Source organism: Herbaspirillum sp. CF444 (genome assembly GCF_000282135.1).
GTDB lineage: Bacteria > Pseudomonadota > Gammaproteobacteria > Burkholderiales > Burkholderiaceae_D > Herbaspirillum.
Genome location: NZ_AKJW01000111.1, coordinates 1 through 45,374 on the forward strand (window position 1 = coordinate 1; position 45,374 = coordinate 45,374).

A 45,374-nucleotide genomic window follows, 5' to 3' on the forward strand; every position below is an offset into this window, starting at 1 on the left:
GGCGGCCGCCGATGATGACGGTGTTGCCGCGCGCGTGCAGCGCTTCGGCCAGCCCGCGGCCGATGCCGGAGGCGCCGCCGGTGATGAAGATGGTGTTGTCGGTGAGTTTCATGATGCGTTTTCCTGATGTGAATATGTCAATGGATCAATTTGCGGCGGTATAGCGTGGCGCCACGACCTTGTTGGAGAGATGCGCGGACATGGCCTGACGCGCCGCTTCATAGGCTTCCCACTGGCTCGCATCGTGCAGCGATGGAATCGTGATCAGCTCGCCGCGGTCGAAGCCCACCAGTGCGGCGTCGACCATGTTTTCCGCGGTCATGACCAGATTCGGATCGAGGTTTTCCACCGGCAATCCGCCGATGTCCCAGAATTCGGTCGCAGTGGCGCCGGGCAACACGGCCTGTACTTGCACGCCTTGCGTTGCCAGCTCGTGATGCAGCGATTGGCTGAAGGCGTAGACGAAGGCCTTGCTGCCGCCGTAGACGCCATTGAGGACTTCCGGCGCGATGCCGACGATGGAGGCGATGTTGATGATCCGGCCTGCGCCGCGCGCCACGAAGCCCGGCACGGCGGCATAAGTCAGGCGGGTCAGCGCAGTGACGTTGAGGTCGATCAGTTGCGTCATCTTGTCGACGTCGCTCGACAGCAGCGGCGTATGGGTGCCGATGCCGGCGTTGTTGACCAGCAAGGTAATGCTGGCGTCGCCGCGCAGCTTGGCTTCCACCTGCGCCAGCGCGGACTTGTCGTTGAGATCGGCCACCAGCACTTCGACGGTGCGACGGGTTTCGGTGGTGATGCGGTCGGCCAGTGCATTGAGGCGGTCGCGGTTGCGGGCGACCAGAACGAGGTCGTAGCCGCGCCTGGCCAGGCGGTCGGCGTAAACGGCGCCGATGCCGGAAGAGGCGCCGGTGATGAGGGCAGTACCCTGGTGTGCTTGCGTCATGATGTTGCTCCTGTGTCGGATAGGTTGGCTTAAGCGTCGGCTTAAGGACGAATGCTTGAATGCATGGACACATCATAATGACGCTTGACCTTGTCTCAAATGACGTTTATGGTCATGTTTTAGGACATACGTAATCAATTCGGACAAGGAACGGACATGCATCGCATCGGCTACTTGCTGCAGGACGAATTTCAGATCATGGCGGTGGCGACACAGGCGGTATTCGAATACGCCAACATGGTCACCGGAGAGCCCTTCTATCAGGTCGAAAACTTTTCTCTCGCCGGGAATGAGGTGCGCTCATCCCTGGGCTTGCGCGTCGAAACCCGGGTGCCGACTGCGCGCACCCAGGTGGATACCTGGATCATCAGCGGCGTCGGTGACCCGTTGCGCTTTCCGGCGTCGGCTGAAGAACAAGCCTTCCTGAAAAAAGCCGCCACGCGCGCACGGCGTGTCGCGGCCATCTGCACCGGCGGGTTCGTATTGGCGGAGTCGGGTTTGCTGGCAGGACGGCGCGCCACGACGCACTGGTATTTTGCGCGCGAGATGCAAAAGCGCTTTCCGGATATCCAGGTGGAAGACGACAGGATCTATATCGTCGACGGCCCGATATGGACGTCGGCCGGCATGACCGCAGGTCTGGATCTGGCGCTGGCGATGGTGGAGAAGGATCTTGGCAGCGATGCGATGCGCTCGGTCGCGCACAAGCTGGTGATGCATCAGCGCCGCTCGGGCGGGCAGTCGCAGCATTCCGAAATACTCGACCTGTCGCCGAAGTCGGACCGCATCCAGAATGCCCTGAACTACGCGCGCAAAAATCTGAGCAAGGAGTTGACCGTCGATGAACTGGCGGAATCCGTCAACCTGAGTCCGCGCCAGTTCAGCCGCGTGTTCACGGAAGAAACCGGCCAGTCGCCGGCCAAGGCGATCGAGGGATTGCGCCTGGAAGCGGCGCGCCTGATGATCGAGCAAAGCCGCCATCCGCTGGAAGTGATCGCCAGGGAAACGGGCTTCCGCGACCGCCGTCACATGCGGGAAGTGTTCATGCGCGGATTCGGCGTGCCGCCGCAAGCCATCAGGCGTGAGGTGCGTGAGGTGCGCGAGGCCAGGTAACGCGCACCGGCCTTACGCCGCCGCCGTTGCCTCCGGCAGGAAAGGCGCGACGTTCTTCATCATGCGCGCTACGTGCTCCTCCTTCTCGCCCACCGGCGCCACGTAGTGGATCGCGCTTTGCGCGGCGGCGACTCCTTCCAGACGCGCGATCACCCACGCCGCCAGATAGCTCGACGCCAGGCAGCCGCCCGCGGTGGCGATGTTGCCGTCGGCAAAGAACGGCTGGTTCAATACCTCCACGCCCGCTTCCTGCACCCACGGCCTGGTCGTGAGGTCGGTACAGGCGGGCACGGTGTCAAGCAGGCCGAGTTTGGCCAGCACCAGCGTGCCGGAACATTGCGCTCCCAGCAACTGCCGCGACGGATCCAGCCGCAAGCGCGCCATGATCGCGTCATCGGCCACCACTTCCCGCGTCTTGACGCCGCTGCCGACGAGGACGGCGTCGGCATGTCCGGCTTCTTCCAGCGTGACATGGGCGGCGATCTCCAGACCGTTCCAGGAACGCAGTTGCTTGGCCGGCCCGGCGATCGACACGCGCCAGTCCGGTTTCTTGATGCGGTTGAGGATGCCGAAGGCGATGAGCGAGTCGAGTTCGTTGAAACCGTCGAAAGTCAGAATGCTGATGTGCATGGCGTGGTTTTCCTGTTCAAGTCCGATGGCGATGAGGCATCATAGGACCAGCAATCAGTACAATCAAATTATTGTCATGGATACATAAGGCAGGGGGACGAAAGACATGGCGCACGCCCGATACAAGCAGCTGGTCGACCGGTTTGCCGCAGACATCCGCGCCGGCGTGCTCACGCCCGGCATGCGCCTGCCCACGCACAGGCAGCTCGCCGCGAAAGAAGGACTGGCGCTGGCGACGGCGACGCGGGTCTATGCCGAACTGGAAGCGATGGGCCTGGTCAGCGGCGAGACCGGTCGCGGCACCTTCGTCAGGGAGACCGCCCTGCCGCCCGACCAGGGCGTCGACCTGCATGCGGTGGCCGCCGGCGTGATCGACCTCAATTTCAACTATCCCTCGCTGCCGGAACAAACCCGGCTGTTGAGCACTGCGTTGCGCCGGCTGGCCTCTTCAGGCGACCTGGAAGCCTTGCTGCGTTACCAGCCGCATGCCGGACGTCCGCATGAGCGCGCCGCTGTGGCGCGCCATCTGCTGTCGCGTGGATTATCCGTCGCCGCGGAGCAGATGCTGATCGTCAGCGGCGCGCAGCACGGACTGGCGGCGACGGCCATGGCCTTGCTGCACCCGGGCGACGTGGTGGCGACGGATGCGCTGACTTATTCGGGATTCAAGGTGCTGGCCGAAACGCAACGGCTGGAACTGGCGGCCATCCCCTTGTCGGAACACGGCCCCAATCTGGATGCGCTGGACAAGCTGTGCAAGAAGCGGCGCGTGCGCGCGGTGTACGCCATGCCGACGCTGCACAATCCGCTGGGCTGGGTGATGAGCCTGGAGCAGCGCAAGAAGCTGGTGGCGATTGCGCGCCAGTACGGGCTGTTGATCATCGAGGATGCGGCCTACGCCTTCCTCGCGGAAAATCCGCCGCCGCCGATTGCCGCGCTGGCGCCGGAAACCACGATCTACGTCTCCGGACTCTCCAAGAGCGTCGCGACCGGACTGCGTATCGGCTTTGTCGCGGCACCGCCCCAGTGGGCGCCGAAAATCGAACGCGCCATCCGCGCTACCACCTGGAACACACCCGGCGTCATGACGGCGCTCGCCTGCGCCTGGCTGGAAGACGGCACGGTGGCAAGACTGGAAGCGGAAAAGCGCGCGGACGCGATGCGCCGGCAAGCGATGGCGCGCAAGATCCTCAAAGGCCTGCGCTACGTGTCGCACCCGGCGTCCTACTTCCTGTGGCTGCCGCTGCCCGAAGAGGCGCGCGCCGATCAGGTCGCCATGGCGCTGCTGCAAGAAAACGTCTCGGTCTCGACGGCCGCGCCGTTTGCGAGCTCCGACCATGTACCGCACGCGATCCGGCTGGCGCTCGGCTCGGTCGAACCGGAGGCGCTGCAGGCGGCGCTGAAAACGGTGCGCAAGGTCGTCGGCGATTATTCGTATTGAACTCCCGGCCTGTCGGCTGGCCGCTGCGGATGACGCGCAAGGCCTGAGCGAGGTTGCTGCGGTTGCTGCGATTGTTGTGATGGACCCGGAGCCTGCCTCAATCTGCACTACGCGAGTCGGCGCGGCGTTGCACCTCAAAGTGCGCACATTTGTTGACTTCGTATTCGGCGCGCAGCTGTTTCAGCCGGCGCCTCGCCAATAGCCGGTGCAGCACTGCGCCCAGTCCTACCAGCAGCAGGCAAAGCGCGGCTAATGCTACCCCCAGCAATGGCATTCCCATTTGATTCATCTTTCCCCCGTGGCCCGGTAGCCGGTCCAGCGTTATCACTTTCTTTGGATACATTATACCCATCAGTATGCAAAATGCAGGAGCGCGTTGTCGCTCACAAGCCACAAGCCGGCTCCAACCAACTTCCGATCCCCGCGTCGCCAAATCGGCAGGACCGGTCTCGGCCTTGCAAGGTCCGTTTGTTATGATGGGGCAGCCGTAAATCAACCCAGGCAACACACAACACCGGTCCGCACCTTCCATCTTTCAGAGTCCGCCATGATTTTCCGTCAACTGTTCGACCCCACTTCGTGCACCTACACCTACCTGCTGGGCGACAACGGCGAAGCCTTGCTGATCGATCCGGTCTACGAACAGGTGCCGCGCGACCTGGCCTTGCTGGAAGAACTCGGCCTGCGCCTGACGGTCACCCTCGACACGCACGTGCACGCCGACCATGTGACCGGCGCCTGGCGCCTGCATGAACGCTGCGGCAGCCGCATCGCGCTGGCCGAAGCGGCCGCGGCCGATACCACGCTGGTGGAACAAGCGCTGTGCCACGGCGACCGCGTCGGCTTCGGCAACCGCTACCTGGGCGTGCGCGCCACGCCCGGCCACACCGGCGGCTGCCTGACCTACGTGCTGGACGACCAGCGCATGGCATTCACCGGCGACAGCCTGCTCATTCGCGGCTGCGGCCGCACCGACTTCCAGCAAGGCAGCCCGCAACAATTATTCTCTTCCGTGCGCGAGCAGATCCTGACGCTGCCCGCCGACTGCCTGCTCTATCCCGCGCACGACTATCGCGGCATCACCGTCAGCAGCGTGGCCGAAGAACGCCGCTTCAATCCTCGCCTGGGCGGCGATGCGGACGTCGGCGACTTCATGGGCCACATGAACAACCTGAACCTGCCGCACCCCAAACTGATGGACGTGGCCGTGCCCGCCAACCTGCGCTGCGGCAAACCCGAGGGAGACCAACCGACGCCCGATACGCCCACATGGGCGCCGCTGACCTTGCGCTTCAGCGGCATCTGGGAAATCGAGCCGATGACGCTGCTGGAACATGCCGCCGAAGTGCAAATCGTCGATGTGCGCGAAGCCCCCGAGTTCGCCGACAGCATCGGCCACCTCGCCGGCGCGCGGCTGGTGCCGCTATCCGAGCTGAAGAACCGCCTCCACGAACTGGACCCGCAGCGCCCCGTCGTGGCGGTGTGCCGCTCGGGCGTGCGCTCGGCGCAAGCCAGCGCGCTGCTGGCCAGATCGGGTTTCGGCCGGGTGGCCAACCTCGCCGGCGGCATGTTGCGGTGGCGCAGCGAGGCGCTGCCGGTGGCGTCCGATGGCGAGAGCGGAGGACCACATGGAGATTCGTAACGTCGATCCCGGCGACTTGGATCTGATCTGCCGGCATCGGGAATTCATGTTTCGAGAAGCCGGCCGTGACGAGAGCGCTCTCGCCGCCATGGGACCGAATTTCCGCCGCTGGCTGGAACCCAGGCTGCTGGATGGCAGTTATTTCGGATTCCTTGCCATCGACAATGACGCTGTCGTAGCCGGCATAGGCTTGATGGAAATCGATTGGCCGCCCCACCCCTCTCATCCGCATCAGGACAAGCGGGGATATGTTCTCAACGTGTTTGTGGAACCCGGCCATCGTCGGCGAGGCATCGCGGATTTGTTAATGAAAGCGGCTGACGCTGAATTCAAAAAGCGAGAACTGACTTATGCAATTCTTCATTCAACAACAATGGCGCGCCCTCTATATGAAAACATCGGTTGGACCTCGACCACGGAGATGGCCAAGTCGCTGGCATAGGCGAGCAGGAGAAACCACTGGGTTCGCAATCGGCCAGGAGCAGCCATTCGCGCTTACGCTCCCGCGAACTTGATCGAGAAGGCGCGCTGCCTGAAGCGGGGATTGACGTTTTCATCGGATTGGCTATTCGTGCAGACATATACAATGAGCGCACTACCTTCGGACTCCATGGTTGATATTTTTTGATTTTCTTGCATGCAACAAGTTAGGCGTCCACCTACTTCAGGATGAATCGAGAATGAAATCTCAAACCAGGTCCTCTACAGCTCTGCCTGCTCATCACTTCGAGCAGCAACAAGACTGGACTGCGTGGCTAATGGAAAACCACGGCACATCGCTTGGCGTGTGGTTGAAACTTGCAAAAAAGGGAGCCAATGCACAGTCAGTTTCATACGACGAAGCCGTTGAAATTGCCCTTTGTTTTGGATGGATAGATGGACAAAAGCAAGCCCACAGTGAGCAATTCTGGCTCCAGAAATTCACTCGACGTTCAGACAAAAGCATTTGGTCCAAGATCAATAAAGAGAAGGCGCTTGCCCTGATCGAAGCAGGGATCATGCAACCAGCCGGACTCAAAGAAATTGAGCGCGCAAAGATCGACGGACGCTGGGACGCTGCGTATGACTCGGCCAGCAAGGCAACTGTACCAAGTGATTTTCAGTGCGCGCTGGATAACAATGCGCGAGCGAAGGATTTCTTTGGAACGCTCGACAGTCGTAATCGATACGCCATTCTGTTCAGGATACAAACTGCCAAGAAGGCCGAAACGCGCGCCAAGCGAATTTCACAGTTCATGCAAATGCTGGAACGACACGAAAAGTTGCACACCCCGACAAAGCAGCGGTGACTTCGAAAAAGCCGCCAAATGCAGGTCGCGATAACCAGGCATTGGTTTCTTGATCCTGGAAAAATTCATATACTATAGTTTCTGACGCCAGAGTGAGAACGTCGTTTCAGAGGTACTTTTTCATCACGCAACCATGAAGAGGGAATATGTTCGCATTGAAAAAAACTTTCCGCATAGTTAGCGCCGCCCTGGCGCTGTCAGCAGCAGGCACATTACCGACAATGGCAGCACCAGCCGTCGACAAGACTGTGCTGGTCATCGCTGTCGACGTGGGCCATCCCAACCAGCCTTTTGATTGGGGAACTATTGGCGGCGGCCCTGCGTGAAACCGGATTAAAACAAAAAGCCCCGCAATTTTGCGGGGCTTTTTATTGGCGTCTTCTGTGTTGATATTTTTTCGCTCGTCGTCTCATTTCTCGCACGATCGAAGCATGATTACGAATCAGTAGGTCGTTATAATCAACGTCCGCAAACGGCCAGGAGCGGACTTTCAAAAAGTGTTGGCTGGATCGGACTGAATGAAGTTGATGAACGCGCGGAACGGGGCTGGCAAATGGCGCCGGCCGGCATAGTACAGAAACGGTCCGGGGAAACGTAGCCACCATTCCTGCAGCACCGGCGGTAACTGGCCAGACTTCATGTCCGGCGCGAGCCATTCCTCAAAAAGATAGATGAATCCATGCCCCGCTAGCGCAGCGTGAACCGCAAGGAAAAAACAGCATGTCAAATATTGCAACCAAAATCCGCCGACTTCTGGATGAGGCTGCAATATTAGCCATCTTGGCGCCGTAGAGATTCTTTAGAAACGGGAGAATGAATCGCATGCTTCCGTTTCGTGCGCGATCAAGTTTCATTTAAAGCTACTGGGGACATTGGGTCTGCGATTGATGTGACACATAGCGCGGCGGCTAAGCTCGCTGCCGCGCCAGGGACGAAAATCTCAAGGGATGAAGGAGAGACCTACGAGTGGTAAGTACGCAACCGGACAGAAGAGGACTTTCACTTTTGAGAGCACCTCGAATAGAACGGTCTTTCGTGTGACTACTTGATTACAGTCGTAGCTTTTTCTGGCACGAGTTTCGAGCACTGGTTGTCGTTGGTGAGACGATAGCCACGAATTTTGACGGGTGTTTCATTGCCGTCCCCATCGATTTTCACCAACTTGATATCGCATAAAACTTGCATGGCAGGCTTCCAGCCAGAAATGGTGAAGTTTCTTTTTCCAGTGGGAACACTCACCTCTTCGGAGGTTGCTTTATATTTTGCATTTTTTTCTGGGACAAATGAATAATCGGTAGTGCAAATATTCTCCCTATCTGTGTTTTTCCAGAAATGCATGAAAGCCTCTTTATTTGCATGGAGCCTAATGCTATTGGTGACATAGGTGTAGCCGCTAAAGCAACCATCTTTATCAAACGTTCTTATTGATGTTCGAGGGTCATAATAGGATCCGATGATCGGCTCCACAAAAAAATCTGCCGCATCTTGCTTCACCTCGGGCGGCTGATAACGAACATAGTGGATTGAACTGCACGAACATAGAACCAATAAAGCGCACGCTGCAAACAGACTTTTAAACACAAATATCCCCGATATAAAATGAATGATTTTTGAACATCACCGAAAGTTGATTCCCAGTCGACTTCGAAGACGAGGGGAAGCCATGACCTCCCGAGAGCTCCCCCCCATTTACCGTTTTCAATTCGATGGAAACACTCCCGGCATGGAAGAAAGGTCACATGTCGAGACAAACACAAAATTACACAAAAACGCTAGTTGCCACTGCGAAATACTATCCCAGACAATGGCAAAATGGACGCGAATCGAGCTAAAGCCACTAAAAAATACATTACACGAAAATCCGCATCGGCCAGAAGCTGACCTTCACATCGCTTGATTAAAAAAAGAACATGCAAAAAATACAGAATGGCTCCTTGTTTTGCCCTAACGGTTTTTCTTCTCCTTTTGGTTTGCATGCCTTCGGTAGGCGCAACGATATACAAAGGAAAGTTGCTTTCCCAGGCACGGCAGGTACTTTTGGCCGAGGGGTGGAAGCCTCAAGAAACGCTCGGTGTCGATTCGAATGACAAGCGTTTTAGTCAGTCTACTGATGCCAGAGACTTATACCAAGCCGGTTTCATTGAGGTTGAGGCTTGTTCGGGCACCCCTCTCCAACTCTCGTACTCTGCAGGAGCGGTGATAGCGACAGAGGCTGCGTCATCCTCCGAATGTAAGCGATTCCCCCAATAGTCCATTACTAATCCGAAGCAAAAAACCTCGATAACATTTACTTCTTAGGAGACCTTGATTGAGTATTCGAAAGCTCGCAAGCGGACTAATAGCCGCAACCCTTTCTTTATGCGGCGCGACAGCACAAGCAGAAACAGATTCGATGGACAAGCTCTGGCAGGCCACCTACGACGCGCGTCAGAAGTATTTTGAGAAAACTGTTGGTCCGTTTCCTAAAGATATTTTAAAGATGCTTAACATGACAGGAGTGTGGCCCGGCGGCGGTTTATTTGTCCTGCCGGCTCACAAGATAGGGAACCAACTGTCGGTCTACACGACGTTCGGACTCTCCAATGCTGACATGCCAACCACGGTTCAGATGCGAGGTTACAACGTAGAAGTGGACGGGAAAAGAGCCACCAAAGCGGAAGGTACATTATCGAAGAAGCAGCCGGTACCAAAAAGGCCTGGCGCCGCAGGATACGGCTACGAATTTATAGTCATTTCCCAATCCGATGCTCAGTGGCCACTGAATCTTCTTCAATGGGCAATAAATGCAGAGATTGGAAATGATGTTGGCTTCTTGGCACGCGTTGAAAAATATGACGGTCTGACCGTGGAACAAATCCAGGTAGGCAGTGGGCAAGTGGTGAATGTTCTCATTTCAAAGGCCCTGGCGCCTCTCCCAACCGGTACGCAACTCCCTGATGGCCGTATGGAAGTGCTTGTTGCAACGACCATAACGGACCAGGAGATGCGTTGGTCCCAAACCAACGGACGTGGCGCCTTATTGCGAAAATTAATGGAGTCCGGTGTCGGACAGGTGAGTGTCATCGGTCGTCGAAGCGTCGTGGAGTGAGCATCGATTTACCTCCAGGCAGATACTCTTACTGTCGGTCGAGCGCAGAATCAGAAGGTCTGGGAAGTCCACAACCGGCCAGTTACGGACATTGGCAAAGATCATGATGATGTTTTAGAAGTAAGACGCAATTGAAAATACTTAGCTCAAGAACAGAAGCAACCATTCAATGAAAAAATAGCCTGCGATAGCAGGCTATTTTTTGATCATCTACGAGGAAGCAACACGGAGTCAATGAAACGCCAGCGCTGATTGTCCCCTTTGTTCCATTTGTTCGGGAATACCATGGCACCGACGACGGGATCTTTGCCTGTGGCATCCATAACAAGCGAATTATCGTGATTGTTTATTGCAGTCCAGCCATCGCCAGTATGTTCCAGACGCACGAAAAATTCATGATCTACCGGTGAAAAATTCTTCAAGGTAATTGCACGGGAGTCGCCAAAACGGGCCAGCAAGTTAGTTTGCGCATGTTGCAAATAGTAGCCCAGAGAATCCGCTGAACCTGGTACTGAAACGAGGCGCCAAGTCTCAGCTGGTGAGCTGTGGCTGTACTTAGCCACAGAACAAACGTGCGTCCCATCGGCTTGTATCGTTGTACCAAGGCATAGCCAATCTGTACCGCCCGACATGGTGCCTAAAATGATAGTGTAAGTGTTATCGCTCATTGTAATTTCCTTGACCAGGTAAAAAAGTTTGGCGCAGCGGGGTGACAAGCGCCACTCTGAATAGCGATTTACTCGCACCCATCATTTCTTTCTTTGGGTAGCGGAGCAAGCGCTACGTCGCCGAATGTACATGATCAAACCAGATCGGAAACGACGGCGAGAGAAGATATCTGCAATAGTGAGACGGGCGGTAAAGTCGCCCGAGTAGGTGTGGGATTTTATGTACAGATTGGTAGGTAAAAAACTAAAAAACTGGGGTTTCTAGTTTTGAGAGGCGATTCTTATAAGTAGCTTAGCGCTTGGCATGGACATATTCCCTTTGCAAATATTCAGCTATCGAAGAGACACAATTCGATGCGATTGCCAGATGACTTGATGAACGACTTGGAAAAAATTTCTAGCTCAACAGTTCTATCAATCTGTTGTATCCGCGGGTTGAACCTGCCGCCAGAAGCGGCCGTTGCCAACATAGCTGTTCATGGCAGCATGCTTTGATCATCTTGACATTGACCTTGAGTATAGAAGTCCGCAACCAGCCAGAAGCAGGCATCGAATAGGAAACGTTATTAACCATAAGCGTTGCCTTATCCCCTCCAATCTCCCTAAATAGAATCTGATCAGGAAGGTGCTTACGATGACTAGATTCCTGCAGCGCCGACATGCACCGATCAATCTCTTGATGACGGTAATACACGGCAAGCGTTCTAAACTTAAAGCAATTCTCAGCACAAGTTTATGGCAGCGATAACAACATGGCTGACCTTGTATTTAGCTTGCTATCCATAGTGATTTTGAAGGTATCCACAACACGTCTAAGCGCAGCAGCCTGTTTCTCCATACTGTCAGCTGCAGCAGCAGCCTGTTCGACCAATGCCGAATTTTTTTGTGTCATGTCATCCATGTGAACGATCGCCAGATTGATCTGTTCGATGCCTTCACTTTGCTCGCGGCTGGCATAACTGATCTCCGTCATGATATCGGCCACGTGTTGAACACCGACCACAATACGCGCCATGGATGCACCGGCCTCTTCCGCCAGCTTGCTGCCCTGGTCTATCTTTCCTGTCGTGTTGCCGATCAGATCTTTGATTTCTTTGGCGGAATTGGCGGAGCGATGCGCCAGGTTGCGCACTTCTGCCGCCACCACGGCAAAGCCACGTCCTTGCTCACCGGCACGCGCGGCTTCTACTGCCGCATTGAGTGCAAGAATGTTGGTCTGAAATGCAATGCCGTCGATCATGCCCACGATGTCGGATATTTTATGGGAATGTTGCTTGATTAAACTCATCGTCTCCACTACCCGGCTCACCACCGCGCCACCCTGAGCGGCAGCATCGCTGGCAGACAGGACCAGCTGATTCGCTGCTTGCGCACTGTCCGCGTTTTGCCGGACTGCGCTGGTCAGCTCATGCATTGAAGTGGCCGTCTCTTCGAGCGAGCTGGCTTGCGACTCGGTACGATGCGAAAGATCGAGGTTGCCTGCAGCGATTTCCTGAGAGGCGACAACCATGTTGGTTGTACTCGATTTGATGTTGGACACCATCATCAGCAAATTGGCCTGCATTGCCTGCAGGGAGCGCAGCAAATCGGTGATTTCATCGGCCCCTTCGAGCTTGATCTGATGCGACAAATCGCCACCTGCAATATGATCGGCAATGACGCCGGCGCGCTTGATCGGCCCCGAAATGGTTCTTGTGATGATCCATGCCGCCAGACCTCCGAGCAACACAATGCTCATCCCGATGCCGGCCATGCCGATCATCGCGCTGTGATAGTTGCGCAGCGATTCATCGTAGGCAACTTGCATCGCACGGTGCTGCTCTTGCGCCAGCGTCCCTAGTGCCAGCATCCATTTTCCGTGCGGTGCATCGAAGTCATTTTGCAAGAGCGTGGCGGCGTCGAAGGTATTTCCTTGCGAGACGATGTTGCGGATCTTGTCAACGACCCGAAGCACGGAAATCTTGTTGGCGACAGTTTTTTCCAATGCGCTGCGCCCTGCGGCATCAGCAATGAATTGTTTCGCCAGCGCCTCGGCCCGGGCGTAGGCGGCCAGCGTGAGCGCCAGGTTAGCGGCTTCGCGGTCGGCCTCAGCCTGATTGACAGGTGTGGTGATCCTGCGCAGCACCAGTACCAAGGCGCGACCCTGCTCGCGCATTTCGGTTGCCGCATCAAGGCCGGCGACCTTGGTGTTGACGATGAAGTCAGTCGAGCGCTGCAGCTGACTCATCCTCAGCATGCCCAGCGCCAGCAAGCCGATGGCGAACAGCAGCACCAGTCCAAATCCACAAGCCAGGCGCATGCCGATCTTGATGTCAGATATCAGTTTCATAGCATCCCGTTTCCAAAAAGTGCGCAATGGCGCAGATTCCCACATAAGCATGCAGCCACAGCGCACTGCAAATCACGGACGTAGCAGTCCCCCTTCATCGCTGCGGCGATGAACCCTGATTCCGGTGCTGCGTGATGACTAGATTTTTTTATCCCCGCCCAGCAAACCCATCTTGTCGAAGGCCTCGTTGGCACGAATCAACTCGGTCGCCACCTGCACGACCGGTATGCGCTGCGAAGTTGCCTGTTTGCGGATGGCTTCGTAGGCTTCACTGGCAGTAATGCTCTTGCGTGCTACCAGGATGCCGATGGCCTTTTCGATTTCACGGCGTGAGCGCAAGGTATCTTCCAGCCGTTTCACTTTATTGTTCAGGCGCTTCTTGTAGTCGTTGGACGAGCGCGCGAGTACCAGTGAACTCAGAATGCCGAACGAGCGGAAGGGCTTGGTGATGACGGCGCTGGCATTGGTTTCCAGCAAGGCGCTGAGAACCGTTGGATTCTCATAGTCGATCAGTGCGATCAATGCGGCGTCCGTCTCGGTGCAACACCATTCGGCAGTGACGGTCTGTTCCTTGTCGACTAGAAAAAATATGACGTCGGTATCGGCCGGGCGTGTCGCACAAAACGGCCATATCCAACGCACTTGGCACCCAATGCGCTTGAGCTGACCTTGCAGAATATCGCGATCCTCCCCGGGGGGATGAATCACTGCCACTCGTAAATGGCGCAAGTCTTCAAACAGTCTGCTCATGTCGCGTTCCTACTCCAGCCAGAATTCAGAAAACTCATAGGTCGTCAGGTAAGGATCCGGCTTGACCGCCTCTTTTGCCTGCCAGACCACGTCAAAATTGCCATCCTCGCGCGCCACGCCTATCTTTGGCTGCAACCAGAGATGATGATTTTCAGGCTCGACGGAGATGGCGCCTTCCGGTGCATCGTAGCGTTCCTCAAGAACGGCCTCGACCAATTTCTGCGTGTCCATCGATCCCGCTCGTTCCAATGCTTTTGCAAACAAACAGACCTGGCCGTAAGCGGCCTGCCCCCATGCGCTGACGGTGGCATCCTTGCCGAAACGCTGGCGATAGGAGGCAACGAAGCGCTGATTTTCCTCCGAAGACAAGGAACTGAAATAGGTAGCCGACACGATATGGCCCTTGCAAAATTGCGGCCCGATCAGCTTGAGTTCCGTTTCACCCAGAGTCAGACTGGCGACGGGAAGCGGTTTCTGATCGATGCGCAGATCGTGCAGCACGCGATAGAACTCGCGCGAGGGACTGCCGATGACGGTGGAAAACAAGGCCTCGGGTTGCGCCTTGTTGATTTCCCGCACGGCCAGTTCTATTTCCGCGCTGCTGACGTTGAACGGCAAATAGATTTCATCGACGATTTCGCCGCCATGCTGTTCGACGATATCACGCATGATCCGATTCGATTCCCTGGGATAAATATAATCCGAGCCGATCAGGTAGATGCGTTTTCCGCAATTCTTGAGCAGATAGGCGGCCAGCTGCAAGCTGTTCTGATTGGGCACCGCGCCGGTGTAAATGATGTTGGGCGAATATTCAAACCCCTCATACAGCGAGCAATACCAGAGCAAGCCGTTCTTGCGTTCAATTTCTGGCAGAACTGCCTTGCGGCTGGATGAAGTCGAGCAGCCGAAAATGACGTTGACATCTTCACGCGACAGCATCTGATGCGCCATCCGGCGATACTCCGCCAGGTCGCCCTTGGGGTCGAGTGCGACCGGGACCAGCGGACGCCCCAGCACGCCGCCGCGCGCATTGATTTCCTCGATGGCCAGCACGGTACCAAAGAAATGCTCCGACTCCGTGACCGAGGTAATGCCGGCGCGTGAAAACAGGATGCCGACACGCCACGGCTCGGTGGACGATTCCGACAATGGTATTTCTCTTGCTGCGTTCTCTGCTGTTCTCTGCATGGCCGTCATATTGGTTGCTCGTTTCAAATCAAATCGTGCCCGCTGCAGGCGATTGCCGGCGCACGCGTCAGAATCCAGGTGCCCTGATCGCTGCCTCCACCAGGCCGGCGGCAGCCAGGCATCGCTGGTCTTGCCACGGCGGCGCAATCAATTGCACGCCCATCGGACATCCTTCCACGCCTGACAGACCGGGAACGCTGACGCACGGCGTACCAAGCAATGTCCATACCTTGTTGAAGGCGGGGTCGCCAGTCGAAGCCCATCCCATCGGTGCTTCTCCTGGTGCGCTGGGCGTGAGCAAGACATCGATGTCCTCGAATAAACTATCCATCTGCGTTTTGGCGGCATCGATCAGCTTGCGTGCGGCATCGTATTGCACCACCGAGATGCGCTGCGCACGTTGCAGGAAATCACCGAGCATAGGTGACAGGCTGCCGCGATGCCGGTCAAATTCAAACGCCAGCGTTTGCGTTGCCTCGTATTCTTGCAAGGGCGCGTGAGCGCGGTAGAGCTCGCCGATCCAGGCCGGCAGTGCAATCTGCTTTACCTTGCCGCCGGCGACCTCAATCGCTCTTGAAGCTTGCTGCACGGCCTGTGCAGCGGAGGCCGACGGCGCTTCCCAGGGATAGGCTTGAGGGATGCCGACCACCAGTTGGCGCATGTCCAGCGGGAAGTGCGCCAATGGCCGCCCAATCAGCGCCTCGGAAAACCACGCCACATCCTTGACCGTGGCGGCAAACAAGCCCACCGTGTCGAGCGACCACGAAAAACACTTCATGCCCGGCGTGGGAAACAGGTCATAGCTCGGCTTGTAACCGGCGATGCCGCAAAACGAAGCCGGTCGGATGGTAGAGCCACCGGTCTGGGTGCCGATGGCGAACGGCACCATGCCAGCGGCAACAGCGGCGGCGGAACCGGACGAGGAGCCTCCTGCCGTACGCCGCAGATCCGCCGGGTTGCGGGTCAGCGTGGGCGCCATGTAGGCGAATTCGCTGGTCACCGTCTTGCCGATCACGGTTCCCCCCGCGCGGCGGATCAGGGACACGATGGCGGCATCGCTACCCGGTTGATAGCCGGCATAAATGGTCGAGCCATAGGCGGTGGGCAAATCGGCAGTGTCGAAAATATCTTTGACCGCCACCGCCAAGCCGGCCAGAGGCCCGCGTGCCTGTGCCGCATGGGACAGTGCCTGCGCGCGGTCAAGAATCGCCGCAAAGGCCTGGATTTCCGACTCCGATGCTGCAATCCGTTCGAAGGCCCCGGCCACCGCGTCTTGCGCCGACAACTCGCCGGCAGCAATGCGTCGCGCGAGCTGCACTCCTGGAATTTTTTCCATCGTCCTTATTCCTTTCGATGTGCCTGGATAAGAAGCCGCTTCATACGCTCAGATGACGCATGATATCGCGCTGGCAGTCGGCACCGGCGGTGTCGCCGGTTTCAACGATTTCGCCGAGCTTGAGCACCGTGTAACGATCGGCGACGGCAACCGCAAACGGCACATTTTGTTCCACGAAAAGTATCGAGGTGCCATGCGTCTTGCGTTGATGCAGCAAGGCAGTGGCGACCCGATCAATCACCGATGGCTGCATGCCCTCGGTCACTTCGTCGATCAGGATCAGCGCCGGACGCACCATCAGAGCACGGGCAATGAGCAACATCTTTTGTTCGCCGCCGGACAAGGTGCCGGCCCGTTGCGCCATGCGGCCCTTAAGGAAAGGAAACAAGTCCTCCACTTCGGCGAAGCGTTCGTCGAAGAGTTTGTCTTGCGATAGCCCCAAGCGCAGGTTGTCGCGGATGTTCAGATCATGGAACAGCGATCTCGACTGCGGCGCGTAGGCAATGTTGCTGCGCGCCACCCGATGCGCGGCCTGTTTGGTGACGTCTTTGCCGAACAGGCGCACCGACCCGCTGTGCTTGGGCAAATATCCCATGATGGACTTGAGCAGCGTGGTTTTCCCCATGCCGTTCTTGCCTACCAGCGCGACGATTTCGCCGGGACGAACCGACAAGGACACGTTTCTGACGACGATAGAGTCCTGGTAGCCGCTCGAGATGTCGGTCAGGGTCAATGCTGCTTCGCTCATGCCGTAGCTCCTTTCGATACTGTTGCCGGCTGCAAGGGATGGGATACCGGCGTCGCGTTGCCTGCGTACACCGATTGCACCAGCTCGGATTCCACCACTTCTTCCACGGTGCCCTGCATGACGATCTTGCCTTGATGAAGAACCACCACGCGCGACGATATCTCGCACACAAAATCTAGATCGTGTTCCACCAGCAGACAGCACAGACCGTAGTCGCGCGACAGCTCGATAAGAATATGGCCGATCTTCGTACGTTCGGCCTTGGTCAGGCCCGCCGTTGGCTCGTCGAGCAAGATCACGCGCGGTTCTAGCGCCAGCACCATGGCCAGTTCCAGCGCCTGCTGTTCTCCGTGCGACAAATTGCGACAGACCTGATCAAGCTTGCGATCCAGTTCGGTGGCGCGCAACACCGCCAGTGCATACGACGGCAGCGACAGCGTGTTTTTTTGCCGCAGCAACGACGGCCGCTCGACTTTGGCCCTGGCGATACGCAGGCATTCGGCCACCGTCAGCGATTCAAACACGTTGGCGGTCTGGAATTTCCTGCCGATACCGAATCCCACGCAGCGGTAGGCAGGCAATCGGCGGATATCATGTTCATTGATCCTGATGATGCCGGAAGTTCTCTCTGCGCCATCGCTCATGCAACGCATCAGGGTGGTTTTGCCGGCGCCGTTGGGGCCCACCAGACTGACCAGCTCACCGGGATAGGCCACGATGTCGATGCCCTCCAGCACCTTCAGGCTGCCGAAATTCTTGGCGACATGCTCGAGCCGCATGGCCGGGGTGGAGCGATCGATGCCGTGGGGTTTCTGCCCGGGCGCTTCCAGCAATGTCGGCGCCATCGCATTGACGCCACCGGCCAGGCGGCGCGGCAAGAACCGGCGCAGTCGAAGCGCCAGCGGCATGAGCCCTTGCGGCAACAGGATGATGACCAGCACGAAACCGACGCCGACCAGCAACTTCCACAAAAATGGCAGGCTGCCACTCAGGTAGGCGCTGGTAGTTTCGATGAAGATGGCGCCGAGCACCGGCCCGATCAGCGTGCCGCGTCCACCGAGCGCAACCCAGATGATGATTTCGGTGCCGAACACAAAGCCCGAGAGTTCCGGAGCGACCACGCCGCTGAACGAGGCGTAGCCGAAACCGGCCACGCTGGCGACCACGGCCGTAACCGCCAACAAACCGATCTTCACCAGTGATGGATTGATGCCTAGGTATTCGCAACGTGATTCATTGTCGCGAATGCCGATGAGGATCTTGCCGGCGTCGCTATGCACGAACACCCAGGCCGCGGCGGTGACCAGCACCAGCGTCACGCCGGCGATCCAGAACCAGGCTTCCAGCGACAGGTCGATCATGGTGTAGCCGGTCAGCCCCGAACTCGATCCGGTGAAGGTGCCACCCGAAAACAGCAACTGCGTCATCACGATTGGCAACACCAGCGAGATCACCGAGGCATACAGCGGCGTGGCTCCCTGGTAAAACGACAGCCAGCCGACCAGCACCGCAACGGCGGCGGCGCCAGCCACAGCGATGCCCAGTGCCAGCCAGGCGTGGGTAGGGCTGAAGCCCATGTGAGTAAACACGAGGCCGGCGGCATAAGCGCCGATGCCGAAGAACGCCGATTGGCCGAAGGTCAGCACGCCGGTATAGCCCCACAGAATGTCGACCGTCAGAGCCACCATGGCAAAGCAAAAGGCGCGTATCAGAATGTTGAGCAGATAGGTGTCCAGCAAGGACGGCATCACTGCCACCAGCACCAGCGCAGCAATGGCGACGCCGGCCACCGGCAGCAACGACTTGCTGGCCTCGGTCTGGCGCATGGAAGAAGCGTTAATCATGAGAAAACCCCTTGGGACGAATACGCAACGTGATCGCCGACAACAGCACGATGGCGATCCCGCCCAGTACCGGACTGACGAAAGTACTCAACAAAATCTGGATGCCGCCGAACAACAACGCCGCCGCCGCCAGACCGAACATGGAAGAACCCGCCACCATCACGAGCATGAAGGCATTGATGAGCCAAGGGATGCCCATATTCGGATCAACGCCCGAGAGCGGCGTAATCAGCGTGCCTGCCAGGCAGCCCAGTGCCGCCCCCAGGCTGAACGTGAAGAAACGCACGCGGCCCGAATGGATGCCGAGTCCACGCGCCAGTTCTTCATTCATGATCACGGCGCGGGTGACCAGGCCGAAGCGCGTTTTGGTCAACAGCAGACTCATGGCCAGCGCCAGAATCGCCGCCAACGCGATCAGCAGCAACCGGTAGGCGGAATAATCGGTACCGAAAACATCAAGCGGCCCGGACAGCGGACTGTTGACGAACTGCCCTTCGCGGCCGAACACCAATGTGATGACTTGGGCAATGACGATCCCCAGTCCCCAGGTCGCCAGAATTGCATCCAGCGGTCGCGCATACAAGGGCCGCACGATGCAATATTCGATCGCCATGCCGAACACCCAGCCGGTAGCCATCGCCGCCGGTAGCGCCAGCCATGGGTTCAATCCCAATTGGGTGACCACCAGGCTGGCATAGGCGCCGATCGTCAAAAAGGCACCATGCGCAAAATTGATGATCTTCATCACGCCGAAGATCATCAGCAGTCCCGCCGCCACCAGATACAAGATCGCGGCCGAACTCACAATATCCAAAAACAACGACATCTCTCCTCCTTATACTTGCTTGCCGCCGCACAACCGGCCAGGCCGGTGTGCGAAGGTAGTTCACCACCATGCTGTCTGCACCGTTTTAATTACCGGGGCATTGCTCGCCAGGGCTGACATTCTTGAAGTTCTGGATCACCTTGACGCCGCCGTCTGCCTGAACTTGGCCGAGATACATATTCAACGGAGCGTGATGCTGTTTGGACATTTGTACGTGGCCGCGCGGACCGTCATAAGACACTTCGCTAAGCGCTTGGCGCACCTTGTCGGCTTGGGTGCCGCCGGCCTTTTCGACCGCAGCCTTGTATAGGTAGATGGCTTCGTATTGCGGCACGGACAAGTCATTGGGCACCTTCAGGTCATTGCCGAACTTCTTGGCGATATCGCCCAGGTATTTCTTGTTTTGCGGGCTGTCGATGCCAGTGACGTAGGACGCCGAGATATACAAGCCCTGGCCGTCCGCCCCCATGCTCTTGGCAGTGCCTTCATCCACTGCGAGATTGCCATACAGCATGTTCAGGCCGGTGGCGCGCAATTGTTTGGTCAGGGACACGTTCGGTGCGCCGCCCGCAGTCGAGGTGATCAGCGCATCGGCCTTGCTGGCGCGCAGCTTGCTGAGGATCGCGGTCCAGTCGGTGCCGTCCATCGGCAGGTATTCTTCGCCAACCACTTTGCCGCCCTGGCTTTCAATGAACTTGCGGGTGAACGCCAGCATGCCGCGACCGAAGGAATAATCGCTACCGACCAGGAAGAAATTTTGCGCCTTCTTGTAGTGCATGAAGTAGTCGACCACCGGCGGCACCTGCTGCTCCGGCACCCAGGCATTGACGAACAACCAGGGGCTACACGAATGCCCTTCATAGAACGAGGTGTAGATGTAGGGCACCTTGCCGCGGTTGACGATAGGCAGGCCGGCGTTGCGGGCAGCGCTGGTTTCCATCGAGATCACCACATCGACCTTCTTTTGAAACACCAGGGAATCGAAGGCCTTTTGTGCACCGACGGCACCGGAGCCGTCATCGGCGATTTCCAGTTGCAATTTGCGACCGAGCACGCCGCCGGCAGCATTGATTTCATCGACCGCCAATTGCGCTGACTGCACCACGCCCGGTGCCACCACGCTGTTGGCGCCGGACAAGCCGATCGGCACGCCGATCTTGATGGGGTCCGCCGCCAGCGCCGGGGCGCCTGCCGCCAGACAGGCGATAGCCAGGGCAAGGGTATGCAGTTGGGTGTGAAGCTGAATGTGCTTGAACATGATGTAACTCCCTAAGATGATTTCATTGAACGCCCTCTTGCGCATGTGACGCAAGCAGCGTTGAACATTGATTGCCGTACCGATCGTTTTTTGCCGGCCTTAAAACGAATGACTGATGCCAACTACGTAGCCATTGACGCCGGTGGTGATGTGTTCATTCCACACGTCGGCATACACGCTGGTGCGCTTCGAGAAAGCATGTACGTAACCCAGACTGGTCTTGTGGCTGCGCAGTCCGCTGTTACGACCATGGCCAGCGCGCAGCGAATCGCTGGCATTGAGGGCATAGGTCGCGGCCAACAGATATAGGCTTTCCGGCTTTACGTTCAAGACTTTGGTATGCGCATAGCTGCCGAACACCTTGAGTCCTCCCAGCACATACGTGGCTCCCGCATAGGTAATTTCATCGTACTGATGATTTTTTTCGTACGACACCATCGCCGTCAACGCTCCGCCGTCATAATTCAATGACAGGCCCTTGTTGCGCGCACGCGCGCCCTGCGCCAGTTCCGCCTCGCCCGCGGCAGAAAAGTGGATGCCGGACCAACTCGGCGAATCGTAAAAGACGCCGTTATTGATGCGCGCAAACGTCGCGAAATTCTGCGCCGTGTCGGTCACCCCATCGCTGCTGTAGCTACCCGTCTGGTATCCCGACAACGTAGCAAAAGTCGCGCCATTGGCCCACGGCTCGAACAACCAGAGCGAATTCCACATCGGCGTCATCGCCCGACCGAGACGCACCGTCCCGAACGTGGCGCTTTGCAGGCCGACGGTAGACTCACCTTGCCAGAAGGTACCTGGATTGGACAAGCCACCCGTGTCGGGATTGAAACGCATCTGCAGATTGAACACGGCTTTCAGGTCGCCATCGAGTTGTTCCGTGCCTTTGAAGCCAAGCCAGTTGAAATAACCCGGCCCCATGGTCACGGCGCCGTTGCTGGTCTTGCCGATGGCGGTGTCGAGATTGCCATAGATCGTCACGTTGCTTTGTGCGTTCGCCGGTGATGCAAATCCAGCTACCATTGCGGCCATAATTGTTGCCGGCACCATCCCTGCCGATTTTTTCTTCATGAAACTTTTCATTGTTTTCCCCATGATTGAAAATGAAAGAACTCCCTGTTCGCTACCGCTTCAAACCACTTCCGTCCCCACCATCCCGCCTCGCCCCGACATTCATTTTCCGAATGTCTTTTTCAACACTTCGGCGGCGGCTACTGTCGCGTCAGCAATGTCATAACTGCCATAGACATCGTTGCGCCGATCTTGTAAAAGTTGATTGAATTTGTTCAGACGGCGCTGCTCGTGCGCATCGGCCAGCCGGATTTCTGCGTAGATGATTTCTTCCTGCGTAGCGCTGGCGGGCCCGGCCACCGGCCAGCCGCTGCAATCGGTGATGAGACTTCGGCCAACGAATTCCTGACCGCGTTCGATGCCGACACGATCGGCACAGGCAATGAAGAGGGAATTGGCGTGCGCCGCCGCCATGGTCAGTGTGACCGCCATGGGATCGCGCGTGGCGGGCTGGCTCGGCATCGGCACCCAGTTGGTGGGCACGCAAACAAGCTGCGCCCCTTGCAGCGCAGCAAGCCGATAAACCTCGGGAAACCAGCCGTCATAACAGATCGCCATAGCGATGCGCCCATACGGCGTATTGAACACCGGCACGCCGAGATTCCCGGGCGAAAAATGAACGTTTTCCTGGTTCCAGAGATGCAGCTTGCGATATTTCCCGATGTAGCCATCCGGCCCGATCATCACTGCGCTGTTGTAGAGCACCCCTCCTTCACGCTCAGCGATGCCTGCCACGATATGCAAGCCGAGACGCTGCGCCACGGCAATCCACTCTTGGCAAGATGCCCCGTCCGGCACCTCTTCAGCCAGACCGAACGCTTCTTCAGTGCTGTTGAAGACGTAGCCGGAATTGGATAGCTCCGGCAGCACGATCACCTTGGCGCCTTGGTGCGCCGCCGCTTCAATCAGCCGGATGCCCGCCGCCCGGTTGCCGGAGACGTCGCCGATATGCGGCTCCATTTGTATGCAAGCGATTTTTACTGTCTCAATTTTTTTTCCATGCCCTGCCATAGCCCGCCTTTAACGCAAAAAAAAGCCCCCGAATGCGCGCATGCGCAAAGCGGGGGCTTTATAGCCCGGTATATGTAAAGCAGCAGTACTGCTGCTACAACCGTGAATTTGAAAAAAAAAAGCCTTCGATGCGCTAACGCGCAGATCGAAGGCTGTATAGCCACTATTTATGCAGCAATATTGCTGCCGAAAAACAGAGTGAAAATTTCGTAACTTCTATAGTCACAAAATTAATATGGGTTTTAGTATCGTTCCAACAAAATATCGTGTCAAGTAAATTGTATAAACTAAACGCGCTGGCTCTTTTTATAAAAACAGCGAGTGACGCAATTGACTTGCGTCACGATTCGTTAGCCCATTTCGCTCTTCTGGGCTTAAGTGAAAACATGAGTGATATCCGCATAACTCTTCCTGAAGAACGGCGGATATATTAGATAAGAGCCCTGCCTTTACCTAGGAGACTTTGTCGTCTCTGAAAGTAGCCTGCCTAAGAATAATCACATTTGCGAATTTACGTATTTCAAAACCGATGAAACTTGATGCAGGATCCAGTGCACCAGAGTCTCAATTTCCGCAACCGGCCAGGAGCGGTCGTCGGTTATCAATCCCAATTGGATTGGGTTTGGCAACATGAATACGTTCATGTCTCTTGCTCTTGGTGATTGGACTCAGCAGATCTCGGCACAGCCATCGCGCCCTAAACACACATGCAACCGCAACACGAGGACAATAACGAATGCCGCATAACGATCGCACCAGGATAATTCACAGGAGAACGCCGGAATCAGCGGCCATGGTGGAAAACGTCAAACGCGCGATGGCGATCACCGCAGCGCTTAATCGCTTGACGTTCAACGATGCGGACGAAATTCGAGTCTTGTTCAGCCAGCTTATCGGTAGAAAGGTTGATGAGAGCTTTTTACTGATTCCTCCGTTTTATACCGCCGGAGGGGACGAAATCCGCGTGGGGCGGAATGTCTTCGTCAATCAGAATTGTACTTTCTATGACCTCGGCGGCCTCGACATCGCAGACGATGTGATGATTGGTCCGAACGTGAGCATCATCACGGCCGGCCATCCCCTTGAGCCCTCGCAGCGACGCGCCGTCACCATCGGAAAACCCATCGTGATTGAGAAGAACGTGTGGATCGCAGCAGGCGCAACTATCATCGGCGGAGTAACAGTGGGTGAGAATTCTGTCGTCGCGGCGGGCTCGGTCGTTACCAGGGATGTTCCCCCGAATACGTTGGTCGGAGGAAATCCGGCCAGGGTTATTCGTTCAATTGAGGAATGAGAGACCGGCTGCAAGTGAGCGCTGGCAGATGACCGCTACGGCCGGGAACGGACGTCAAATCAAATGCCATCGCAATCCCTCCCCCGATGAGGAATGAATAAACGCACACAGGGGAACACCGTGACCGGTGCGATCGCACAGGCAGGCCCTAGTTGCGCGGCTGAGTCGAACAATCGACCGACTCGATATGCACACCCGCGATTTCCGCAAACGTATGCAAGCCGGCGTGCCCGGCCAGAGCATTGGTGATGAGCGTCCATGGCTTCTCGACAGGCGTCCAATGCTGCTGGCTATCCCGGTTCAACTTGTCTGACGTTACCAGCACAAATACATTGGCCGCCTGGCGAATGATGCATTCTTTCAGAAAAGCCTGGTCGACGGTCGCTTCGCAAAGTCCGCGGCCGGCCACCACGCCGTCCGCGCCTAAAAACGCCTTGTCGAAGGTGACCCGGCTCAGCGCCAGCTGTGCGATGGGACCGAAGGTGCTCATGCTGGATTCGCGGACATCGCCGCCGATCAGCGTCACGCCGACATGGCTTCCCGCCAGGGCCTGCACCACCAGCAGGTTGTTGGTGATGACCCTGATATCCTGCCTGCCGGCCAGCACCTTGGCCAGCGCCGCGGTGGTGGTGCCGGCATCGAGAAAGACCGTGTCGCCCGCGGCGACATGCGCCGCGGCCGCCCGGCCGATGGCATCCTTCTCCGCCTGGAAACTGTGGCTGCGTTGTTCGAGCGATTCTTCCGGAGCGTGCACGCTGACCGAGGCGGCGCCGCCGTAGGTGCGCAAAATGAGCCCTTCGTCGGCCAAGGCGCGCAGGTCCCGGCGCACCGTGACTTCCGACATGCCGAAGTGCTCGCACAAGGCGCCCACTTCCGTCATGCCGGACAGAACAGCCTGTACCATGGCCTCGCGACGACGGGAAACTTTCATAGTTTGAAGGGGAAATGGTTATCAACGCCGCCCGCATCGCGGTCGGCGCACGCGGGAATTCCGGTGGTCATCGAGTATACCCATTTTCCACCCCCGATACCTGCCCTTGCGCGGCATCGCCAGGGCGAATGCACGTTCAGGCGGAAGCGGTCGTACCGCTGCGCGCCAGCAACTGCCAGGCGTTGTCCGGCCTGGTCCAGCACATCAAGACCTTGATGTGGCTGGCGCTCTTCTTGTCGTCGTTGTTCACGACATCGTAGGTATGCCGCACGATGCCGGTCTGGCCGAGCACATCGACGGTCTGTTCGGAGGTGGCGATCGACAGGTAGCGCTTCTTGCCGGCGATGTTGCCCAGCAAGACTTCCTTGCTCCACACGCGTCCGTCGGAGTGCGAGTACGTCAGATGGTCATGCAGGATGTTCTTGAGGACCGCGCCGTCGCCGTCCTCCAGTGCGCGCCGCAGCGCCTCGACCGCCGCTTCCAGCGAGCCGGTTTCGGCGGCGGCGGCTTGCGTTGCCAATCCGGCGCTAGCGATGCCCGTACCCAGCGCCACAATGGCTTCCCTGCGCGTGATGTTGATTTTTTCCATGTTGTCTCCCGGTATAGTTGTCTTGATTCAGGCGGCCGCTTCCCTGCCTTGCGTCACCCAGTCCTCTTCCACGCACACGTACTTGATGTTCTGCCGGAAGTAGGTGTAAGCGATGTGCAGCTTGCCGTCATCCGATTGCACGATCGATGGATAAGAAAACTCGCGGTTGCGCTTGTCGGCCGAATTGTTGGTCATGCAGTAGCCGTCGCCGACTTCCAGGTTGCGCATCGCCGGCCAGGTGTGGCCGCCGTCGCAGGAAATGGCCAGGGTCATCGGCGCACGCGGAGCGCCCCAGAAAGCGGTGCCGCGATGCGATGCCGACTGCGATGCCAGTTCGCCGCTGTCTTCCGAATCCTCGATGTCGTCATACAGGGACGCGCGGCGCCCGGTGCTCTGGGCCGCGCTGCTGTTATTGAACACCAGGCCCAGGTGGCCGTTGGCCAACGCCAGAAACTGGATCGAGGAATTATTGTTCGGCAACGCCAGCGGATGCGGCTCGCTCCAGGTCACGCCGTCATCGGAACGGCTGGAATAGATGTGATCGGCCCAGCGGCTGCGGTACAACGCGAGGAAGCCGCCACTCTTCAGCGCTTGAATGTTCATGTGCACGCAACCCACGCTGCCGGGAACTTCATGGGCAGACCAACTGCTTCCCCGGTCGGTCGAACGCATGACGACGCTGATGTCGTCATTGCCCGACCAGCGCTCGCCGGCGGCCACGCGACACATGAATACCGGACATAACCAGGCGCCGTCGCCAGTGACCACGATGGGCTGGCGGACGAAGGTACCGGGTTTGTCGAACAGCGTTTCCACCGGTCCCCAGGTCTGGCCCTGGTCCTGCGAAATGCGGCGACGGACGATGGACGTATTCTGGTGACCGGACAATTGCGCGGTATAGATCAGCCAGAGCGCGCCTTCCGGCGTTTCAAACAGCACCGGGTTTTGTTCCGAGCGCGTGGCGTCGTCCGACAGGCGTACCGGCGCCGACCAGGTATCGCTGCCAACACGCAGCCGCGACAGATAGATGGAAATGTCGGGAATACCCTCCTGGGTGCCGCCGAACCACGCGCACAGCAGATCGCCGTTGGATAGCGAGGCCAGATTCGCGGCGTGATTCTGCACGGTGAGCGCAGGCAGATGGGCATCGAGCCGGGCGGCGTCTCCTGCCGCACGACGGAGCTGTCCCGACACACCGGCCTCTGGCACGGACGGCGTGAGAGATTGAATAGCGGAATGCGTCATTTTGTCATCCTGAGGTGTTGTAACTTGCGTCAGTGTTGCTGCCGCGGCTGTCCCTGCAAGTCAGCGGGAGCGATCTGCGCGTTGTCGGCGCCCGCCGTCGGCTTGCCGGGAAAAATCAATTTCTCGACAACCATGACGATGGCCGGCGTGATGAGCGCGATGTACATATTGTCGATGCCCCAGGGGTTGTCCAGCAGATACCAGGCGGTGGTGGCGACGGTCGCCAGCACCAGCCCCGAGATCGCACCGCGGTTGCTGTTGAAGAACGGCAGATAGATCCCCATCAGCGCGACCACGGTAACGGTCAGGCGCAGCGCGCGCGTGAAGAAGGAGAGCGCGAGGATCTGCGGCACGAACAGCACGAAGATCAACGGCACGAAACCGACCGCCACGGAGATGAGCCGCGTGGTGCGCAGTTCGCGCTCCGGAGTTGGATGGTAGCGCGGCACATAGAAGTCCTTGACGATCAGGGAGGCGATCGCCAGCGCGACGGTGCTCACGCTCACAAAGATCGATGCCACCAGCGACACCGTCACGATGCCCGACAACAGCGGATGCATGTGCTGCAGGAAGATGGGCAAGGCGTACAGCCCCTTGATGTCGGGGAACAGGAATTTAGCCGCCACGCCCAGCAGGCCGAGAGCCAGTGCGATGGGCACGCACAAGGCAGCGGCAATCAGGGTGGATTTGCGCGCATCGTCGGCCGAGCGGGCTCCCGAGATGGCCTGGATGATGAACTGGGTCGAAAAGATGGCGCCGGCGGTGCCGATGATCCAGGCGCCGATGGTGCCGCCGCTGAGCGCCCCGTTCCAGGTGAAGTAATGCTGGGGCATGGCGTCCATCATCGGGGAGATGCCGCCGGTCATCGAGAGCGCCACCCATACCAGAATGCAGATGCCGAGAATTTTGATCCCGCTGTGAAGAATGGTGACGTAGAGCACGCTCTTGAGTCCGCCGTAGGCGAAGTAGATGGTGCTGACGATGGCGGTGATCACGGCCGCGGTCGGCAAGTTGATCTTGAGCACCGTTGAAATCGCCGCCGCGCCGCTGACGTAGTTGCCGACGTTGACGATGAACAGCGCGTAGATCATGACGCCGGACACGACCAGCTTGGCCGTCTTCCCGTATTTCTGGGCGACGAAGCCGGAGATGGTGAACTCGCCGGATTTGTAGAGGCGCTTGGCCAGGAACAGACCGAACAGCAGGAAGCCGATCGATGCTGCAATCACCGACCACGATGCCGCGATGCCGACCTTGAATGCTTCCTGGGAAGTGCCGATGGTGGATTTGGCGCCGATGAATTCAGACATCAGCAAGATGGCGATCACGACGGCGGGCGCCGAACGGCCGGCGACCATGAATTGCTCCGTGGTCTTGCCGCGCAGTCGTATGCTCAGCCATGATGTCGCAACGATATAGATCACGACCATTGCAACGATAATGGCCGTATCCAGCGTACCGAACTGGTTCATTGTGTTCTCCTCCCGATCCTCGAAGATCGGATAATGTTTTAAGTTATATTGCGCATCCCTGCCGCCCGCCCGGATCGACTCCGGAGCGGCAGCCGGGATACCGTCAGGCTGCCAGGGCAGCGTGGCGCGTGGCGAGGTCTTGTGCCTGCTTCAGCGCTTCCAACATGCTTCCTTCGTCTGCGATTCCTTTTCCTGCAATATCGAATGCGGTGCCGTGGTCGACCGAGGTCCGGATCACCGGCAAGCCGACCGTGACATTCACCCCGGCTTCCAGTCCCATCACCTTCACCGGGCCGTGTCCCTGGTCGTGATACATGGCCACCACCACGTCGAAATCGCCGCGACCGGCCCGGTAGAACAAGGTGTCCGCCGGCAACGGCCCTTCCACGTCCCAGCCGCGCTCCTGCAAGAGCTTGATGGCCGGAATGATTTTTTGCTCCTCCTCGCCGTAGCCGAACAAGCCGTTCTCGCCTGCATGCGGATTGATGCCGCACACGCCGATGCGCGGCGCAGCGATGCCCGAGCGCACCAGGGTTTCATGTGCGCGCTCTATCGTGCGCTGCACCAACCCGGGTTCGATGCGGTTGATGGCGTCGATCAGGCCGATGTGGGTGGTGACGTGGATCACGCGCAGCTTGGGCGCCACCAGCATCATCGAGACTTCGGGAATGCCGGTCAGATGCGCCAGGATTTCGGTGTGTCCGGGGAAAATGTGGCCGCCGGCATGCAGCGCTTCCTTGTTCAGGGGCGCCGTGCAGATCGCATCCAGTTCGCCCGCCGAGGTCAGTTCGACGGTGCGGGCGATGTATTGGTAGGCGGCATTGCCGGCCAGTGCCGACAGCTTGCCGTAGGGCAGATCCGCGGGAATCAGGCCGAGGTCGATGCAGTCGATCTCGCCGTAGGTGAACCGCGCTTCGGCCGGGTTGGAGATGGCCCGCACCGTCAACGCTACCCCGGTGATGCGGCCGGCATCGACAAGGCGATTGGCATCGCCGATGACGAGAGGCCTGCATCCCTGGTAGACCGAGCGTTGCGCCAGGCTCTTCATGATGATTTCCGGCCCCACGCCGGCGGCATCACCCATCGTGATGCCGATAACCGGACGATATGTCATATTTTCCTCTCTGCTGGATAGATGCGGCGCTTGCGCGTCCGCCTGGTGCATGGCCCTGAGTTTTTGCCATGCGCGATAAAGTGTGTCCGGCTGGCCGAAGCCGCCTGCTTTTGTCACGACCGGCAAGACGCGGCCCAGATGATCGGCAACCATCAAGGGAACGCCGGTATCGATCTCGTCCACCATGTTCAAGGTGTCCACGCCCATGTTCGACAGCATGGCGCGCGCCGTCTCTCCGCCCGTGGCGATCAGCCCGGCGGCGTGCCGGGCGACGGGGCCGAGATGGCTGGCCAGCGTGCGCGCCAGGCGGGCGCCCTCGCCCACACTCACGCCGGTCCGCTCCGACTGGCTGAGCACCACCAGCGCGCTGCGGCCGCGCTGCAGGACATCCGACACGCGCGCAGCAAGCGCGCGCGCCTTGCTCGACTGCGGGTCCAGCAGGGCCGGCGCATCGCACTGAAACATGTCGATGGCATCGGCGCCGCGCTCCTTGAGGATGAGGGCCTGGCCGTGGGAAATGCTGGACATGCTGCCGACGATGGCCAGGATGCCTATGCCTTGCGAAGACGCTACCGCCGGCACCGGCATGGCATGTCGCTTTTTACCGTCGACCAGCCGTAGCGGCGCAGCGCCATCTAGCATCCGGATGAGCGGTGTCGCCAGGCCCGCGGAGCCAACCCAGAACACGCCCTGCAACGCAGCCGAGGCCGCGGCGATGCAGTCGAGGTCGGCATCCGTTTCGCTGTCGCAGACCACGGCCTCAAATTGACCGGCGAGACACGCGATCAGCTTTTCGCGCAAAGCTTCGCTGCCCTCGCGCACGGCATCCAGGCGGATCAGTGCGGCCTTCAATCCGGCGCCTGCGAGCATGGCGACGATGTCGGCCTTGCCTGCGATATGTTCATTGCGCCAGACTTCGGACGCTTCGACCGGTACGCCGAAAACAAACTGCCGCCCCTCCTTCGTGGTGCGGCCGGCCCGTGGAAAAGCCGGTGCGACGATGGCCATGCCGGCGTCCGCCAGGGCGGCAATCTCGGCGGCGACATGGCCGCGCAGGGTCGAGTCGATTTTCTTGTAAAGCTTGCGGTCGCCTGCGTACGTACGCCACGCGTGTCGGTTCAGATGCGCCGCCTCCGTGCCGGTGCGCTGGCGAGAGTCGGTATCCAGCGCCAGCACGTCGATAGCAGCGGCCGATTCACCTGCGCTCGCGCCCAGCACCACCATGCTGTCGAGGCCGAAATTGACGCAGGTCGCCGCGCAGTCGGCCGTGCCGGACAAATCGTCGCCAATGATCAGCAGGCGCGCGCGCGGAGCCATGCGGGCATTCATGGCAGCAGTCTCCGGTAGATCGACCTGATGTCGTCCAGGCTCAGCGGCTTCGGGTTGTTGCCGAGCAGGCGCTTGACTTTCGACGCAGCAAGCGCCAATGCATCGAGGTTCTCTTCCGCCACGCCGAAGGCCCGCAGATCCTGCGGGATATCAAGTGCGGCGGTCCATTCGCGCAGCCGCTCCAGCAGCTTGTCGGCGGCGGCCTGGTCGCTGTCGTCATGGCGGGCAATGCCGAGCGCATGCGCCACGTTGGACAGACGACCGACGATGGCATTCAGATTGAAAGCCATGACATGCGGCAACAGCATCGAATTGGCCACGCCATGGGTGATGTTGAACATGCCGCCCAACGGATAAGCCAGCGCATGCACGGCAGCCGTCCCGGCGGCGGTCAGCGCCAGTCCGCCGTACATCGAACCGATCAGCATGGCTTCGCGTGCAGGCAAGGAGCGGCCATTTTCGTAAGCCTCGATGAGGTTGGCGCCGATCAGGCGCATGGACTCCATCGCGAACATGTCGCTGACCGGATTGGCCTTGGTTGAGATATACGATTCCAGGGCATGAATGAAGGCGTCCATGCCGGTCGCCGCCGTAATCGGCTTGGGCAGATCGAGCGTCAGAGCGGCGTCGAGTATCACCAGTTGCGGCAGCAGGTGGCGGCTGACGATGCCGACCTTCAACTCTTCATCGGGCAAGGTCACGATGGCGTTGGGCGTGACTTCGGAGCCCGTGCCGGAGGTGGTCGGCACCAGAATCAGCGGCACGCCGGGCGATGCAATCAGGTCCACGCCCAACCATTCACGCAGAGGCTGGTGGTTGGTCATGCGCACGGCAAAGAGTTTGGCGGCATCCAGCACGCTGCCGCCGCCGATGGATAGCACCGCATCGGGCGCAAACGGCGCGATCTGTTCCCGGAAAACGGTCTCGACGTTCTCGATGGTCGGTTCAGGCCGCACGTCGCGCACCACCAGGGTTTGCACATCTTTTTCCCGCAGCGCGGCGACAACCCGCGCCACTACTCCGGTTCTTTCCATGACCGGCTGGGTGATCAGGGCAATGCGACGCACCGGCCGGTCGAGCAGCGCCAACTTGTCCGCCAGCTGGTCGAGACTATGGGGGCCGTGGACGATATGCTTGACGGTTTGAAAGTGATAAATGGAACAAGTGGAACTCATGACTGGATCTGGTTCGGTGAGAGGAAAAAAGCGGCGGCCGAATCGATGCCGGTCAGGACACGCGCGGATACGCCGCGAGCACCTTGAGCAGGCGTTCACGCGCCGCATCGTCAAGCGCCTGGACCGGTGAGCGCGCCGGGCCGGCCGGCATGCCCAACATGCCGGCGGCCGTCTTGAGCACGACCGGCAAGGTGCCCAGCGCAAAGGCGTCGCGCAGCGGGCGCAATGCTTCCTGCGCCTCGCGGGCGGCGGCGATGTCGCCCTTCCGGAAGTTGTTCCAGATCGACATCACCACGCTGGGCACCGCGTTGGTGGTCGCGGCGACCGCACCATCGCCGCCGGCCATCAGCGTCCACAAGATCATGGAGTCGGTGCCGGTAAATACGGCGAAGTCATCGCGGCGCAAATTGATCAGTTGCAGCAGGCGATCGAAATCTCCGCCGCTGTCCTTGATGCCGCGGATGTTCGGGATCTCGGACAGACGACGCACCGTATCGATATTGAGCGTGATGCCGGTCTTGGCCGGAATGGTGTACAACATCACCGGCAGCGAAGTCGATTGGGCGATGCGCTCATAGTGCTTGTACAGTTCCGGCTGCGTAGCGCCGTTGAAATACGGCGTGATCACGGAAACGGCGTCGACACCCTGGTCCAGCATCTTGTGGTTAAGTTCGATGACCTCGCGCGTGGCATAAGCACCGGTGCCGGCAATGACCGGCACCCGCCCGCGCGATTGCTCCACAGCGATGCGGGCAACGCGCAGCTTCTCCGTTTCGGAAAGCGAGATAAATTCGCCGTTCGTGCCAAGCACGAACAAACCATGGACACCGGCATCGATCAGGCGATCGACAAGAACGCGAAGACCGGCCTCGTCGACTTCCTCGTCCTGGGTCATCGGGGTAATAAGCGCAGGGACTATGCCCTTGAATGCGATAGACATGGGTGTCTTGTCTCCAATATTTTTTTAAGACCGGATTCAGGTCGGCCTGCCGGCATAAGCGCTGGGACGGGTGAGCGCCCGTCTCGAGATCGGCCTGTATCCAACAACGATCAGTTCAATCAATTAAACAGGAAATGTGATTTCCATTTCTCAATTTATTGATTATTTCGATCACAATATACTTCGAAATAAAGAAAATCAAGGAAATTATCAAAATTAATTCGATCATTTCGATCGTTTAATAGGGAGAGTTGATCAATTCACCGCGCGCTCACGTCCGCAGCAACCAAGACGCAAGTTGATGCCGGAAAAGGACCGACACGGCACTCACGTTCCGATCATGCATAGCGGCTACCAAGTCATTGGGTCTTGGCTGATCAGCAATGTCCCCAATCGGGAAATGACGGGTTTCACAGACTTGAAAACAAAATTCCGGCAGCTTGCCGATCTGCCGACACAGGACGATACTGAGAAGTGCCCGTCTCTGTTAAGCGAGGACCTATGGACCGATCACATGATGCGCTGACCTTGCAGATGCTCGATTGGATTGAACAAGGAAAACCTTCTTATGCCGAAGTCCTTGATGTCTGGAAAAGCACATGCCCCAGGCTGACGATATGGGAAGATGCTTGCGCCAGCGGCTTCGTCGATTCCACCGCCGGGATGACCGGCAAGATTTCGCTCACGGAAAAAGGAAGGCGCTTCCTTTCTCAAACGTCCGCGCCCGATTGAGCTTCATCAAGATGCCAGCAGGCGATACCAATAGCGATTGCGGTTCGGATGTCCGCAACCGGCCAGGTTTTTCTTGGTATTGGCAATGCTCGCTTCAGCTCTCCGGTATCGCCGTCGCCTTGGAAGCCATTGCGCCTTCCAGGAAACACACCAACTGTTCGTGAAATTGTCGGCTTTCGGCGAGAAAATCAAGAAAATAGAAGTTGTGTGGAACGTCATGCCATATCGATAAATGAGCCTCCGTCCCGCTTTCTCTTGCCCGATCCACAGCTCTTCGGCTGTCATCGAGGAGTACTTCGGAATCCGACACATGGAAATGGATGGGGGCAAGCCCGGCCCAATCTCCAAACAATGGGGACACATCAGGATGATCCAAGGGCGTGGTTGCGAGGTATGTTTTTTGCACCCATCGCCAGATGTTAGGACCTTGCATGACGTCTCGCTTCGCATTTGCGACTACGGATGGGCTCTGGGCGGTCATGTCAGTCGGAGCAGAAAGAACGATGGCGGCGACCGGCTGCGGGAGTCCTTGATTCCGTGCTCTCATCAGCAGCGCCAGCGCATAGTTGGCGCCGGCAGAGTGGCCGATTACAATGACATTCCCAGGAGGGGTAGCTGCGTCAATGAGGGTCTCATATACACGACAGCAATCATTCAAACCATGTGGGTAAGGATATTCGGGCGCAAGGCGATACGGCACGAGAACAACCGATAAGCCGGAGCGGCAGGATATTTCATGACAGAATCGCCTGTCGGTAAATTTTGCACGAACAGCGAAGCCCCCTCCGTGCAAATAAATAATAATTCCTTTTGCGACATCCGCATTTTCGCCAAGCCATTCAACGTCAACGCCACCAATATTCCGATACTGCGGGATTACGTTTTTTCTTCCTAACGAAGACAGCTTATCGGCCAACAAGAATTTCCTGCGGACCTGCGAGACAGATGGCATGCCACGCCAAAGCCGCTTGAACCAAATCCTGAAAAGCAAGTTGACGAATGCATTGGCGATCATGCTCGATAAGAGGAGGGGTAATTGGCCATAATATATACCAACGCCTGCAATCGGCCAGATGAAGCATCAGCGGGATACTCAGCGAGCATCCCGCTTCCGGCTGATTACGCACATGCAACGCAAGTCAAACAGCATCATCAAGAAAAACATAGAGCGTGGCGATTTTTCCATCACGGACGATAATGACGTCGAGGCCAGTGTAGTCGGGCGCTTGGTCCCGTGGTCCGGAACCCCATGTCAAGCGACCGGCATCATGCAGCGCCTGTGGTTTTCCATGTGGCGTATAGACAAAGTGCGGGTGAGTTGCACGCAAGTCGCCGGCAAACTTGTCGAGGGCCTCGCGCCCCTCAAATCTTCCTGGCGGGACGTATAAGACACAATCTTCCGTATAGAGCTCGGCGATTGCTGCACGGCGTTTTTGTGCATCTCCCTCTCCAAATACTTCCTGCAGATTGCGTCTAAGCAGTTCATCGATACGTTCGTTCATTTTGATCTTTCCTGGTGAGGAATTTGAGAATGTGGCGGCAAGGCCGCCGCATTGGAGTGTTCAATATCAGTCAAACAGCTTGCCGGCCGTCCGTGCGATGAGTTCACCTTGATGACGAGCTCCCTCCAGTTCGATAGCGCTAGGTTGGCGCTGGCCCTGCCCGCCGGCGATGGTAGTGGCGCCGTATGGCGCACCGCCGACGATTTCGTCCAGGCTCATCTGACCTTGATGGCTGTAGGGCAGACCAACGATGATCATGCCAAAGTGCAGCAGATTGGTGATGGCGGACATTAGCGTGGTTTCTTGTCCGCCATGCTGGGTAGCGGTGGAGGTAAAAGCACCGCCGACCTTGCCATTGAGCGCGCCACGCATCCACAGGCCGCCGGCTTGATCAAGGAACGCTGCCATCTGTGAAGCGATGCGACCGAACCGGGTAGGCGTGCCGACAATGATGGCGTCGTAATTGGCCAGCTCGTCGACTGTCGCCACCGGGGCCTGCTGGTCGAGCTTGAAAAAGGAGTTCTTGGCGACACTCTCCGGCACTGTTTCAGGTACCCGCTTGATATCCACTGTGGCGCCTGTGGCACGTGCGCCTTCGGCCACTGCATTGGCCAGGGTTTCGATATGACCGTAAGAAGAGTAATACAGCACGAGGACTTTCGACATTGCTTGGCTCCTGGTTGGTGAGAGTTGAGTTGCCGGGTAAAACTCGGTGAATTTAATCAGCTGTTACGTTTTGAGCGGAAGGCTTTGCGCAATTCCTCCGTGAACAGCCGTGGCTGCTCGAATGCAGCGAAGTGACCGCCTTTGTCGAGCTCGTTCCAGTAGAACAAATTAGGCCAGGCAGCTTCGGCCCAGGCTCTGGGTGGAGCGTAGATTTCGTGAGGGAAAACCGATCCGGCCATTGGCAGATCAATGCGTCCGCCAGAGAAATTGGCCAGCCCGGCGCGCGTGTTTTCCCAATAAATGCGGGCCGAAGACGCAGCGGTGTTGGTGAACCAATACAGACTGATGTTATTCAGCATGGCCGATATACTCAGTGCGTCTTCCGGGTTGCCGTGATTGTCGGTCCAGGCCTGGAATTTTTCATAGATCCACAGTGCTTGGCCGGTGGGTGAATCGGCCAGGCCGTAACCCACCGTTTGCGGCCGTGTGCCTTGCTCACGGAAGTAACCGCTTTGTTCGCTTAGAAACCAGGCCGCACGATCCATGGCGTGGCGCTCGGCCGGAGTCGGCTGTTCCGGCAGCTTGCTCGGGAACACGAATTGCCAGTTGACGTGGGCAGCGATCAGCCCTTCGGGGCGCATGCGCGCCAGCGCGTGGGTCACGCCAGCGCCCCAGTCGCCGCCTTGCGCCACCCAACGGTCGTAACCCAAGCGTTTCATCAAGGCGACCCAGGCATTGGCGATGCGGATCAGGTTCCAGCCATCGGCGGCAGGCTTGTCAGAGAAACCAAAACCAGGCAAAGACGGTACTACGACATGGAAGGCATCCTCGGCGCGACCGCCATGGCGCGTCGGGTCGCTCAAAGGGCCGATGATGTCCATGAATTCGACAAAGGATCCTGGCCAACCATGGGTCAACAGGATGGGCAGCGCATCAGGATGCGGTGAGCGCACGTGGATGAAGTGAATACCCAGACCATCGATAGCGGTACGGTATTGCGGCAAGGCATTGATGCGGCTCTCGAATTGGCGCCAGTCGTATTGTTCGCGCCAGTAAGATACCAGCGTCTTGGCTTTTGCCAGCGGCACCCCTTGTGACCAGTCGGCCACTGTCTCTTGCTCGGGCCAACGTGTATGCGCCAGGCGCTGCTTCAAGTCGTCAATGGCGGTCTGCGGGACGGTTACGCGAAACGGCCGGATGCTGTCGTCTGCCTTAGGCAAGACCAAGCCATCTGTCACGGAGACGGCTTGCGCACTGCCTATGCCGGAACCCAGCACCCCGGCAACGGCGGCAGCCAGCAATTGGCGACGGGACAAGGTGGAATTCATGTTGTTGAGTTCCATGATGCGGTTCTCCTCATTTCGCCAGTTCGATGGTCTTGGCGATGGCGGCTACCACTGCCGGCCGTGCCGCCACGTGCGCATACCAACGCGCGACGGCTGGAAACTTGTCCAGCGAGACTTTCATGGCTTGATGGCGCCAGATCCAGCCGAAATGCGCAATGTCGGCGATGCTGTAGTCCGTGCCCGCCACGAAGGCATGTTGGTCCAAGTGCTGGTCGAGCACACCCAGTACGCGCTCCAATTCCTGAGTAGCCTTGGCTTTTGCCTCCGGCGTGGCGCCGGACTGGATGGAAACCAGGAAGGCCTCCAGGAAGGCCGGGCTTACGCCTGAAGCGTGAAAGAACAGTTGCTCGAAGACCTTGGCGCGCGCACTTGCGTCCTGAGGGAGCAGCTTGCCGGCCTGCTCTGCGAGATGTACCAGGATCGCGGCAGATTCAGCCATCACCAGTTCGCCTGCTGCACTGCGGTCGACCAGTACCGGCACCTTGGCGTTAGGATTCAAGGCTTTGAAGGCCTCGGTCTTTTGAGCGCCTTGCCGCAAATTGACGGCGACGAGTTCATAATCCAGCCCAAGCTCTTCAAGGGCGATCACCGCCTTGAGGCTGTTGGGAGTGGCAAAGGCATGGACTTCCAGCATGGCATGTTCCTGTGAAAAAATATGTTCTCGGGGTGGCAGTGCAGCTGTAGGACATACTATGGTTGCCCTGAGAGCGTGCATATCTCCTGTCCGGCAAAGCATCGTTGTCAAAAATAGAAAGATCCAAAGGAACCACGTGGACCAGATTTCCGATTTAAATGACCTGCGCCTGTTCGCTGAAGTGGTCGATCGAGGCAGCTTCACTGCTGCGGGCAAGGCTCTGGGCCTGCAGACTTCCAAGTTAAGCCGTCGCATCAGCGCGCTGGAAGAAGAGCTGGGAGTGCGCTTGCTCAATCGAACCAGCCGCAGCTTGTCGCTGACCGATACCGGACGTCAGTTTTATCAGCATTGCCTGGCGCTGGTGAGCGAGTCCAAGGCAGCCAAACAGATCGTGGAAGAGATGCGCACCCTACCGCAAGGCACGGTGCGCTTCAGCTGTCCTCTCAACCTGATGCAATCGGGAGTAGCGGATGACGTGGCGCTCTATATCCGCGATAACCCCAGGGTTCAGGTGTTGGTAGACGCCACGAACCGCCGTGTGGATGTGGTCAAGGAAGGACTGGACTTTGCCATTCGTGTGCGACAGCTGCCGCTGGATGACACCGATTTGGCAGCACGCAAGTTCGGCTCGTCGATCTTTGTCCTCATCGCCAGCCCTGCATTGGTCAAAGCACATCCACCGCTGGTGGAACTGGCCACGTTGTCGCAATGGCCTACGCTGGACACTGCCAGCGACGACGAGCGCTACACTTGGGACCTGGTTAATCGGGAAGGAAAAAAGGTGGTATTTCATCATCACCCGCGCATGGCCACCGACGACTTTGCCAGCCTCCGACTGGCTGCCTTGCAAGGCGTCGGCGCTTGCATGCTGCCACGTGAATTCGTTGATGCCGACATCCAGGCCGGAAGGCTGTTGCATCTGTTGCCCGAACTAGCAGCCAGGCCCGGCCACGTACATGCCGTGTTTCCTCGCCAACGCGGCATGGTACCGGCGGTACGCCGCCTGTTGGACGTGCTGGTGGCGGGCTACCAGGAACGCCATTCGGGACGAGACCTTTATATCGGTCCCCAACTTTGGTAAAACCCGGAGCGTTCAGCCTAGCCGACCTGGCAACTCCGCACCAGCCAGTCGGTGAATACGCGTAGGCGATGGGTAACGTAGCGGTTGTGAGGATATGCCACGTGGAAGGGGCAGAAAGCTGTCGTGGTTTCACCTGATCATATTTCCTGACGACGAGGCACCGGGACGCCGCGCAGCGAAAGCGCCAGTCCTCCGACTATTGCGATTGCGCCGATGAACACGGATGAACGCAGCGGTTCCCCCAGGGCAAGCGTTGAGGCAGCCACGCCGAATAGCGGCGAGAGCGCGCCCAGCATCAACGCCTTCACACCCAGCTGCGCGACTACCCAGTTAAACAGCGCAACGCCCACGATGCTGACCAGTCCGCCGTGATACATCGCTTGCAGCAACAGCGTGCCCGCCGGATGGTTGAAGGGCGCCGTGCTGCATAGGGCCAGATAAGACAAGACATAGACCAGCGACAGTACCTGTACAAATGCCACCACGTTCAACGGCTGCGTATTCCAGGATTTGTTGAGCACCAGATACCAGGCCCACATGAAGGCCGACAGGACGAACAACAGATCTCCTCGCCACGCGCCGGCCGGCATTTCCGCACCGACATGAAGCAGGCTATCGGCGCCGATCAGGCCCAGGCCAAGCAATAGCAGCAACATGCCGAATGGCGAAAAACGCTCGGGGCGCTTTAACGCAAAACGACTGATCAGCGCGCCGAACACCGGCGTCAGCGCCGGATGAATCAGGGCGCCGTGCGATGCCGGCGCAAAGCTGACGCCACCGATCAGGATCAGGCTGAACAACGGTCCCGATAACAGGAACAATAAAAATCCGCGACGCCAGCCGATGCCGCAGGCGTCGCCCAAGCCGCATTTGCACGCATACGGCAACATGAGCAATCCGCTGGCCAGGTAGCGCACCAGGGTGGCGTCCTGCGCCGACAGACCGAGCTGGAAACCGTAACGCGAGATCACCGGTTGAAGTCCCCAGATCAACGCCACCAATACGCCATAGAAGACCGGTGCGCCCATGGTCTTACAGCACGGCGTAGTCGATGTTCAGCCGATCGGTGATCAGCATATATCCCGGCGCATGGGTGATGCAAAAAGACGGTTTGGCATGCAGCAACGCCACCTGCGGCGTAACGCCACAGGCCCAGAACACCGGCAGTTCATCCGCGGCCACCGTGACGGCGTCGCCAAAATCCGGCCGGGCCAGGTCGGAGATGCCGATCAAGGCCGGATCACCGATGTGCACGGGGGCGCCATGCACTCCCGGGAAACGCGAAGTAATCTGAATGGCGCGGATGGCATCTGCTGCCTTGAGCGGCCGCATCGTGACGATCATGTCGCCTTCGAACTTGCCCGCAGGATGGGTCTGGATGTTGGTTCGGTACATCGGCACGTTGCAGCCCTCGTCAATATGGCGGATGGCGATGCCGGCCTCGAGCAGCGTGTGCTCGAAAGTGAAGGAACAGCCGATGGCGAAAGTCACCAGGTCGTCGCGCCAAAGTTCAACGATGTCGCGCACCTCGCCCGTGCATCGGCCGTCTTCGAAGATGCGGTAGCGCGGCACGTCGCGCCGCAGGTCGATGTCGGCCCCCATTGCGGCCAGGGAAGCCTCGCCAGGTTCATTCACCGCCAGTACCGGGCAAGGTTTGGGATTGCGTTGCGCGAAGCGCAGGAAGCCATCTGCTTCGGCCGCCGGCAGCATCACCAGATTCACTTGGACATATCGGGACGCCAAGCCGGCGGTAGGGGCATCCCAAGCCCCGCTGCGGATCAGACGCCGGCAATCGGCTGCGCTGGATTGGGCATTCAGGGCGGAATTCAGGGACGACATGGACTGCATACAATTTCTCCAGAAAAAAGTTGGTGTGCTTCTGGAAAAAATTGTAGGCCGGGAACATAATCAAAGATAATTCCGATCAACATACCCATTGATAAAAAATATTAATCATGCGCCCGAGCCTGCAGCAACTGGAAAGCTTCTATTGGGTGGCCCGTTTGGGTAGCGTGCATGCCGCTGCGCGTCACCAAAATCTGACCCAGCCCGCGGTAACCGCACGCCTGCGCGAGCTGGAGGAAGTCGTCGGCGATCAGTTATTCGACCGGGGTGGCTATAAGCTGGAACTGAAAACGCAAGCACGCGAGTTGTTCGATCTTGCCGAACGCATCCTGGCGCTGGCCGATCGCTTTTCAGGCGCCATCGACAACGGCGCACCCGGCTTGGGTCTGCTGCGACTGGGAGCGAACGAATCGTCTGCCATGATCGGCCTGCCTTTGTTCCTGTCGCGCATGCGCCAGCAATTCGGCAGCCTGAATGTGCAGTTGCACGTTGATATCGGCAGCGCGTTGAGCCACAAGCTCAACGCGCGCGAACTGGACATGGCCATTCTCAGCAGTCCCATCTCGGCGGCACACATCGTCGATGATCCCTTGGGTAGCGTCGACCTGCAATGGGTCGCGCCATTGTCGTTCAGCACGCCGGCCGATCCGGCAACGCCGCGAGACCTCGCAGCATGCAGCGTCTTAAGCCTGCCCGCCCCCTCGTCGCTGCATTCCGCCGCCGTCAACTGGTTCGGCATGCATGCCATGCGATTGCCCGCCGGCGGGACCTGCAACTCGATTTCCCTGATTATCAAGCTGGTCGCGGCCGGCCATGGCATTGCCCTGTTGCCTGGGCCGGTAGCGCGCGAAGCCCGCGACAGTGGCGCATTGCAGTTATTGAGGGTAGGTCCCGCGGTGCCATCGATAGGCTACTATGTCTGCTATCTTCAGGAACTGGCTTCGGTCGCCCGCGAACAGCTGGTGCCCTTGGCCAGAACGGTATTTGCCGAATGCGGACTGATTCGCTCCCGACGTCAGAGGTCTTCCCACGGCACGGCGAAGCCATCTGCTTGAATGTTTTTTTGGTGTGCACAACAAGCGTGGAAGTTGTCCCGGCAAACTGATCTTCGATAAACAATGACAATCCCTCCTCTCCCGCTGGAGCAGATCATGGCCTCGGCGCTGCAAAGCTACAACGCCGGCCGTTTCGCCGAAGCCGAGCAGGCATGCCGCCAATTGCTCGTGCACGCGCCACGGCACCCGGCAGTGCATCAATTGCTGGCCGTGCTGGCGCTGAACGGCCAGCACATCGCAGCGGCGCGCCGGCATATCGTCCAGAGCCTGGACGAACGGCCACGGCATGGTCCCTCCCTGCTTATCGCCGGGAAAATCGCGCGCGCCGAAGGCAATCTTGCGACCGCCGCACAGTATTTCGAAGCTGCCTCGTCGGCCATGCCCGATGCCGGCGAAGCCGACTATTTGCTCGCCGAGACGCTGCTTGAGCCGGCCCCGCCCAAGGCCATTCCGGTGCTGCGCCGCCTGCTCGGCCGCCAACCGCGGCATGCCCAGGCATGGTGCCTGCTGGGGCTGGCGCTGCGCAAGAACGATGACCTGCCGGGTGCGCTGGAAGCGTTCCGCACGGCAGCGCTGTGCGAGCCTGGCATGGGCAAGGCGCATTTCCACATCGCCAATACCTTATCCGCACAAGGGCGCACCGAAGAAGCGATCGGCGTGTTAAGGCATGCCGCCGTCCTGGCTCCCGATGCCATGGAAATAGCACTCAATCTGGGCACGGCCTTGCGTGAAAACGGCGAGCTGCCGGCGGCGCGAGACGCGTTCGAGAAAGCCGTGTCGCTCCGCCCCTCCTTTGCGGAAGGCTGGTTCAATCTGGGGCTGGCGCGACAAGATTTGCATGACTGCCGGGGTGCCGCCGATGCGTTTGGCGAAGCGCTGCGGCTGCGCCCCGACTATGCAGACGCCGCCCTCAATCTCGGCGTTGCGCTGCAGGAGGACCGCCGCATGGAAGAAGCACTGGCCGCTTACCGGGTAGCGGTACGTTTGCAACCAACATTTTTTGGTCGCATCGCCCACGCCATGACCGCGGGAAGTACCGGCCAGCTATGGTTGAGCAGTGCGCATCTGAAGCGCGCGCTGCAGCTTTGATCTGCGGCTATTTCCTCTGCCGGTAATTCTTTCGGTACACATGCGGGCTTGCCAGTACGTTTGCAACGGTATCGCTGTAGCGGGTTGCCGACTCGCCGCCGAGGGTATCGAAGACCAGCTCGGGGCGTTCGCGCGGCACCACAAGGCATTGCGCGACCGGCGTTCCCCTGGGCAGCACGCCTGAAAACCCGGCATCGCTCCAGACCGCCGGGAAATTGATGCCGGCGTCATTGAATTTGTCCGCATCCACCATGCCGGACAAAAGACGGAACGGCAGATCGTGCCGGTTGACCGGGTGGGTGGCAAACAACGACCAGCCGGCGTCGAGTTCGATCGTCCAGAAGCTGTTGAATTTCAGCACCAGCGCGTCGTCCGCCAGGAACGGCGTGCCCGTCACTTGCGCAGGCGGATGAAAACTCAGCGGCGAACGCGGATGCCCCGCCACCGTCAGCGCCGGCAACTCCCAATCCCAGCGGAATACGCCCGCCTCGACTTGTATATCGCAAGGCAGCAAAATCATGAAACCGTGGGTCATGGCATCGATGAACGGCGGGCATTGCTTGACGGTGCGGATCTCGCGATCATGCAGCTCGGAAAAAGCCTTGGCCGGCATGCTGCGCACCCAGTCCGGAATGATTTCGCGCGCCAGCCTGGGTCGCGGCAGAATATCGGCCAGTGCCGGGTCACATCGAAATTTGATTTGCGTAGTTGGCGGCATGCTCGGATTGATCGGATCGGCGACCTGGCGCAGGTTCGCAATGGATCAGGATACCTTATTTTCCTCCCCGCGGCGCTTCGCCAGGACGCGGCAGCGGATTCAATCGGACAACAAATCGTCTTCCCCATGGGTTGCGCGGCGCGTAAGAAAACGTCAGTGTTTGCTTACAAAGAAATTGCCACTACACCGATTGTCGTCCTTGATGAAAAAGAGGAACATGAATCTTTCAGAAAAGGTTTCAGTCACTCGGAAAGAAAAGCCGACATCATGAAAACAGAACTGAGACAAATACGACGAGGTGGAAATGCAGCGCAATTCAGTCATCGCGAGCAAGCCGCCGGTCCTTGGGAAACATCGGCGTCGCACATGCCCCCAAACCCCAAGGCAGTGAAAGCTGCACCCACGAAAATATCCAGAAAACTCACGATCGGGCAGACTTTCCAGGAAATTGCCATGAACTGCGTTGCGCAAATTCAGGCAAACCGATCGGGAATTGCGCAACGCCGAGATCCTGAAAGTTTGCATCAAATGCGCATCGGTCTGCGTCGGCTGGATTCAGCCCTCGATCTGTTTGCCGATTTCTTCCCCCTGCCTGAATATCTGCAAACGGAATTGCATTGGCTATCCGGACACCTGGGTGCAGCGCGGGACTGGGACGTATTGAAAAACGCGACCTTGCCGGAACTTGCGACTGTGATCGACGAAGAAAAACCCGGCCTGTCTGAAATCGAAGCGGCCATCGCGGATCGCTCGGAAGAAAAATATGACGCAGCCATCGAAGCCGTCGATTCGGTCCGTTATCAGCAATTAATGCAAAAACTTGAAGACTGGCTGCAAACAGGCAACGAAGGAATTTTCCACTCGGCAAAGGAACGCAAGCAAGCGCTTGCCCGAATTCCCGGCTTTGCCCATGAATGCCTGTCCCATGCGCAACGCCAACTGTTCAAGCGGGGCGAGAAATTGCGCGATGCGGCGCCGAAAGCCCGCCACAAGGTCAGAATCGCAGCCAAGAAAGCCCGTTATGCAGCGGAATTCTTCGATGCCTTGTTGGCGAAGAAGACGGCAAGGCGATATGTCAAATCGCTTGCTTCGCTGCAGGATGAACTTGGCCATTTGAATGATATGTCCATGGCGGGCAAGCTCCTGAAGGAATTGGCCGATCGCCATCCGAATCTGGGGCAAAGCATATATTTCGTCCGGGGCTATCTTGCCGCTTACATGGAAAGCGAAGCCGGAAAAATACAACCCGCATGGAAGGCGTTCAAGAAATCCGATCTTCCCCGTCAATGACGATGTGGCATAAGCATGGATGCGCGAGACTGGCGCCGACCGTGCGTAGGGCCTGTTCACATTAAATCTGCGAGTGCGAACGCGCGGCAGGCGTTGACTGCCTAGGCGCAGCAACGCGTCGTAGCGGTGCTACCGAAGTTGCAACCCCT

Annotated in this window: 42 protein-coding genes and 1 pseudogene; 13 read left to right on the forward strand and 30 right to left on the reverse strand. The window is 58.4% G+C overall.

Features of this window, described 5'->3' with window-relative positions:
* Positions 1–112 (reverse strand): annotated as a pseudogene (locus PMI16_RS26125) (short-chain dehydrogenase); the annotation flags it as partial.
* Positions 113–145: 33 nt separating this feature from the next.
* Positions 146–946, reverse strand: a complete 801-nt coding sequence (locus PMI16_RS22690; protein WP_007883993.1) for an SDR family NAD(P)-dependent oxidoreductase — start codon at positions 944–946, stop codon at positions 146–148.
* A gap of 156 nt (positions 947–1,102) precedes the next feature.
* On the opposite strand from PMI16_RS22690, the gene PMI16_RS22695 reads away from it, so the two are divergent.
* A complete protein-coding gene (locus tag PMI16_RS22695; RefSeq protein WP_007883994.1) occupies positions 1,103–2,059 on the forward strand; it encodes a GlxA family transcriptional regulator in 957 nt (318 codons plus the stop codon).
* Between the two features lie 12 nt (positions 2,060–2,071).
* Here the strand turns inward: PMI16_RS22695 and PMI16_RS22700 are convergent, their stop codons facing one another.
* Positions 2,072–2,689, reverse strand: coding sequence for a DJ-1/PfpI family protein (locus PMI16_RS22700; RefSeq protein ID WP_007883995.1), 618 nt, complete (start codon positions 2,687–2,689; stop codon positions 2,072–2,074).
* A gap of 106 nt (positions 2,690–2,795) precedes the next feature.
* On the opposite strand from PMI16_RS22700, the gene PMI16_RS22705 reads away from it, so the two are divergent.
* The 5 genes from PMI16_RS22705 to PMI16_RS26130 all read left to right on the forward strand — a co-directional run bounded on the left by PMI16_RS22705 (position 2,796) and on the right by PMI16_RS26130 (position 7,387).
* A complete protein-coding gene (locus PMI16_RS22705) occupies positions 2,796–4,130 on the forward strand; it encodes an aminotransferase-like domain-containing protein (protein WP_007883996.1) in 1,335 nt (444 codons plus the stop codon).
* 547 nt (positions 4,131–4,677) lie between these two features.
* A complete protein-coding gene (locus PMI16_RS22715) occupies positions 4,678–5,772 on the forward strand; it encodes an MBL fold metallo-hydrolase (RefSeq protein ID WP_007883998.1) in 1,095 nt (364 codons plus the stop codon).
* The gene (locus tag PMI16_RS22720; RefSeq protein WP_007883999.1) at positions 5,759–6,214 is read left to right on the forward strand and encodes a GNAT family N-acetyltransferase; all 456 of its coding nucleotides are present in this window, start codon (positions 5,759–5,761) and stop codon (positions 6,212–6,214) included. The genes PMI16_RS22715 and PMI16_RS22720 overlap by 14 nt, the downstream gene beginning before the upstream one ends.
* Positions 6,215–6,452: 238 nt before the next feature.
* Positions 6,453–7,061 (forward strand): YdeI/OmpD-associated family protein, encoded by a 609-nt coding sequence (locus PMI16_RS22725; RefSeq protein ID WP_007884000.1) that lies wholly within the window; start codon positions 6,453–6,455, stop codon positions 7,059–7,061.
* Positions 7,062–7,207: 146 nt separating this feature from the next.
* Positions 7,208–7,387 (forward strand): hypothetical protein, encoded by a 180-nt coding sequence (locus PMI16_RS26130; protein WP_007884001.1) that lies wholly within the window; start codon positions 7,208–7,210, stop codon positions 7,385–7,387.
* A 715-nt stretch (positions 7,388–8,102) separates the two neighbouring features.
* On the opposite strand, the gene PMI16_RS26140 is transcribed toward PMI16_RS26130, so the two are convergent.
* Positions 8,103–8,555 (reverse strand): hypothetical protein, encoded by a 453-nt coding sequence (locus tag PMI16_RS26140; protein WP_237719929.1) that lies wholly within the window; start codon positions 8,553–8,555, stop codon positions 8,103–8,105.
* A gap of 814 nt (positions 8,556–9,369) precedes the next feature.
* Between PMI16_RS26140 and PMI16_RS22730 the strand changes: the two genes are divergently transcribed.
* Positions 9,370–10,149, forward strand: coding sequence for a suppressor of fused domain protein (locus PMI16_RS22730; RefSeq protein ID WP_007884003.1), 780 nt, complete (start codon positions 9,370–9,372; stop codon positions 10,147–10,149).
* Positions 10,150–10,355: 206 nt separating this feature from the next.
* Here PMI16_RS22730 and PMI16_RS26145 read toward each other — a convergent pair whose 3' ends face one another.
* From PMI16_RS26145 to PMI16_RS22780, 11 genes are all read right to left on the reverse strand, one after another.
* On the reverse strand, positions 10,356–10,817 hold the full coding sequence (locus tag PMI16_RS26145; RefSeq protein ID WP_157212768.1) for an RICIN domain-containing protein: 462 nt from the start codon (positions 10,815–10,817) through the stop codon (positions 10,356–10,358).
* Positions 10,818–11,550: 733 nt separating this feature from the next.
* Positions 11,551–13,146, reverse strand: a complete 1,596-nt coding sequence (locus tag PMI16_RS26730; protein WP_007884004.1) for a methyl-accepting chemotaxis protein — start codon at positions 13,144–13,146, stop codon at positions 11,551–11,553.
* Between the two features lie 138 nt (positions 13,147–13,284).
* Positions 13,285–13,896 carry an ANTAR domain-containing response regulator gene (locus PMI16_RS22740; RefSeq protein WP_007884005.1) on the reverse strand — a complete coding sequence of 204 codons (612 nt, stop codon included), beginning with the start codon at positions 13,894–13,896 and terminating at the stop codon, positions 13,285–13,287.
* Between the two features lie 9 nt (positions 13,897–13,905).
* Positions 13,906–15,093: a transporter substrate-binding domain-containing protein gene (locus tag PMI16_RS22745; RefSeq protein ID WP_007884006.1), complete on the reverse strand. Its 1,188-nt coding sequence runs from the start codon at positions 15,091–15,093 to the stop codon at positions 13,906–13,908.
* Between the two features lie 58 nt (positions 15,094–15,151).
* The gene (locus PMI16_RS22750) at positions 15,152–16,420 is read right to left on the reverse strand and encodes an amidase (RefSeq protein ID WP_007884007.1); all 1,269 of its coding nucleotides are present in this window, start codon (positions 16,418–16,420) and stop codon (positions 15,152–15,154) included.
* Between the two features lie 40 nt (positions 16,421–16,460).
* On the reverse strand, positions 16,461–17,168 hold the full coding sequence (locus tag PMI16_RS22755) for an ABC transporter ATP-binding protein (protein ID WP_007884008.1): 708 nt from the start codon (positions 17,166–17,168) through the stop codon (positions 16,461–16,463).
* Positions 17,165–19,012, reverse strand: coding sequence for a branched-chain amino acid ABC transporter ATP-binding protein/permease (locus tag PMI16_RS22760; RefSeq protein ID WP_007884012.1), 1,848 nt, complete (start codon positions 19,010–19,012; stop codon positions 17,165–17,167). The genes PMI16_RS22755 and PMI16_RS22760 overlap by 4 nt, the downstream gene beginning before the upstream one ends.
* The gene (locus tag PMI16_RS22765; protein ID WP_007884014.1) at positions 19,005–19,838 is read right to left on the reverse strand and encodes a branched-chain amino acid ABC transporter permease; all 834 of its coding nucleotides are present in this window, start codon (positions 19,836–19,838) and stop codon (positions 19,005–19,007) included. The genes PMI16_RS22760 and PMI16_RS22765 overlap by 8 nt, the downstream gene beginning before the upstream one ends.
* An 85-nt stretch (positions 19,839–19,923) precedes the next feature.
* Positions 19,924–21,096 (reverse strand): substrate-binding protein, encoded by a 1,173-nt coding sequence (locus tag PMI16_RS22770; protein WP_007884015.1) that lies wholly within the window; start codon positions 21,094–21,096, stop codon positions 19,924–19,926.
* 99 nt (positions 21,097–21,195) lie between these two features.
* Positions 21,196–22,167, reverse strand: coding sequence for a porin (locus tag PMI16_RS22775; RefSeq protein ID WP_237719930.1), 972 nt, complete (start codon positions 22,165–22,167; stop codon positions 21,196–21,198).
* A 102-nt stretch (positions 22,168–22,269) separates the two neighbouring features.
* A complete protein-coding gene (locus PMI16_RS22780; RefSeq protein WP_081493460.1) occupies positions 22,270–23,178 on the reverse strand; it encodes a nitrilase family protein in 909 nt (302 codons plus the stop codon).
* Positions 23,179–23,914: 736 nt separating this feature from the next.
* Here PMI16_RS22780 and PMI16_RS22785 point away from each other — a divergent pair.
* A complete protein-coding gene (locus tag PMI16_RS22785; RefSeq protein ID WP_007884020.1) occupies positions 23,915–24,472 on the forward strand; it encodes a sugar O-acetyltransferase in 558 nt (185 codons plus the stop codon).
* 148 nt (positions 24,473–24,620) lie between these two features.
* Here PMI16_RS22785 and PMI16_RS22790 read toward each other — a convergent pair whose 3' ends face one another.
* From PMI16_RS22790 to dapA, 7 genes are all read right to left on the reverse strand, one after another.
* A complete protein-coding gene (locus PMI16_RS22790; protein ID WP_034381943.1) occupies positions 24,621–25,403 on the reverse strand; it encodes a DeoR/GlpR family DNA-binding transcription regulator in 783 nt (260 codons plus the stop codon).
* 136 nt (positions 25,404–25,539) lie between these two features.
* Positions 25,540–25,992 carry a nuclear transport factor 2 family protein gene (locus PMI16_RS22795; RefSeq protein ID WP_007884023.1) on the reverse strand — a complete coding sequence of 151 codons (453 nt, stop codon included), beginning with the start codon at positions 25,990–25,992 and terminating at the stop codon, positions 25,540–25,542.
* Between the two features lie 27 nt (positions 25,993–26,019).
* Positions 26,020–27,237 carry a sialidase family protein gene (locus tag PMI16_RS22800; RefSeq protein WP_007884025.1) on the reverse strand — a complete coding sequence of 406 codons (1,218 nt, stop codon included), beginning with the start codon at positions 27,235–27,237 and terminating at the stop codon, positions 26,020–26,022.
* 29 nt (positions 27,238–27,266) lie between these two features.
* Positions 27,267–28,709 carry a sodium:solute symporter family protein gene (locus tag PMI16_RS22805; RefSeq protein WP_007884027.1) on the reverse strand — a complete coding sequence of 481 codons (1,443 nt, stop codon included), beginning with the start codon at positions 28,707–28,709 and terminating at the stop codon, positions 27,267–27,269.
* 103 nt (positions 28,710–28,812) lie between these two features.
* Positions 28,813–31,152 carry a 4-hydroxythreonine-4-phosphate dehydrogenase PdxA gene (gene pdxA / locus PMI16_RS25525; protein ID WP_007884029.1) on the reverse strand — a complete coding sequence of 780 codons (2,340 nt, stop codon included), beginning with the start codon at positions 31,150–31,152 and terminating at the stop codon, positions 28,813–28,815.
* Entirely contained in the window at positions 31,149–32,327 is a 1,179-nt protein-coding gene (locus PMI16_RS22815) for an iron-containing alcohol dehydrogenase (protein ID WP_007884030.1), read from the reverse strand. The genes pdxA and PMI16_RS22815 overlap by 4 nt, the downstream gene beginning before the upstream one ends.
* Before the next feature lie 52 nt (positions 32,328–32,379).
* Positions 32,380–33,267 carry a 4-hydroxy-tetrahydrodipicolinate synthase gene (gene dapA / locus PMI16_RS22820; protein ID WP_007884032.1) on the reverse strand — a complete coding sequence of 296 codons (888 nt, stop codon included), beginning with the start codon at positions 33,265–33,267 and terminating at the stop codon, positions 32,380–32,382.
* 534 nt (positions 33,268–33,801) lie between these two features.
* On the opposite strand from dapA, the gene PMI16_RS25530 reads away from it, so the two are divergent.
* The gene (locus PMI16_RS25530; protein ID WP_237719932.1) at positions 33,802–33,999 is read left to right on the forward strand and encodes a hypothetical protein; all 198 of its coding nucleotides are present in this window, start codon (positions 33,802–33,804) and stop codon (positions 33,997–33,999) included.
* A 94-nt stretch (positions 34,000–34,093) separates the two neighbouring features.
* Here PMI16_RS25530 and PMI16_RS22830 read toward each other — a convergent pair whose 3' ends face one another.
* From PMI16_RS22830 to PMI16_RS22850, 5 genes are all read right to left on the reverse strand, one after another.
* Positions 34,094–35,014: an alpha/beta hydrolase gene (locus PMI16_RS22830; protein ID WP_007884033.1), complete on the reverse strand. Its 921-nt coding sequence runs from the start codon at positions 35,012–35,014 to the stop codon at positions 34,094–34,096.
* 124 nt (positions 35,015–35,138) lie between these two features.
* A complete protein-coding gene (locus tag PMI16_RS25535) occupies positions 35,139–35,501 on the reverse strand; it encodes a nuclear transport factor 2 family protein (RefSeq protein ID WP_007884034.1) in 363 nt (120 codons plus the stop codon).
* A 66-nt stretch (positions 35,502–35,567) separates the two neighbouring features.
* Positions 35,568–36,167, reverse strand: a complete 600-nt coding sequence (gene wrbA / locus PMI16_RS22840) for an NAD(P)H:quinone oxidoreductase (RefSeq protein ID WP_007884035.1) — start codon at positions 36,165–36,167, stop codon at positions 35,568–35,570.
* A gap of 56 nt (positions 36,168–36,223) precedes the next feature.
* Positions 36,224–37,510: an epoxide hydrolase family protein gene (locus tag PMI16_RS22845; RefSeq protein WP_007884036.1), complete on the reverse strand. Its 1,287-nt coding sequence runs from the start codon at positions 37,508–37,510 to the stop codon at positions 36,224–36,226.
* A 13-nt stretch (positions 37,511–37,523) separates the two neighbouring features.
* On the reverse strand, positions 37,524–38,147 hold the full coding sequence (locus PMI16_RS22850) for a glutathione S-transferase family protein (protein WP_007884037.1): 624 nt from the start codon (positions 38,145–38,147) through the stop codon (positions 37,524–37,526).
* Between the two features lie 136 nt (positions 38,148–38,283).
* Between PMI16_RS22850 and PMI16_RS22855 the strand changes: the two genes are divergently transcribed.
* Positions 38,284–39,228, forward strand: a complete 945-nt coding sequence (locus tag PMI16_RS22855; RefSeq protein WP_034381951.1) for a LysR substrate-binding domain-containing protein — start codon at positions 38,284–38,286, stop codon at positions 39,226–39,228.
* Positions 39,229–39,365: 137 nt separating this feature from the next.
* On the opposite strand, the gene PMI16_RS22860 is transcribed toward PMI16_RS22855, so the two are convergent.
* Together PMI16_RS22860 and PMI16_RS22865 are read right to left on the reverse strand one after the other, a co-directional pair.
* The gene (locus PMI16_RS22860) at positions 39,366–40,256 is read right to left on the reverse strand and encodes a DMT family transporter (protein ID WP_007884041.1); all 891 of its coding nucleotides are present in this window, start codon (positions 40,254–40,256) and stop codon (positions 39,366–39,368) included.
* Positions 40,257–40,260: 4 nt separating this feature from the next.
* Positions 40,261–41,076: a putative hydro-lyase gene (locus tag PMI16_RS22865; RefSeq protein WP_007884043.1), complete on the reverse strand. Its 816-nt coding sequence runs from the start codon at positions 41,074–41,076 to the stop codon at positions 40,261–40,263.
* Positions 41,077–41,183: 107 nt separating this feature from the next.
* Here PMI16_RS22865 and PMI16_RS22870 point away from each other — a divergent pair, with 107 nt between their 5' ends.
* Both PMI16_RS22870 and PMI16_RS25085 read left to right on the forward strand, forming a co-directional pair.
* A complete protein-coding gene (locus tag PMI16_RS22870; protein ID WP_007884044.1) occupies positions 41,184–42,128 on the forward strand; it encodes a LysR family transcriptional regulator in 945 nt (314 codons plus the stop codon).
* A 63-nt stretch (positions 42,129–42,191) separates the two neighbouring features.
* Positions 42,192–43,217, forward strand: coding sequence for a tetratricopeptide repeat protein (locus tag PMI16_RS25085; protein WP_081493462.1), 1,026 nt, complete (start codon positions 42,192–42,194; stop codon positions 43,215–43,217).
* 7 nt (positions 43,218–43,224) lie between these two features.
* Here the strand turns inward: PMI16_RS25085 and PMI16_RS22880 are convergent, their stop codons facing one another.
* Complete coding sequence (locus PMI16_RS22880) at positions 43,225–43,830, reverse strand: hypothetical protein (protein ID WP_081493463.1); 606 nt, start codon at positions 43,828–43,830, stop codon at positions 43,225–43,227.
* Here PMI16_RS22880 and PMI16_RS22885 point away from each other — a divergent pair.
* Positions 43,801–45,225: a CHAD domain-containing protein gene (locus PMI16_RS22885; protein WP_162131134.1), complete on the forward strand. Its 1,425-nt coding sequence runs from the start codon at positions 43,801–43,803 to the stop codon at positions 45,223–45,225. The genes PMI16_RS22880 and PMI16_RS22885 overlap by 30 nt on opposite strands.
* Positions 45,226–45,374: the final 149 nt, after the last annotated feature.

Bases quoted from the DNA above. Each gene is read 5' to 3' on its own strand.
- PMI16_RS22690 (WP_007883993.1), bottom strand. From the start codon at position 946: ATGACGCAAGCACACCAGGGTACTGCCCTCATCACCGGCGCCTCTTCC.
- PMI16_RS22695 (WP_007883994.1), top strand. From the start codon at position 1,103: ATGCATCGCATCGGCTACTTGCTGCAGGACGAATTTCAGATCATGGCG.
- PMI16_RS22700 (WP_007883995.1), bottom strand. From the start codon at position 2,689: ATGCACATCAGCATTCTGACTTTCGACGGTTTCAACGAACTCGACTCG.
- PMI16_RS22705 (WP_007883996.1), top strand. From the start codon at position 2,796: ATGGCGCACGCCCGATACAAGCAGCTGGTCGACCGGTTTGCCGCAGAC.
- PMI16_RS22715 (WP_007883998.1), top strand. From the start codon at position 4,678: ATGATTTTCCGTCAACTGTTCGACCCCACTTCGTGCACCTACACCTAC.
- PMI16_RS22720 (WP_007883999.1), top strand. From the start codon at position 5,759: ATGGAGATTCGTAACGTCGATCCCGGCGACTTGGATCTGATCTGCCGG.
- PMI16_RS22725 (WP_007884000.1), top strand. From the start codon at position 6,453: ATGAAATCTCAAACCAGGTCCTCTACAGCTCTGCCTGCTCATCACTTC.
- PMI16_RS26130 (WP_007884001.1), top strand. From the start codon at position 7,208: ATGTTCGCATTGAAAAAAACTTTCCGCATAGTTAGCGCCGCCCTGGCG.
- PMI16_RS26145 (WP_157212768.1), bottom strand. From the start codon at position 10,817: ATGAGCGATAACACTTACACTATCATTTTAGGCACCATGTCGGGCGGT.
- PMI16_RS26730 (WP_007884004.1), bottom strand. From the start codon at position 13,146: ATGAAACTGATATCTGACATCAAGATCGGCATGCGCCTGGCTTGTGGA.
- PMI16_RS22740 (WP_007884005.1), bottom strand. From the start codon at position 13,896: ATGAGCAGACTGTTTGAAGACTTGCGCCATTTACGAGTGGCAGTGATT.
- PMI16_RS22745 (WP_007884006.1), bottom strand. From the start codon at position 15,093: ATGACGGCCATGCAGAGAACAGCAGAGAACGCAGCAAGAGAAATACCA.
- PMI16_RS22750 (WP_007884007.1), bottom strand. From the start codon at position 16,420: ATGGAAAAAATTCCAGGAGTGCAGCTCGCGCGACGCATTGCTGCCGGC.
- PMI16_RS22755 (WP_007884008.1), bottom strand. From the start codon at position 17,168: ATGAGCGAAGCAGCATTGACCCTGACCGACATCTCGAGCGGCTACCAG.
- PMI16_RS22760 (WP_007884012.1), bottom strand. From the start codon at position 19,012: ATGATTAACGCTTCTTCCATGCGCCAGACCGAGGCCAGCAAGTCGTTG.
- PMI16_RS22765 (WP_007884014.1), bottom strand. From the start codon at position 19,838: ATGTCGTTGTTTTTGGATATTGTGAGTTCGGCCGCGATCTTGTATCTG.
- PMI16_RS22770 (WP_007884015.1), bottom strand. From the start codon at position 21,096: ATGTTCAAGCACATTCAGCTTCACACCCAACTGCATACCCTTGCCCTG.
- PMI16_RS22775 (WP_237719930.1), bottom strand. From the start codon at position 22,167: ATGAAGAAAAAATCGGCAGGGATGGTGCCGGCAACAATTATGGCCGCA.
- PMI16_RS22780 (WP_081493460.1), bottom strand. From the start codon at position 23,178: ATGGCAGGGCATGGAAAAAAAATTGAGACAGTAAAAATCGCTTGCATA.
- PMI16_RS22785 (WP_007884020.1), top strand. From the start codon at position 23,915: ATGCCGCATAACGATCGCACCAGGATAATTCACAGGAGAACGCCGGAA.
- PMI16_RS22790 (WP_034381943.1), bottom strand. From the start codon at position 25,403: ATGAAAGTTTCCCGTCGTCGCGAGGCCATGGTACAGGCTGTTCTGTCC.
- PMI16_RS22795 (WP_007884023.1), bottom strand. From the start codon at position 25,992: ATGGAAAAAATCAACATCACGCGCAGGGAAGCCATTGTGGCGCTGGGT.
- PMI16_RS22800 (WP_007884025.1), bottom strand. From the start codon at position 27,237: ATGACGCATTCCGCTATTCAATCTCTCACGCCGTCCGTGCCAGAGGCC.
- PMI16_RS22805 (WP_007884027.1), bottom strand. From the start codon at position 28,709: ATGAACCAGTTCGGTACGCTGGATACGGCCATTATCGTTGCAATGGTC.
- pdxA (WP_007884029.1), bottom strand. From the start codon at position 31,152: ATGAATGCCCGCATGGCTCCGCGCGCGCGCCTGCTGATCATTGGCGAC.
- PMI16_RS22815 (WP_007884030.1), bottom strand. From the start codon at position 32,327: ATGAGTTCCACTTGTTCCATTTATCACTTTCAAACCGTCAAGCATATC.
- dapA (WP_007884032.1), bottom strand. From the start codon at position 33,267: ATGTCTATCGCATTCAAGGGCATAGTCCCTGCGCTTATTACCCCGATG.
- PMI16_RS25530 (WP_237719932.1), top strand. From the start codon at position 33,802: ATGCTCGATTGGATTGAACAAGGAAAACCTTCTTATGCCGAAGTCCTT.
- PMI16_RS22830 (WP_007884033.1), bottom strand. From the start codon at position 35,014: ATGATCGCCAATGCATTCGTCAACTTGCTTTTCAGGATTTGGTTCAAG.
- PMI16_RS25535 (WP_007884034.1), bottom strand. From the start codon at position 35,501: ATGAACGAACGTATCGATGAACTGCTTAGACGCAATCTGCAGGAAGTA.
- wrbA (WP_007884035.1), bottom strand. From the start codon at position 36,167: ATGTCGAAAGTCCTCGTGCTGTATTACTCTTCTTACGGTCATATCGAA.
- PMI16_RS22845 (WP_007884036.1), bottom strand. From the start codon at position 37,510: ATGGAACTCAACAACATGAATTCCACCTTGTCCCGTCGCCAATTGCTG.
- PMI16_RS22850 (WP_007884037.1), bottom strand. From the start codon at position 38,147: ATGCTGGAAGTCCATGCCTTTGCCACTCCCAACAGCCTCAAGGCGGTG.
- PMI16_RS22860 (WP_007884041.1), bottom strand. From the start codon at position 40,256: ATGGGCGCACCGGTCTTCTATGGCGTATTGGTGGCGTTGATCTGGGGA.
- PMI16_RS22865 (WP_007884043.1), bottom strand. From the start codon at position 41,076: ATGCAGTCCATGTCGTCCCTGAATTCCGCCCTGAATGCCCAATCCAGC.
- PMI16_RS22870 (WP_007884044.1), top strand. From the start codon at position 41,184: ATGCGCCCGAGCCTGCAGCAACTGGAAAGCTTCTATTGGGTGGCCCGT.
- PMI16_RS25085 (WP_081493462.1), top strand. From the start codon at position 42,192: ATGACAATCCCTCCTCTCCCGCTGGAGCAGATCATGGCCTCGGCGCTG.
- PMI16_RS22885 (WP_162131134.1), top strand. From the start codon at position 43,801: ATGCAGCTCGGAAAAAGCCTTGGCCGGCATGCTGCGCACCCAGTCCGG.
- PMI16_RS22880 (WP_081493463.1), bottom strand. From the start codon at position 43,830: ATGCCGGCCAAGGCTTTTTCCGAGCTGCATGATCGCGAGATCCGCACC.